This window comes from Geminocystis sp. CENA526 (assembly GCF_050753365.1).
Taxonomy (GTDB): domain Bacteria; phylum Cyanobacteriota; class Cyanobacteriia; order Cyanobacteriales; family Cyanobacteriaceae; genus Geminocystis.
On record NZ_JBLZFY010000009.1, the window covers coordinates 1 to 57,671 of the forward strand.

Here is a 57,671-nt window from a genome sequence, read left to right on the forward strand (position 1 = left end):
CAGGAGAAGATATTTTACCTGATTTTATCTTAGATTTAACTGAGATTTTTTAATTGATAATTGCTGATTATATTATCCTTAAAATAAGTGCCATCGAACTCAGATACAATTAATTATACAAGGGTTCGATCGATAAAATAAAGAGGCAAGATTAAAGCCTCTTAAGTGTTTAAATGTTAGGTTTTTACCTCCAAAAAAGAATATAAAATATTAGGCGGTAACGAGGACTTTTTCAGAGGTTTTACCCTTGCTAGTTTTCTCTCTCAATGCCACTAATAAAGAATCAACATTGGCTTTAGCATCCCCAAAAAGCATTCTCGTATTTTCCTTATAAAATAAAGGATTATCCACTCCTGCGTAACCAGTAGCTAAACTTCTTTTCATCACAATAGATGTTTGAGATTTCCACACTTCCAACACAGGCATTCCCGCAATGGGGCTATTGGGGTCTTCCAATGCGCTAGGATTAACAGTATCATTTGCACCGATAACTAAAACTACGTCTGTTTCGGGGAAGTCTTCGTTAATCTCATCCATTTCTAATACGATGTCATAAGGCACATTTGCTTCTGCTAATAACACGTTCATGTGACCGGGTAAGCGCCCTGCTACGGGATGAATCCCAAAACGCACATTTACTTTACGATTGCGTAAAATTTTAGTAATTTCAGAAACTCCGTGTTGAGCTTGAGCGACAGCCATACCATAACCGGGAGTGATAATAACACTTTTCGCACTTACTAATAAATCTGCTACTTCTTCAATATTGGTAGCAACGGCTTCTCCTACTTCTTGACTAGATGCAGAGGTGGAAGGTTTACCGCTTCCTTCTCCAAAACCGCCTAAGATGACGCTGATAAACGATCGATTCATAGCTTTACACATGATATAACTAAGAATAGCACCGCTACTGCCTACTAATGCGCCCGTGATAATCAGTAAATCGTTATTCAACATAAAACCTGCGGCGGCGGCTGCCCATCCCGAATAACTGTTTAACATGGAGATAACCACTGGCATATCAGCGCCTCCGATGGCGGCAACAAGATGGATACCCAATAAACAAGCAATCCCCGTCATAATTAATAAGGGTTGTAATCCAGACTCGGTGTTAAGGAAAGCATAACCTAAATAAATAGTTGCGCCCAACATCCCCAAGTTAAGAAAATGTCTTGCAGGTAACATGAGGGGTTTTGAACTAATGATAGCGCGTAGTTTACCAAAAGCCACGATCGAACCTGTAAATGTCACCGCGCCGATAAACACACCGATATAGATTTCGATTTGATGGATAAATTCTTCAGCGCCCACTAAACCCGATTCAGGTTGTAAATAGTTACCCACTCCCACTAAAACGGCGGCTAAACCGACAAAACTGTGTAAGATTGCCACTAACTCAGGCATGGATGTCATAGCTACCCTACTAGCTAAAATCGCCCCGACAATGACGGCGGGAATAATGGCAGTGATGAGGGTTGTGTAATTGGTAACATCAGCACTTAATGCTGTAGCTAAAAATGCGATCGCCATTCCTGCGATACCGTAAATATTGCCCTTTTGGGCGGTTTCTTGATTGGATAATCCTGCTAGACTTAAAATAAATAGCGCACTAGCACCAATATAGGAAACTGTGATTAAATTATTGGTCATAAGTATTAGTTTCTCTTTGTACTCTTTAAGCTGAGTTAATCAACTTATTGCTTTAATACTAGGCTATAAAATTAATCTGCTCTTAATTGTTAAGAAAGTATAAAAAACTAATAAATTTTTCTCGGACTTACAAACTTTCAACAATATTCTTTCATTCCGAGAGTAGCGAAGGAATCGCACCATTACTCATTACTCATTACTCATTAGCTATTTGCCGTGGGTTGGACAGGGTAACGGTTTTATGGTACGATCGAGCCAACCTTGAGCTTGATTGATTCTTTCTAATGCTTCTTCAGGTTCATCATTGAGTAGATAGACTAAACTAGCAGTTAATTGTTGTAATGCTTGAGCCTTGCGATTATTTTTTAGTCTATGCCAATCATAGGAGCTAATGGTCATTTTTTGCGCCAATAATTGCGCCAATTCCAAATTACTCATGTCTGTGGTTACAGATTTTGATTCTACATTTAAACTCATGTTGCTATAATTCTCCTTAGTATCTTGTTTTTATTGTAGAATGTCTGACCACGAAACTAACTCCGAATCTCCAGAATTTGATATAGACGAAGCCATTGCTAATATTGAGGCTTCCCTAGAAAAAATTAAAACCCGTCATCAACAGATTATACTCGATCGAGCTAGAAAAGAAGAACTAGAACAACGAAAACAAGAAATCAAAGACTTACAGAAAGAAAATAAACAAGACTCCCTTAAAAGTGAGCTATATTTTTTAGAAGAAGAATTAACACAAATTGAGGTGCGTTTAGAGAGTGAATTGTTTAAATGGAGTAGTTTAAATGAACCATTTTGGCAAATAGTGCGCTTTGTGGGTATTGGTATTGTTATTGGTTGGCTTTTAAAAACCTATTCCAGTTAGGAATGGAAATTAAATAATTTAGTTAAGTTGGATTGTCATTGCGATGAGGTGCATAGCGTTGCGAGGCAACGAAGCAACCTGAAGCAATCTCTTAAAATAAACTTTTATATTTTATTAAATCCTCATTCCTAAGTCTTAATTTTTTTTTTGCTAATACGTCGCCAAAAGGCTTTGATTACTTTGAATTGATCTATGGAATGTAGAATAATGAAAGCTAAAAAAGTATAAGCTAACCAAAAATGAATACTTCTACTCAAATCAACTAAATCTTTATTTTCGGGGAACAAATCGGGGACAGTAATTCCAAAAAACTTCACATTATTACTTCTAAAAGAATTAGAGAAAAAAAAGCCACTTATGGGAATAACCAACATAAAAATATAAAGGGAAGTATGCAAGAGGAATTTTTGCATCCATTGAGGAGTATATTTCGGTAATTTTTTTGTGTATTTTTTCCACCAAACTTGTAATAAAGTTAATATTCTCCAAGTTAGTAATGCCATTGTTAAAATACCTATGGATTTATGGAAATCATAAAGAAGGTTACGCCCAAAAACTTCTCTAGGCAAACGAGACATAAAAATACCGCCAAGAAACAAAATGATGTAACAATAAAACATCCACCAATGAATTGACATTAAATTTTGATAGGCAGAGTTTTTTCTGGACTTAGTAGTAGTGGCCATAATCTGAGCAATAAAACAATACTATTAATTATTTACAAAAACTTCGCAAAAAGGATGGTGCTTGCTTTAGCTGTGGGATGTATTGCGACACACTTAAGGGTGAGTGAGGGTTTTTATGTAATCCCTTAAAACCTCTGCCATAGACAGCCCAACACTTTCGGCATAGTTTTTCAGTCGCTGATATTCTTTTTCATTAACATTAAATTGAATTTTCTTAGGTCTTGACATACTCTTAAATATACTCTACAATTAGAGTATAACAGGAAAGGTAGTAAACCTGTCAAAAAACCTTTGTATCTAGCAGATACGTTGAACCTTGAAAACTAGCGATATAGGGTTCTTAAGAGGAAGGCTTCTTAAGGTAAAATCTCTAAGCATCAAGCACAGAGAAACCAAGAATTAAGTGTTTTTCAGGTAGGGTAGGGCATACCCGAACCGACTCTGTAATGGGTCAACGCTTGGGGAGATAAGCCCCTCTGGATTAATTTAAGCAATTAAGTTAGTTTAAGGGCTGTCGGTGAACCAAGAATCCCATCGCCTTCAGGTATGGGAGTGTCAACCATAGTAACAAGTTAGCTTAGTAGTTCGATCGAACCCTCCCCCCATAATCCTAAAATTTCGATCCTAAAAGTGGCGCTGCTCGATCGAATGTATTGTATTCTGTCATTCGGAGCTTGTCGAGGAATCTCAACCCCTTGATTGTACGAGAATTAAAATAATCATAACGTTATTCTGTCATTGCGAGGCGCTTTGCGTTGCGAGGTACGAAGCAATCTGAAGCAATCTCAATAAATCTTAATTTTTGCTACCAATGCCCAAATACTATTTTGGGACTTATATCAAGTTGGGATAATCAACTACATTTAATTTGTAGGTTGGGTTAGTGATAGCGTAACCCAACAAAATATCCATAAAATTTATTTATGACAGATTAAGCCGACTTAATAACTTTAAAACCATTGCCTATTGAGCATTCGTCATTCCCTACGCTCATCAAAAGACTTTTTTAGTAACCCTTAAGTACGATTTCTCTTAAATTGTGCTACTCTTGATATAGAAAAAATATTTTCACAACCACCTAAAACCATGTCAGAAATAAACAAACAAGCAGGAAAATACGATGCTGTTATCAACACACAACCTCAAACTCCTATGTATGGGGCAGTCATGGGAGGAATTGATGGACTTAAAAACCGATTTGAGTCAGTGGAAGATGTCTCTGAGAAAGCAAGGATATTAGAAGAAGCCCTACAGTATGAAGAAAAAGGTAAAAATTTTATTATTGATGTTTTAAAAAGAGAAAATCAAAAAAATCTTATCAAAGAAATATTATTAAAAAATCCTAGCTATTCAGAATTTATCATCAACATAATTTTTGAACAACAACCAGCTACTATTTTAAAAGTTAGTGCCATAGAAATTTGGAACAAATTTCGAGCCAATAATATTCAATTTCTACCCGATTTAAGTAATGTTAATCTAGCTAATGCAAATTTAAAAAATGTTAATTTACAAGGACTTAATTTATCAAATACAGATTTTAAAAATACTAATTTCAGTAGTGCTTGGTTAAGTGAAGCTAATTTCAGTAATGCTGATTTAAGGGGTACTTATTTAAGTAATGCTAATTTAAGGGAAGCTGATTTAAGTGGTGCTAAGTTATGCAAAGCTGATTTAAGCAATATTGATTTAAGGGGGGCTGATTTAAAGGATACTAATTTAAGGAAAGCTGATTTAAGTCATGCTGATTTAAGTAAAGCTGATTTAAGTAAAGCTGATTTAAGGGGTGCTGATTTATGGGATGCTAATTTAAGTGGTGCTGATTTAAGTCATGCTGATTTATGGAAAGCTAATTTAAGGAAAGCTGATTTAAGGAAAGCTGATTTAAGTCATGCTCATTTAATGTATGCTGTTTTGGATAAAAACACAAAAATAGATGAAAAATGGCAACTGGTTTGGAATATTCTCAATAATCGTCAACAAACAAGAGATTTAAGGGGTGCTAATTTAAGTCATGCTCATTTAATTCATGCTAATTTTAGAAGTGTTGATTTAAGAGGTGCTGATTTAAGCAATGCTGATTTAAGCAATGTTGATTTAAGAGGTGCTAATTTAAGTGATGCTAATTTAAGTAGTGCTGATTTAAGGGATGCTAAGTTAAATGAAAATACAAAAATAGGTGAAAAATGGCAACTGCTTTGGAATATTCTCAATAATTCGCAACAAACAAAAACAAAAAATTTAAGTGATGCTGATTTAAGGGATGCTAAATTTGATGGTGCTAATTTAAGCAATGCTGATTTAAGAGGTGCTGATTTAAGCAATGCTGATTTAAGCAATGCTAAATTCGATCGAGCTTTGATCGATAATGAAACGATTATTAATAGTGAATATAAAGCAGAAATTCTTAAAGTCTGTATTTTCAAAGACATAGAACAAACATCAAACTAGCAATATAATGGAATGTAAGATATAAAACTAAAATAAATTATGACTATGATTAGTCAAAAAAAACAACCCGACAAACACGATGCCGTCATTACCAATAATCCTCATCAAAAATTAATCGAATCTCTTGACTTGAAATTAAGGGCAAGGTATCCCTTACTTTATATTGTGGCGGTAGAAGAAGAACCGATCGAACAAATTTTAGTGCAAGTAGCTCATCAATCTCATCCTCCCAGAGAATTATTAATGTGGGATATTGTTAACGGTTGGGATGATGGCGGAAAAGATAAAAACTCCCTCATGGGTGCATTAATGCGCATTAGTCAAACCGATGCTAATAAGCCTTGTATCTTCGTAATCAAAGATATTAACTTTGTCCTCAAAAATCCTGAAACAGAACGTAACGCCCCCATCATTCGAGCCTTAAAAAACCTTGCCAAAGAATTAAAATATCGCCGTCAAATTATTATTATTACAGGACATACTGCCGTTGTACCCACTGATTTATCGGAAGAAATGACGGTGATTGATTTCCCTTTACCCGATACCAAAGAAATAGATTACTTAATTCAAGATTTGGTAGTACCCGAAAAACTCAACTTAACAGAATTAGGCAAAGAGCAACTTTTAAAAGCCTTTTTAGGATTAAGCCGTACCCGTATTCGCTTAGTTTTAGCCTCCGCCTTAGCAAGTAAACAACAGGTAAACGAGAGCGATATTGCCTTAGTTTTAGAAGAAAAGAAACAAGCAATTAGACAAACAGGAATCTTAGAATTTTATTCCTCCCATGAATCATTAAAAAATGTGGGGGGATTAGATAAACTCAAACAGTGGCTACAAATCAAGAAAAATACCTTTACCGAAAAAGCCCGTCAATACGGTATTCCTAACCCCAAAGGATTATTATTAGTGGGCATTCAAGGTACAGGAAAATCATTATCTGCGAAAACGATCGCCAATGAATGGCGTTTACCCCTGTTAAGGCTGGATGTCGGACAATTATTTGGAGGCATTGTCGGAGAAAGTGAAAGTAAAACCCGACAAATGATTCAACTAGCAGAAGCCATGTCGCCTTGTGTATTGTGGATGGATGAAATTGATAAAGCCTTTGGTAATATTTCAGGGGGAAGCGATGGAGACTCTGGCACTTCTCGCCGAGTGTTTGGTAGTTTGATTACTTGGATGCAGGAAAAAACCAATCCTGTGTTTATCGTTGCCACCGCTAATAATGTGGAAATTTTACCTGCGGAATTATTAAGAAAAGGACGTTTTGATGAAATTTTCTTCTTGAATTTACCCAACCATCGAGAAAGACAAGAGATTTTCAAAGTGCATTTACAAAAATTACGCCCCCACCGTCTCAGGGAATTTGATTTATCGATGTTAGCCGATGCCAGTGAAAACTTTAGTGGTGCAGAAATTGAACAAACTATCACTGATGGTATGAGTTTTGCTTTTGCGGATGTGAGTCAGGGTAACAGTCGAGATTTCACCACCGAAGATATATTAAGAGCTTGTGGTGATACAGTACCCTTAGCTAAGGTGGCGATGAGACAGATTGAGGAATTAAAATTGTGGGCAGTAAAAACAGGGGCGAAAACCGCTTCTCAAGATTTAGAATTAGAGAGGGAATTAGAAACTTATCGACAACAAAAAGGGATTCGCACAAATCAATATCTTGATGTCGATCCTCCCCAGAATTAAAATGTTAGAATTGAGTTACTGTCGAGTTTTCCCTAAACTGTCATTCCGAGCTTGTCGAGGAATCTTAAAACCCTTGATTTTTGGGAAAAATCCTTAAGTCAAATCAGTTTTATTTTCAGTATAAAAATATTAAATAAAAGGTTTTAATGGCTAGAGATATTTTTCATGATTTAGTTAGGGCTGGTTTAGAAAAGGAAGGTTGGACAATTACCGATGATCCTTATAGTATGAAGTTGGTAAGGAGAAAATTTCAAATTGATTTAGCCGCAGAAAAGATTATTGGTGCTGAAAAAGATAACAAAAAAATAGCAGTGGAAATTAAGAGTTTTCTTAATCCCTCAGTGGTAACAGACTTTTATAATGCTTTGGGGCAATTTTTAAGTTATCGCTTAGTTTTAAGCCAAGTTGAACCCAATAGAGCCTTATATTTAGCTATTCCTTTCGATACATATTTAGAGCTATTTGAATCAGATTTTGGGGAATTAGTAATGGAGGAATATAAATTAAAATTAATTATCTATAACCCTAATAATGGAGATTTTACTCAATGGATAAATTAAGCCTTTATCGAGAAGCTATTAAAAAATTATTAATCGAATATACCGCATCAGAAAAATATGATGATGATTGCGAATGTCAGTTAATTTTTGATGAAAAAAAAGATCATTATTTATGGTTAGAATTAGGTTGGAATGATCAGAGAAGAATTTACTATACTGTAATTCATTTTGATATTAAAAATGGTAAGATATGGTTACAGCAAAATGCTACGGATTTAAACCCTGCGGAGGATTTAATTGAATTAGGAGTTCAACGAGAGGATATTATTTTAGGTTTACAACCGCCTCATAAACGCCCCTATACTAACTATGGAGTGGCTTAACTTGATTCCTGATTGGTTCGTAGTTAGGGCTTTAGCCCTTAAAATGTCTATTATACAGGTTCGATCGAACCCTCCTTAAAAAAGCAGAGTGTTTACCTTGTCATCATGAAAGGCGGTTTATGAGTCGAAACCATTATCCCAACGTGTAATAAATTACACGTCTAACAGATTCCGTTAACTAAAGTTAACTCAATTTCTCGGAAAAATATTAGATTTTTTTCTAAACAAAATAATTATCGATCGATCGAACTATGTCACATTTTACTACTATCAAAGTTCAAATAAAAAACGGCAAAATTTTACATAAAACCTTACAAGAGTTGGGTTATACCGTTGAAACGAATACCAACGTCAGAGGCTATCTAGGGAAAAAAACCAACGCAGAATATGTTATCCGTCAAAAGAATGGCTATGATTTGGGCTTCCGCCGTCAAGGGGATAATTATGAATTAGTGGCGGACTTTTGGGGGGCTGAAATTGATCAAACCAAATTTATTAATGACATTTCTCAGAAATATGCTCGTTATACTTTAATGGAGGAGGTAGAAAAACAAGGTTTCAACATCGAGGAGGAGGAAACCTTAGAAGACGGCACTTTAAGGGTTGTTGTCGGTAGATGGGTTTAACAGAATTTAATAAAATATTTTCGTTGAAGATCAATTTCTCATATAATTCTAATTAAAGAGAAGCGAAACACAAACCCCATGTCAGAAAATAAACAACCCCGCAAATACGATGCGGTTATCGGCACACAACCTCAATCCCCTATGTATGGTGCAGTCATGGGAGGAATTGATGGACTTAAAAACCGATTTAAGTCAGTGGAAGATGTCTCTGAGAAAGCAAAGATATTAGAAGAAGCCCTACAGTATGAAGAAGAAGGAGAAAAATATCTCTTAGAAATACTCGAAAAGGAAAAAGAAAGAGAGATATTATTACAAGCCTATACACTTTTGAATAATCAAAATAAAGTAACTATTGAAGAAATTAGAATATTTAGAGAAAATAAGGAGTATTTTGTTGTTCAGAAGAAATTAAAACTGCTAAAAATACTTTATACAATAAGTGATAAAAATCCTTGGATAGAATTACCTTTAAGTGAAGAAGATGGTGCTATAAAATACTATTTACAAAGTTACATTTCTTTAGAAGAAGCTAGAGTAGAGGGTCAAAAAAGATTAGCAGAGGCTCAAAAATCATTAGCAGAGGCTCAAAAAAGAGCAGCAGAGGCTCAAAAATCATTAGCAGAGACTCGCACTAAAATCTCAGCTAGGAGAGAATTACATAAAGTTCAACAAAGGTTTAATTCGACTGAGGATGCTAATTTAAAAGCAGAAATCCTACCAGAAGCGTTACAGTATCAAGAAGAAGGAGTAAACTTTATTTTAAAAGTAGCTGAAACTACCAATGAAAAAGAAATCTTAGCTGTAGCCTATGATTTATTAAAGGATAAACAAGAATCAAAAATTCAGAATGTTTTATTAAGTCTAAAAACAAAACATCCTTGGTTATTACCTTAGTTTAGTTCGAGACAGTACCACGGATTTAGCTAACCATAATAATTGCTTGGGTTTATCACAAATAAATTCCCGTGATAAAATAATAATTAAAGAAATAATAAAATTAACAAAATTATGACCATATCAACAGATCAAACATACGAAACTTATCCCAAACCTACCCTAGAAGAATTAGAAAATGCTGAATTAATTATAGCTGAAGCCTTGCAAGAACTTGAATTAGAGCCGAAAAAAACAGCTCAACAAATTTGGAGAGAGTTTGAAGAAGTAAGGAAGAAAATTATCAGGCAATATAACAATGTTAGATGCGATCAATCGTAATCTTTATACCGAATTATTAACAAAAACTGCACCTAAAATTATTGAAACCGAAGCAGAATACGAGAAAGTTTTAACAGAAATTGAACAACTTTTATTTAATCAAAATAGAACGATCGAAGAAGATACATTATATGATTTATTGGTGATATTAGTCGAAAAATATGAAACAGAAAATCATTCTTTAGACGTTGCAACTCCTAATCAAATTTTACAACATCTCATGGAAGCTCGATCGATTAATGACTCAGACTTATTAAACATTTTTGGTAGTCAAGAAATCCTCACAAAAATTAAAGAAGGTAGTTGTGCTATCAATGCTAATCAAGCTGAGGCTTTAGCAGATTATTTTCATGTTTCCCCTAGTTTATTTTTATGAAATTATGTTTTTAATAATTTAATCCCAAATAATTTGTATATCATAAGAAGTAAAAGCTGTATCTTTACTTATTATAGGCATTTTTTCTACTATGCTTTGAGCAATTAACAATCTATCAAAAGGATCATTATGATGAAAAGGTAAACGAGTTACTGTAGATATTTGTTGAAGATTTATTGGTAAAAGTTTATAGTCTTTTAATGTTAATTTTTCTTCAATATATTCTTCTAAAGGTAGAGCTAATGTTAACTTTCCTTTACTTTGTTTAATACCCATTTCCCATATACTTACTAAACTAATAAATTTAGTTTCTTCCTCATTTTCCATTAATAGCCTTACTTTATCACTCAATTTAACATCCCCTGAGAAAAACCAAATTAGAGCATGAGTATCTAATAAATAGTTCATTATATATATTCTTGAAAATCGTCTAATGGTTCGTCAAAATCGTCACTAATAGCAATAATATCTTTATCACTGCCAAATAATGGAGGACGTTTTTTAACTTGTTTTATGGAGCTTAATTTAACAATAGGTTGATGATTCTTCGTAATAATAATATCTTTCCCTTTAGCGGCTATTTCTAGTAATTGGTTAATGTGCAATACGGCTTGATCTATTTCAATAGTTTCCATTTTTTTCTATTATTATATTATATGACTTACATATTTGTACTAAAAATCAAGATTTAGGAGATTGCTTCGTGCCTCGCAATGACAGAATATCAACAGTATTGTTTTAGATATATTCATCATAACTAATTTTTTTCTAACACGAGAAGGAAGTATAATTTAAAGTGTCCAAAAGTAAAAACAAAGTGACTTATGGCAGAATATCAACGGATAGAGTATCAAATCGGTAAAGATGGTAAAATCACAGAAAGAGTAATTGATGCCAGTGGTAACAGTTGTTTGCAACCCACCCAAGCATTAGAGGAAGCATTAGGAGAAATTGAATCAAGGGAATTACTCCCCGAATATTACGAAGGGGAAGAAATCTTAACTACCGATAATCTTCAACGATCGAAATCTATTAATAATTAGTTTTTATCTGCTAATATTAAAGTATTAATAGTCAAAGTTTTTCTAAGTTTTCTAAGGGTAAATATAAGGAATTATGGATTTTTCTCATATATTAACAGGTATCGTTTTTTGGTTAATAATTAGTATATTTTTCTTGATCACTTTTGGTTCATCATCTGGGAAAAATGATCATAAATTTAGCCTTGCAAAAAAATCTCCATCTAACACAACAAAAGAGAATAATTTAAACGATTTAAACAATAATGATAACAGAGAAGAAATAATTAATTTGCAGAAACAATGTCAACGATTACGAGAAGAATTAGAAGCTCAATCGAGCCTGTTAAAAAGTGATTTTCGTAGTGAAACTTTTGAACAATTACAGCCTTTATTAACTAACTATCCTACTGCCCGTAAGATGGCAAAAACAAAACCAGATTTACCTGCCAAAAATTTGATCTCTTTATTTACATCCCTAGAAAATTTGTTAGAAAATTGGGGTTATGAAACCATCGGGAAACCTTGGGAGAAAGTAAATTACAATCCTCAAATTCATCAAGCCGATAGTGATGATATTGAAGTAGGGGAATCGGTTTATATTCGTTTTGTGGGCTACCGTGACGGCGATAATATCCTTTATCCTGCTAAAGTAAGTCTCAATCTTCCTCCCAATTTACAAAGTTAATTTACTTTTATGAATGATGAATAAATTAGCTAATTAGCAAAAAATTACTATTAAAATAATTTATGTAGAGGTTATAGAAAATGGAAGCAACAAAACTCAAAGGAATTGTTAATCAGAAAGGACAATTAATTATAGAAGAAAGTATTAATCTTAGTCCGGGAGAAGTGGAAATTGTTATCTTAAAAATAGATAATTTAACTAACACAGAAATTAGCATTAAATCTCAAACTATTAAACATCGTAGTCAAACTTTTAAAGACTTATTAGAAAATCAATCTCCCACAGATGAAAATTTTAATGTTGATGGTAAAAAATGGGATTATTTAAAAGATAAATATAATTTATGAAAGTTCTGATTGATACCAATATTATTTTAGATTTAGCCTTAATTAGATTGCCTTTTTATGAAGAAGCAGACGAAATCTTTTATTTAATTGAAGAAGAAAAAATAGAAGGTTTTATTAGTGCGACTACCTTAACTGATATTTATTATATCCTTCGTAAACAAAAAGGAAAAGAGTGGACATTTCAATTTTTAAAACGATTAACTAATCTTTGTAAAATTAATCCTATCAACGAAATAATTATTATTGAAGCCTTAAATAATAGCTATAAAGATTTTGAAGATGATATTCAATATTATTCTGCTATTATTAATAATCTGGATGTAATTGTTACTCGAAATATTAAAGATTTTCCTAACAATAATTTACCTATTTTAACACCCTCTCAATTATTATTAATAATTCTTAATTCCTAATTCCTCATCATTTATGACTACTGTAGCGATCGATTTTGGCACAAGTAACACTGTTGTTAGTATTATCGAACCCGATACCAAAGAAGCAAAATCCCTCCGTTTTGAGAAAATGTCTAAGGTATTTCGGATGAAACTTAATAACGACTCAGTGTCAGAAATCCCCGTCATACCTAGCTTAGTCTTTATCAAAGAAGGACATGAGTTTATCTTAGGAGAACAAGTGCGCACTCGTCGGTTAGGATGTAGTAAACCTGAACGGTTTTTTAAAGCCTTTAAAAGAGATTTAGCCGCCGAATATCGCTCTCCTGCGAGGATAATAGAAGGTAAAGAATACCCCAGTGAAACAGTAGCAGAAATATTTTTAAAAGAAATTTGGCAACAACTAAAATTACAGCATTTAAACCCCTCTCAAGTAATATTTACCGTGCCAGTGGGAGGCTTTGAAAGTTACTCGAATTGGTGTCGTGACTTAGCTACAGCATTAGGTATTGAAAAAGTGCAGTTAGTGGATGAATCCACCGCCGCCGCCTTTGGTTATGCCGTGAAAAAACCTAATACCCTAGTTTTAGTTGTGGACTTTGGAGGAGGTACATTAGATCTTAGTTTAGTGCGTACGATCGCATCTTCTTCTCAAGTCAAGGAATTAAAAGGGGAAGTAATCGCTAAAACTCAAGCCTATGTAGGTGGTGAAGATATTGATATTTGGTTGATAGAAGACTATTTGAAAAAACAAGGCATTGCCAAAAAGGATTTAAGTAATGTTGCTTGGCAAAATTTACTAGAAATAGCTGAACGTATTAAGATTAAACTATCCCATACTGAACAAGCAAAGGAAAGTTGGTTAGATGAAGATACTTTTATTGCCTATGATATAGTGTTCGATCGACAACAACTAACAGAAATCTTAGAAACTCAACAACTATTACCTCAATTACGGAATTGTCTCGATGAAGTTATTGAGATGTCAATAGGTAAGGGCATCAATAAAAAACAGATTGAAAAAGTAGTTTTAGTCGGTGGTAGTTGTTTAATTGCCCCCGTAAGAGAATTAATTACTTCTTATTTTGGCAGGGAAAAAGTGTTGATAAATAAGCCTTTTGAAGCTGTTTCTCATGGTGCTTTAACCCTTAATTCACTAGAAACCATTGATGATCATTTATATCATAGCTACGCCCTTCGTACATGGAATCCTTTAACCCAAGAATATGTCTATAATCCTTTATTTCGATCGGGATTACAATATCCTTGTGAATTGGAACATCCCTTAATCCTACAATGTGCTAACAACGGACAAGATGCCATTTATTTGGATATTGGGCAAGTGGTAGAAATGGGCAAAGCTGAACTTAGTTACGATCGTACAGGAAAAATGACCAGTGGTATAGTTAAATCTCAAAATACCTATAAATCTCTTACCTACGAATTGGATTGGCAAGGAAACATTGTTAAGTCCGCCTGTATTGCTCAATTAAATCCCGTTGGCACTGTAGGGAAAGATCGTCTTAAAATACATCTGGAAATAGATTCTAACCGAATGTTGTTAGTTACTGTGACTGATATTCTGACTCAAGAAGTGTTAGTCTATAAGAAATCGATCGTACATTTATATTAATAAGCTGGAACATAAGGTTCGTGTAACCAACTACAACTCACGAGAAAACTAAGCCTAGTCGAGATGCCACTCTTATCTTCATCATTTTATAGTTCACTCAAGTCCTTTCTAAGTATAATTGTTCATCATAAGCAATTTTCAGCATGAGAATTTTGTTATGGTATCTAAGTTGAAATTCTGCGTTCCATAACTAATAACTGAGTTATCATCAACATAACACTGTCTAAAATTAAAACCGAATAGGATTTACGCAGGAGTAACAATATTCTGTCATTCCGAGCAAAGCGAAGGAATCTCAAACCCCTTATTTTTTTTTACAAATGCGTGAGTCTTAACCTAATTTATTTAGCAGTAAGATATTTGAAACTTGACATTAATCCTCACCATGACTTCTTCTAGTAATCCAAAATTTTATCCTACCATTCGCCCTATAGTAGCCACTTACCTTGACGGTATTTGTTTTAAAAATGACAAACTTTTTGCCATCGATTCTCGTAATGGTTATTTACTGTCAATTAATCCTGAAAATAGTGTCACTAAAATTATTAATAGTACCTATTGGCAAGACTTTATCGGGGCGAGGGGTTTATGTATCTCGGATAATAAGTTATGGTTTACTAATCGAGAAGAAATTTATGTCTGTTCGATCGAATGGGAGCAAGGAGAGCTTAAAATAGTAACACCGCCTCAATATTCTTTTTCTGTATCCTATAGTGCTAACGGTATAGCGATATGGGAAAATACTCTTTACATCACTACCCAAAAAACAGGGCATATCCTCGTTTATTCCACCGCAGGAGAAGCCATTACTAAGTTTTACGCCCCCGGTATCGGCTACGAAAACATCACCATTAAAGACGAAGAAATCTGGCTTTGTGACAACTTAGAGCAAACTGTATATTGTTTGGATAAAGTCACAGGAAAACTCAAATATAATATGTTGACTCCCTTTGAATATCCTACAGCTTTGAGTTTTTATCACGACGACACCGAAGATAGAGACATTTTATATATTGCCTATAGTGACCAAGAGCCTTATATTAGAGATAATCCTAACGCTGAACCTAATCACGAATTACTCTATCGAGATCGCACTTTCATTCATCCTCTTTATTTTAAATACGATGAGGACAATAAACAAACTTTGTCCAATGGTTTCCTCTTAGAAGTTACCTATTTAGAAGAAATCTCCCCCCTTGATTCGATCGAATTTAAAGATTTAGAATGGCGTATAGCCTTACCTACCGAAAGTCATCGTCAAAAAATCAAAAGCGTAGAAGCCGTTGGTTTACCCTACATTGAAGAAGATTATAACGGACAAAAAGTCGCCCTGTTTAAATTCCCTAAATTTACTTCCGATGAGCGCTTTGTCTTTGGTTGGCGTGCGGTGTTAGAAGTTTGGAGTATCAAATATCAAATTAAGCCGAAGGATTGTGAAAGTTTACCTCCCTTACCCCCAGAGTTTGAAGGTAAATACTTAATCGATGACGATGATTTGTCTATGAGTACGGATATTATCTTAAGGGGTGCAGAAGAAGCCAGAGGCTCAGAAACCAACATTTTACGCAAAATGTATAATATTCGTAACTATGTTTATGATCATCTCACCTATGGCATTAAACCCCATATCGACACCCCTGATATTGTCTTAAAACGTGGCACTGGCTCTTGTGGTGAGTATTTAGGTTTATTATTAGCATTATCTCGTTTAAATGGCATTGCCTGTCGTACCGTTGGACGGTATAAATGTCCTATGAAAGTTTTGCATTTTGGAGTGCCTTTAGTGCCAGACTTTAACCATGTGTGGATGGAGTTTTATATTCCTACCATTGGTTGGTTGCCGATGGAATCGAATCCCGATGATTTAGATGATGGTGGACCTTATCCTACGCGCTTTTTTATGGGCTTGTCGTGGTATCATGTAGAAATGGCAAAAGATGTACCCTTTGAAACTCTCATCAGTGAAGGATTACCCGTTAATAAAGAAAAAGCCTCGATCGGACAACTGGCAATCAATCATGTTTCTTTTACTATTTTACAAGAATTACAACCATAGAGAATTAGGAATTAGGAATGATTTTAACGTAATAATGCAGAATGTGAGTTTATTTTTGGTGTATTTTTAGTATTAATAGGGGTTTTGTAACAGAAACAAAAAACATATATTTTTATTAATAAAGATAAAGTTTAAATAATTTTATTATTAATTTCTTGATGATTAAAAATTGTGAGATTAACTAATATATAATATAAACAAAGACTTCTATTTTTTGTATTTAGTGATTAACTGAATATCGACAATATTTGTAGAAGTTTAAAGATTATTGTAAGGAGAAAACTCATGCTGATCAACGATGTATTAAAACGCTATAAAGACGGCGATCGAGATTTTCGAGAAATAAATCTCAGTAAAAGTAATTTAAGTGGAATGAAATTAAGTTATTCAAATTTATCTCGATCGAAATTAGTAGAAGCTCATTTAGCATGGTCAGATTTAGAGCGTTGTTTTCTCCTCGAAACCGATTTAAGAGGAGCTTTTTTATACGGAGCAAATTTAAGTTTTGTAAAGTTAAAAGAAGCATTGTTAATTGAAGCTGATTTAACCAAAGCCGATTTACATGGCGCTCAGTTACACAAAGTTGATTTACAAGGAGCTACACTGAGTGGTGCAGTTTTAACATGGGTAAATCTCTACATGGCAAATTTACCAAAAGTTAATCTTTGTGGTGCAAACTTAGACGGTATCAACTTAAGAGGTGCTAATTTACAAGGGGCAAATTTAAACTGGACAAATTTAAACCATGCTCGATTAAGCGGTGCTAATTTAAAAGGTGCTAGTTTATACGGAATAAAACTAAAAGGTGCATTTCTCAACGGTTTAGACTTGCACGGATTAAACTTCAGTGCCATGGACTTAACAGAAGCCAAAATGAGTGGTGCTAAACTTTATGACACTAATTTTGCAGGAAGTAATTTAGATCATGCGGTTTTGCGTCGCAGTGTTTTAGATAAAGCAAACTTAAACAACGTCAAACTCCATCAAGGGCAAATGCGAGGAGCTCATATTGTCAAAGCCAACTTAATGAAAAGCGACTTAACTGAAACAGATTTAAGGGCGGCAGATTTAAGTTTTGCAAATCTTAATATGGCAAACTTGACAGGAGCAGATTTAACAGGAGCTAACTTGCAAGGGGCTTATTTATGGGGTGCGAACTTACAAGGGGCTATTTTAAAAAATGCGAATCTTACGGGAGCAAGTTTACGAGATGCTGATTTATCAGGAGTAGATTTATCGGAAGTTATTTTAGAAGGTGCGACAATGCCCGACGGAAAAATACAAATTTAAAAATTGTTTTGTCCTATTAATCAAGGGGATATAAATGGTTCATTCAACATCATAAAAAAAGTAATTCCTGATGTGTTTAACTAAGGAATAAAAAGTTTGTCGTTTAACTCTGTAATGCTTGATCGATCCATAAAGATAAAAAAGAAACTATCAAACTTTCCCGACTAGATTAAAATAGAATAAATAATTCGTAAACCAAGCAATCAACACCAAAAATTGGATAAAAAAAGCCCATGGAACAGATTAAGTTAACATCAGTCATTATGTCAGTTTTAGCAACCTTGAGTATCATACCCCTTGCTCAAAAACCAGTCATGGCACAAGCTCAAGTCTCAGGTGCTTCCGTTCACTTCATCCCCGATCCTATTTCTGGCGATTATTTTATCCAAACTATTTCTGGTAGTGTATCTATCCCCACAGGTTCTTTTAATGGTCTTTCTGTACAACCTATACGAGCTGATTTATTGCCATTCCCTACACCTCCGAGTACCATTGCTCCTGGTCCATCCAATTCAAATATAAACGGAGAACCTACTTTTGTTTTATTACTTAATCCAGGAGGAATTAATCCTGTTAGCCCGACTCCCATTACCCTTAATCAACAGGCTGCCGAACTGTTAAGTAATGCTAGTAATATTTCCGAGATAGTCTCTATCATTAGAGCTAATTCTAATTTCCTCCGTAATCCCAGTACCCAACAAGCTGTGGCTACAGGCTCCACCATGTTATTAAGCCCTGATGGATTAATTCAAACTGCTAGTGCAGAAATTTCTTTACCGATGGGACTTTTATTTCTCGGTTTTAATGATAATGAAAATACTGGAGGTTGTGATAGCGTTTCAGGTTGTCTGATGGTAAAACCTTTTGTTGATAATTTCACTGATCCTAACACCTTCATTGAAAGAATTATGATACAAGAATTAAGAATCGATCCAGGTCCTGTGGGTTTAGCAAATGAACCCTTTGATCTTGCCACTACCGCCGCTTCCGTTTTGAATGGACAAACGAATTTATCTAATATAGTCTCCATTATTCGAGCCGTAAGTGATGCGAATGGGGTAGCTTCTCCTCAACTTCAAGCCAGAGCGATGGGCGCTATTACCGTTCAAAATACTGATGGTACGACTATCTCGGTCAGTGGAGAAATCGCTCTTCCTGCCGGTTTATATTTTGCAACGGCTGATCCCAATGAACCGAATGTGATTTTACCCTTCAATTGTGTACAGGCAGGGGGATTAGGTTGTATGAGTATTATTCCTGAATATGCACTTTTGGATGTAGGAGGAGAAGATTTTGTAAATGTCACGTTGTTAACTATTAATCCGGGAGAGGTAAAACCGGGAGATCCAACTTTACCCTTAACAGGATTTATTCCAGAAAAAGATTTGAACGCTACCGCCGCTTTTAAAATTTATGAAAATGCTGGAGATATAACTCAATTATCTGATTTAGTGTCGATTATTCGTGCTGGTGCTGGTGCTAATGGTTTAACCCCTGCTAATCGCCCCACTGCTAGGGCTTCAGGAAGTGCCACGATCGTACTCCCGAACGGTGCTACTCAGTCGGTGAATGCAGAAATGAGTTTATCTAATAGCCTTTATTTTGAAGGTAGTTCCACAGCCGATCCTTTCGGGGTGGGGTATTGTAACTCTTCTGCCTGTTTAGTCATCGACCCTAGTATTAATATTGATACCAATGATGTTAACCAGAGTAGGATCGATGAACTTGTGATCGATCCGGGGCAAGTTAGTGCCGAACCGGGTTGGAATTTCGATGCGGCGGCAGGTTATGCTTTAAGTGTCGCAGTTACTTTATCAGAACAGGTTTCGATTATTCGTGCAGGAGGGGGACTTGAATAGCACAGATATATTGCGTCATTGCTCGACTATAATTAATATTAGAGACAAAAAACACTGAACATAAAAGGAGGCAATATCATGGCTTTAATAAGAGGTACAATCAGAAATGATATTTTGCAAGGCACAAGATTTTCAGACCAGATTTTTGGACTCCGAGGTGATGATATTATTTATGCAGGGGGCGGTAATAATGTCATTTATGGAGATGATAGAGTAGAAACCGCTCTGGATGGCAATGATACTATTTATGGTGGTACTGGCAATGATACCATCTATGGTGGTGGTGGTGATGATTTAATCTATGGTGGCAGTGGCAATAACTATCTCCATGGCGGTAGTGGCAATGATACGATCGTGGGTGGTTCAGGTTTTGATATGCTTTTGGGGAAAAGTGGTAGTAATACCTTAACAGGAGGAGGAGGGGTTGACTGGTTTGTTTTTGATAACAGTCATGACTCTTTAAATACCATTACAGATTTTACTAATGGATTAGATAAAATAGTCTTAGACTCCAGTATTATCAATAATAGTATTAATTTAACTAATCCGAGTAACTCGACTCATCCCTTAGCCAGAGCAACTTTTGGTACAGCAACTCAATTTCGTCAATTAGACGCTAATGATTTTCTTTGGTTGCCCAGAAATGGTGAAGCCAATGATGTCACTCTTTTTGCAGGTGTCACAGAAGAAATAGTGATTGTCTATAACAATGGAGTTGGCACTAATCCCGATTCCCCAAATCCTTTAGAGCAACCGCCGATAATTTATTATAATGACGGTACTCAATATCAACAATTAGCCATGTTGACTAATGGTGTATTACCCAGAGCGCAAGATTTTATTCTTACTGTTTAACTGTAATTGCAAGGCATATCAACAATTTCATTACAGTTATTGAGAATATTATCCCCCCCTTAAATAAAGGGGGCTTTCTTTAATTGACTATTTTTTGGGCTAGTTCTATGTCAAAATAGGATTTATCATAACTATTACCCTTAATTACCTCAAAGGGTAAATCTGGCTCTCCTAAATGATTTAATACTAATACGGCTCGATCGAAATCTTGATTTTTACTATAATCATTGATGGTGATAACAGTCTTTAAACCTGCTTCATAACTGGCAGTGAGTCCTTGATTTGTGTCTTCTATAACTAAACATTCCTTACTAGAAAAACCAAGTTTTTTTAACGCTAATAAATAAATATCGGGGGCTGGTTTTTTCTTTTCTACCATATCTCCTGCGCAAATAACTTCAAACCATGAAGCCATTTCTTCCCCTAAACTGGTGTCTAATAATACCCTCACATTTTCTACGGATGCAGTGGATGCGATCGCCAATTTGATCCCTTGTTGACGAGCAGATGTAATTAATCTTTTTATCCCAATCCTTAAAGGAATAGCGTCACTAGCCAACAATTCAGCGTAATAGCGACTCTTTTCACTATGTAAATGACGAATAAAGTTGTCTAAAGGTTGTTTTTGAGGTAAATCGGCTTTATAGTGGGTTATATAGTGTTTTAGGCGTTCTTTTCCGCCACCAATTTCTAATAACTTACCGTAGGTTTCTACATCCCATCGCCAAGGCAACCCTGCGGATTCAAAGGCAAGGTTAAAGGCGACTCGGTGTCCGTCTCTTTCGGTTTGCGCGATCGTACCGTCCACATCAAATATTAGGGCTTTTAAAGTCATTTAGAATGAGTAATGAGTAATGAGTAATGAGTAATGTAGGGGCTTAATATATTAAGCCCAACCCCACCAAAAAACTATAATTATGTCTTCCCTCTCTCTCTTCTACCTGTCCACCTGTCCACCACTCTCTATGATTCTTTCTTGAAATTTAATTTCTCCGTTGTCATAGGTGAGGGTTTGTTCAAAAAAGTCGGCAATATTATTATTTTCATCTGCTACTAAAACCTTGGCTTTATGACCGTTTATCATAATATCATTTCGATCGAGTTGTTCATAGGCATAGATAATCAGAATATCACCAGTTTTGCACAATAAAGCCGCTCCACCATTAGGACAAATTTCTTTACTCCCCCTAACCCCCGGTATAACATAGGTTGACCATCTTTGCGCATTGTTTAAGTTGACTATATCCACTTCTTCTAAGGGCAAAATCCCCACTTTTTCCATTAAGTCGGGATCGATCGAAATACTACCAATATAGTCAACATTCGCCGAAGTGACTTTAACTCGATGTAATTTACCGTGCATTAAGCGGACAATTTTCATTTAACACTCAAATAATAAAATAACGTAGGGTGGGCATTGCCCACATTGTAACAATCAAAAATACAATCTTTTAATATTGCTCGATCGATTTTACAATATCACCTTAAATGAATCATTTAATTAATCAAAAAAATATAAATTTTTAACTAATAATTTGTGAGATAAATAAAGTTGATAAATCTGTAATAGGTGCTGGAATCATCGCCCCTCTTGAATCTAATAACTGTACTAAAATCAAATAAACAACCCCCAATAAAACTGAAATAATACCAGTAATCACCGCAACTAATTTTTTTCTTTCCATAAATTTTTCTCGATAATTAACTATTATAAACATAATTTATAGCTTCTCCTTTATCTAAAACCGAAATTTTTGTTAGTCGCTTTAGCAGACTTTTGCTATTAACCTTGTCAATTTATTACAAGGCGGTTTATTGATTACAACAATTACCCCGCAAAGAAATAAATTTCATTGCTCATAGCTAAACTCTACTAAAGTGAGTTAATTTTTACCAAAAAAATTAGGGTTTTTAATAATAATAGATATAAGCGTTATTATTTATAGCTTAAATACTGGTTAATTCCTTCTCTTTAACCGCTAAAATTTCATCAATTTTGGCAGTAAATTTATCGGTAATTTTTTGGATTTGATCTTGTAAATCTCTTGCCTCATCTTCCGATATTTCGCTGTTTTTCTCCTGTTTGCGCACTTTATCGATCGCATCTCGGCGCACATTGCGAATAGCGACTTTTCCTTCTTCTGCATACTTACCTGCAAGTTTAACAAATTCTTGACGGCGCTCAGTAGTTAAAGGAGGAATATTCAAACGAATTACTTGCCCATCATTATTAGGGGTTAATCCTAAATCAGACATAGAAATTGCCTTTTGTAATTGATTCATACTGCCTTTGTCAAAGGGTTGAACCAATATAGTGGTAGAATCGGGGGTGCTAATATTAGCTAAGGCTTTTAAGGGAGTTTCTGCTCCATAATATTCCACCATAACTTTATCTAATAAACTAGCATTCGCTCTCCCCGTACGAATAGTATTAAAATCTTGTTGTGTTTTTTCAACACTTTTTTGCATATAGCCTTGAATTTCGTCAGTTAACTTCACAAAAACCTCCTACAATAGTTCCTACTTTTTCTCCTTTGACGGCACGAATAATATTACCACGATCGAAAAGGTTAAATACAACAATGGGGATATTATTTTCTTTACACAAAGCGATGGCAGTACCATCCATAACCCGTAAATCTTCCGTTAAAACATGATTATAATTTAAAGTTTCATAACGTTTAGCATTAGGGTTTTTCATGGGATCACAATCGTAAACACCATCAACTTTAGTCGCTTTAAAAATAACTTGGGCATCAATTTCCGCCGCGCGTAAAGCCGCCGTGGTATCCGTAGTAAAAAATGGATTACCAGAACCAGCCCCAAATATTACCACTCTCCCCAATTCCAGATGACGTATTGCTTTACGACGAATATAGGGTTCGGCTACTTCCTGCATGGCGATGGCAGTTTGTACTCTAGTGGGAATATTTCTTCTTTCTAAGGCATCCTGCAAAGTCATGGCATTCATAACCGTTGCGATCATACCGACATAATCAGCCGTAGCACGATCCATACCATCGGCGGAAGCCTTAACTCCTCGAAAGATGTTACCACCGCCCACCACGATAGCTAGTTGAACGTTCAGTTTTACTACTTCAGCAATATCCTCGGCAATATCGGCAACTACTTTGGGATCGATGCCATAGCCTAAATCTCCCATTAATGCTTCACCGCTTAATTTCAGTAAAACCCTTTGGTAAGTCATTGTTTTGTTGCCTTCTCTGTCATGATTAATTTTCTTCAGTTAACATACCAGAACTCTTAACAATTGGCAATCAGTAATGCTGATTTGCTCTAATGATGTGTTAATGTTCACAATTTCCTTTGAAGATAGATGATAATTTTTGGCTCTTCTACAGTAGTTATGATATTTAAGAGAATCATTGTAAGAAACTATATCTAATGGTGGTTAAGCAAGTATAATGAGAGTCTGTGATCAAAAAAAATTTAGATAAACCTTTCATGAGTGTAAATTGGGAAACCGTTGGAGAATATGAAGACATTTTATATTTTAAGTACGATGGCATCGCCAAAATAGTCATCAATCGTCCCCATAAACGTAATGCCTTTCGACCTCAAACTGTATTTGAACTTTACTCTGCTTTCTGTGATGCAAGGGAAGATCAAAGTATCGGAGTGATTTTGCTTACAGGTGCTGGTCCTCATACGGACGGAAAATATGCTTTTTGTTCGGGAGGGGATCAAAGTGTACGGGGAAAAGCAGGATATATTGGTAATGATGGTGTACCCCGTTTAAATGTTTTGGATTTACAACGACTCATTCGCACTATACCTAAAGTTGTTATTGCTTTAGTGGCAGGATATGCCATCGGTGGTGGTCATGTCTTACACTTAATTTGTGATCTTTCGATCGCCGCCGATAATGCAATTTTTGGACAAACAGGTCCAAAAGTCGGTAGTTTTGACGGTGGTTTTGGAGCGAGTTATTTAGCTCGAATTGTGGGGCAAAAAAAGGCTAGGGAAATTTGGTTTTTGTGTCGTCAATATAACGCTCAAGAAGCCTTAGATATGGGCTTGGTTAATACGGTAGTTTCGATCGAACAGTTAGAAGATGAAGGTATCAAATGGGCGCAGGAAATCCTCGAAAAAAGTCCTACGGCTATCCGTTGCCTAAAGTCTGCTTTCAATGCTGATTGTGATGGTCAAGCAGGATTGCAAGAATTGGCAGGAAATGCTACCTTATTATATTATCTCACGGAAGAAGGTACAGAAGGGAAACAGGCTTTTTTGGAAAAACGATCGCCCAATTTCCGTCAATATCCTTGGCTACCCTAATTTTTTGGACAGGAAGACAGAAAGACAGGTGGATAAGTTATTAATTTGAAGTGAACAATAACAAAAAAACAAAATAAAAAAATGGAAACGGATAAATTGGATTTAGTTTTGGGAATACTGGCTTTAGCTATTATATTGGGCGGTTTATTTATGTTATTTAGCGGAGTTAAGAAAATGAACGATTAAATCAATAATCGATAAACCGAAAAAACAGCCACCATATAATAACTAAAATTAATATATAATTTTTGATCTAGTAAGTTTTTTTATATTATTTAACAGATTGGGAAACAACAACTTCAGACAATACTTGGCTTTCGTGGTGTGCCATAGCAACCGCTTCTACTTCTAAATTAGTTTTAGGGGTAGCACATCCCAAAGAAAAAGATTTTTCTAGTAAAACAATTTCGGGAAGGGTTTGCCATTCTGTCTCAAATGCAGGAGTTGCAAAATTACAAGATTTCCATTCTGCTTGAACTAATACTCCTAATTGGGAACACATTCCCCCTCGTCGCCCTTCAGGGTTATAAAATCTACAATGACGACAAGCTGAATTACAACAATTATCGGGTTTCATTTTCTTACTATAAAATTTATCTAACAGTTTTTTATCTTTTTCTATTATTAACCATCGGGGATCAAGGCTTTTTAGCCTAAAACCCTTGACTATTAAGGAAAACAGCCTTTTTTTTATAGTTTTAAATTTTATATTGTCTTAACTATTGCTTAACAGAACTAAACATTTAATTGAATTTAGAAAAAATTAAACTAAGTTTTTTAAAATTGTCCGAAAAATGTATAGAAATATACAATGGGGATCAACAAAAACCTATCTTAAAAGATATTCAAAATGGAATTATGTTGTTGATTAATTCTTAGCAAAAAAAAATTTTCGTTTCCCTCTCTGATTTAAGTTATATTAAAAAATAAATCAATTAAAATTACTAAGATATAGTTATATATTTAACGATTCTTTACAAATGTTAAATCTTCTTAAACCTTTATACCCTGCCTTTTTTGCTTCCCTGAAAGCCAATCCAGAGTTAGCCCATAAGCAATCATTAAATTTGTTACAACAGTTAACTTTTCAAAGAGATAATATTATCGGAAAATGGACGATTCAAGAAATAGAAAAATCTTTCTGTTATACTCATCCTTCTTTATCTCAATCCCTCTGGAATTTAAACTTTTCTCATCCTTTAGGTTTAGCCCCCGGTTTTGATAAAAACGCTCAAGCCCCCGGAATTTGGTCAAGTTTTGGCTTCAGTTTTGCGGAATTAGGGGCTGTGACTCTTTATCCTCAAGAGGGTAATCCTTCTCCTCGTATGTTTCGTTTACCTGCGGATAAGGCTATCCTTAATCGTATGGGAGCTAATAATGACGGTGCTAATACGATCGCACTTAGGTTAAAACAGGCATGGGAAAAGCATCCTCGCTCTATTCCTATTGGGATTAATTTATGTAAATCTAAAGTTACTAATTTAGAACAAGCTACAGAAGATTATGTGGGTAGTTTTAAATTATTGCGTCCTTATGCTGATTATTTTGTGGTGAATGTTAGCTCTCCTAATACTCCGGGGCTTCGATCGCTTCAGGGGGGAGAGCAATTAGAGTTAATCCTAGAGGGTTTACAGGCACAAAATAACGGGGAAAAACCGATTTTTGTCAAAATTGCCCCTGATTTGGCATGGGATGATATAAGGTCAATTCTAAAGGTATCTATGCAATATAATTTATCGGGTATAGTTGCTACGAATACCACTATTAAACGGGATGGTTTAAAAACTCAGATTTTACCTGCTACGGGCAAACCCATTACGGAGGAGGCTGGAGGTATCAGTGGAAAACCTTTAAGGGTTCGATCGACGGAGGTAATTCGGTTTATATATAGAGAGACTGGAGGAAAATTGCCCATTATTGGAGTGGGAGGTATTTGCGATACAGAATCCGCATGGGAAAAAATCACGGCGGGGGCGAGTTTATTACAATTTTATAGTGGTTGGATTTATGAAGGTCCTTGGGTGGTGAAAGAAATTTTGGAAGGTTTAACTCACAAATTAGCTGAGAATGGATTGAGTCATTTATCCCAAGCCGTTGGTATGGATGAAAAAACTACTTCTTCATAAATAGGGTTTGCTGAATAAATCAGAAGTCTATTAAAATCAAGGATTTAGACAAACTACATTACTAAAAAAGTGTGCAGTTTTAGCAATTTTTACTCAAAAAATGAGCATTTTTTACGGAATTTTATTTAAAACAACTTTGTAATTATATGTTGATACAAAGCCTCAAAACCTTGATTTTTGTCATTTATTCACTCTTCCCTTTTCCCTCTTCCCTCTTCCCTATCTTCATCAAAAGACTTTTTCAGCAACCCCTAATTATTTATGATCCCCAAAAGGAGGTAATTGTCAAATGGCTGAATTAGATTTTTATCGAGAAATAGTCGAAAAATTACTTCAAGAATTTCATGATTATAGTAATTCTGGTAAAAATAATAGTGTAGAATCAGAGTTAATTTTAGATAGACAAAGAGATCATTATCTTTGGTTGGAGGTTGGTTGGCAAAATAATAAATACGTTTATGCCCCTTTTATTCATATTGATATTAAGGATGGTAAAATCTGGTTACAGCGTAATTTTACCGATGTTGATTTAGGCGAAAAATTAATTGCTATGGGTATTAAAAAAGAAGATATTATTTTAGGTTTACATTCCCCTTTTATGCGTCAGTTTTCTGGTTATGGAGTGGCTTAAAATCAAATAGAATCCGATCTTAATTATGATTTTACCACTGTGGAACAGGCATCTTGCCTGTTATTAAGCAAAGTTAGGTTTAAATAGTAAATAAAATCCGATGAGAAAGCCTAAAATATTCGGTATCCATGCCGCCATGAAGGGAGAAAGTACACCAATTAAGCCTAGACTACCGATCATAAAACCAATAAAATAATAACCAAATACGATCGAAACACATAATCCAAAACCCATTGCCTTACTCGCACTATTCGGACGACTCCCCAAAGAACTTCCCACTAAGGCAAAAATAATACACACAAAAGGAAAAGAGATTTTTTGAGCAGTGCGTACTTGAAACATTAACACCGTTTTTTCATCCCCTAATAGGCGTAATAACTTAATATATTCTTGAGATTGTACAATATTCATCTCATAAGGATCTCTACTTTTTGAGGCTAATTCTAAAGGAGTTTTTGATAAAGGAATTTGAGTTTCTGTGAAAAAATATTCTTCTCCTCTTAACGGTTGTTCTTTAATATTATAAATTACTCCATTGAATAAATCCCACACTTGAGACTTATTATTCCATTGTCCTCTTTCCGAGACTATAACTTTATTTAATTGCTTTTTTTCGGTGTCTAAAATCGTTACAGACTTCATAGTTTCGCCATCAAAGGCTTCTGCATAAAACAGGGTTTTTAGTTCTTTTATTTCTTTTCCATTGTCTTGTTTAACGTTGATATATTCAGGATAAAAAATATCTTGTCTTAATAAAAATCTCCTTTGTTCGTTAAGTTGATCTACTAAAATTGTGGTAACTTTATAGTTAGAATTTGGAACGATTAGCTCATTAAAAATAAAAGTTAAACCCGTAATAAATACACTAAATATTAAAGCTGGTAGAATTAAACGAAAAAGACTAATTCCCGTACTTCTAAGGGCAATTAATTCATTATCACTACTCAAACGACTATAGGTAATTAAAGTGCTTAATAAAAGCGATATAGGTAAGGCATAGGCGATATATTCGGGAATTTTTAGAAAAAATATTTCAATGGCAGAAATTACTGATAAGTTAGAATTAACTATTTTGTAACTTAAATCTGACAAAGTTGCCACTGCAACCCCCAAAGCAGAAAAAAGCGCTACCCCAAAACCAAAGGGTATTAATAATTCTCTTATCAAATAAAAATCCATGATTGAGAGTTTAAAAAGGCGCATTCAACTTACAATGATACATTAAACAAAGACTAATCCTGATTATAGTTGATAGTGGATTAGAGAGGGAAAAGAGTAAGGAGTAAGGAGTAAGGAGTAAGGAGTAGGCAGTAAGGAGTAAGGAGTAAGGAGTAAGGAGTAAGGAGTAAGGAGTAAGGAGTAAGGAGTAAGGAGTAAGGAGTAAGGAGTAAGGAGTAAGGAGTAAGGAGTAAGGAGTAAGGAGTAAGGAGTAAGGAGTAAGGAGTAAGGATTAAGGATTAAGGATTAAGGAGTAAGGAGTAAGAATAATTTTTGTTAGATAATTAAGAATAATAAGAATCAATAACAAAATGTATTTTTCAATAAGATTACTGATAAACTAAAAATTTTAGGGTAATCTATTAATCAAAGCTATGGCTAAAAATAGGGAACAAAATTTAGATAAATTTCAATTATCATTGTATTTAATGCCTATATTTGGACCTATTTGGGCATTAATTAATTTAAAACTTTTTGCTTATAATCTTAATTCAGAACAGAAGAAAACTGGTAAAATCTCTGTAAATTTAGGCTTGGCATGGTTAATAAGTTATAGTACTTTATGGTTAGGTGGAAGTCTTACTTCTGATATTCTATCCATTCGATTACTTTATTTTAATGGCATTCTGACCACTACTTATTTTTTGATTTGTTTAATTTTAATTACTCGACTTTGGAGTAAAAAATAAAAATCAACGTTTCTAATTATTTAGTTATCATTAGTTAATATTTATGATTTGGCATTATAAAACACCCGGTATTCCCGATGAACTTTTTGAACGATTAGATGGTATTCCTTTAACAAAAAAAGAAGTTAGATTATTAATTTTATCGGCATTAAAGTTAGAAGAAAAATCTGTTATTTGGGATATAGGTGCTGGAACTGGTACGATTTCGATCGAAATAGCTTTATTATGTCCTCAAACAAAAGTGATAGCTATAGAAAGAGACCCCGATGTGGCAAACTTAATTAGAAAAAATTGTAAGGTTTTTCAAGTAACAAATGTGGAAGTAATTGAAGGAAATGCTCCCGATTGTTTTGCCGATTTAACCCCTAAACCCGATCGAGTTTATATTGGCGGTGGCAAATCCGTCAAGAATATTTTATTAAAAGTATGGGATTATTTACCCCCCCAAGGCAAAGTAGTCGCTATGGCAAATAATTTAGAAAATTTGTATCAAATTTCCGAAGGGTTTGCACAATTACGGGCTTGTAATATTGAAGTCGTACAATCTTCCATTAACCGTCTAGAAACGAGAGGATTAAGCCAAGTTTTTGCCGCTATTGCACCTGTTTTCATTTTAAGTGGCGAAAAAATCAGTTAACAATTTTATCCCCAAAGAAAGTTAGGTTATACCCCTGAGAGGCATTGAAAAAAAATAGGTTATGTTTGACCATAAAATAAGCACTAAATGGAATTAGTTTGTTCATTGAAAACTGCTGTGCGACGATCGAAAATTTTGGGAGAAAATTTAGAGATGATATATGAAACACTGACTAAAGGAGTAAAAAAGATGGATGGTGTTAGGCAAAAAGCAACAGGCAAAAGGCAACAAACATTTTTAACCAACTCAAATTATTATTGGATTAGGTATAGTATTAGTTTATTGGTTATGTTGATACTGCCAATAGATAAGGTATTCGCCCATGGTACTGTAATTAATTATCATACGAAGGAATCGATCGAAATTGAGGCTAAATTTGATAATGGCACACCGATGAAAAACGCTCAAGTCGTCATCTATTCTCCCGATAACCCGACAGAGGCTTGGTTAACTGCCTCTACCAATGAGAAAGGAAAATTTATGTTTTCCCCTGATGTTTCTCAAGAAGGTAATTGGACTGTTAAAGTGAGAACCGCAGGACATGGTAATGTTATTAATATCCCCATCGAATCTCCTGTTACCCAGACGGATAATCCACAATCTCAGGAAATCATAACATCTCGATCGACCTCGACACCTTCTATTAATGCTTCCTTGACAATGGCACAAAAATTGATGATGGCAACTACTGGAGTATGGGGTTTTGTAGGTACAGCTTTATTCTTTTCTCGCAAAAAGATGGAAAAAAATGAACAATAATCCCTATTTTCCTAGCTTCATCACAAGATTATTTAACCTTGATATACTCTACCTTTCCATTGTCCACCTTTACCCTTAAGGTGTCTTAATGCAGAATCGATCGTCATCAAATTATATAATAAAGCGATAAAAGGTAATAAAAAACTATAGAAAAAAGGTAATTGATAAAGTTTGATCGTAGGGTAATAAGTCAACGTCATCAACAACAGAATTACTATTGCCAAGATGATTAATCCTAGATTCAGAGTAATTAATCCCCAGCATAGGGCTACAGGAGCGATAAGATAAGTAATGATCATACCGATAACAGTTCCTATTAACAACCAAAGAGAATAATTTAATTGTGTAAAAGCTGTGCGCGCCACCATATTCCAAATAGGACTTAGACGATCGTAAGTGCGTAAACTAATGGTATCCTGAGTTAAGCCTAACCAAATACCATGATTTGGAGGTAAAGTTTCTTTAACTAATCGTGCGAGAGTGCAATCATCAATCAAAGCCTCCTTTAATGCTTCAATACCACCAATACGATTTAAAGCAGACTCCCGAATCAAAATACAACCTCCGGCGGCGGCGGCAATTTTTTGCTGAGAATTGTTAACAAGAGGGAAAGGATATAATTTTTGAAAGAAAAAAATAAAGGCTGGAATTAGGAGTTTTTCCCAAAAATTTTCACAACGTAATTTTACCATTAAAGACACTAAATCTAGGTTATTTTTTTGAGCTTTTGCCATTAAGTTACTGATATTATTTTCCGAATGTTTAATATCGGCATCAGTAAATAAAAAATAATCAGTTTTAAAATACTCTTTTGCCCAGGCAATTCCTTGAGACATTGCCCACAATTTACCACTCCAACCAGAGGGTAATGGTTTACCCTTTATAATTGTTAGTTGTTTTTTTGCATTACTATTAATAGCTACTTTTTCTGCTATTTCTACAGTGTTATCTTCACTTTGATCATCCACTAATATTATATGTAAAGTGCCTTGATAATCTTGTGTTAAAAGAGAATTGAGACAAGAGGAGATACTTTCTGCTTCATTTCGTGCAGGAATAATCACTGTAATATTAGGAAAAGAATCTAAAGATAAAGGCTCTAAATATTGATTACATAACCAAAAATTACCCCTTCCTAATACTAAATAAATCCAAATAATTAAGGAGAAAATTACTATAATTAACATTCTTTTTCTGAGCAAAATTTTCTCTATTTTATACCCTATTCTCTGCCTTATCAAGAATGATAATGAGAAATAATACTACTTTGCCTTTTGCCTCTTGCCTTTCCTAATTCTTCATTTTTAATTTTTAAAACTTCGATCGATCTCTAATCTATAAGGTAAACTAAACATGAATAAATTTTTTCTTGATTGAATTTATGAACAAACCATTGTCGAAGTTAATAGGAAGTTCGATCGGACTTCTATTTTTGATGTTAACGCCTTTGCGTAGTGTCGCTCAAAATGCCCCAAAAGAGATTAATTTAGTAACAGGTAATGAAGTAGGAGAATACTATGCTATTGGTAGAGACATCGAAAAATTAGGCGAAAAACATAATTTAGATATAGATGTAATACCAACGAGAGGAGCATTACAAAATATACACGATGTTTTTAATTATGACAGTGTCGAATTAGGTATAGTTCAAGGAGATGTATTAGGCTTTTTAAATACTTTTGCTAACTATGATGGACAAATTAGAGTCAAAGCAGAAAGTATCAGAAACGTGTTACCCCTTTTTAAAGAGCAAATTCACGTCATTGCCACTAAAGAGATTAAATCCATAGAGGATTTAGAGGGAAAAAGAATTTCTATCGGTGATGAAGGCAGTGGTACAAGTATGACGGCTTCCACTTTATTATATCAACTGGGAATCAAGCCCCAAGAATTACTTACTTATGATATAAAAAGAAGTATTCACGAGTTGCGCAATGGCAATATTGATGCTTTCTTTTATGTAGTAGGTACACCAGCAAAAGTATTGCAAGAGCAAGTGTTACCCGAAGACAATTTTCACCTTTTACCCGTCACTTTAAATATAAGTGCAGAAGATGAATTTTACTCTATGCTTTATACTCCCGTGACTTTACCTGCAAATACTTATCCTTGGCAAACCGAAGCAGTAGAAACTTTAGCCATTCAATCTTTCTTGTTTACTGTAGAAACTGATGATTGTACTAAAGTAAGTCTAGTTGCGTCTTTAATTCAAAATAATTTAGGATGGTTACAGGAAAACGGAAATCCTATCTGGAAGCAAATTGATTTAAAACCATTACATAACAAACAATTAACCAGAATGTCTCAATGTGTTAAACCTTAGTTAAGAGAATTAATCATGAAAAATTTACATACATTAGCTTTAATTAGTGCCATTAGTGTTGGTTTTTTTGCTCAAGCCAATCCTGCTGCTGCTCAAAATAGAATTGTTTGCGAATCCTTTCGAGGTCGTTATAATTTCTGTAATGTGGATACTAGAGGCGGTGTCAGATTTGTGCGTCAACTTAGTAACGCTTCCTGTCGTCAAGGAAGTACATGGGGCTACGATCGAAATGGAATCTGGGTTGATCAAGGTTGTAGTGCCGAATTTGCCGTGAGAGACACAGGTTGGAATAATAACAATAACAATTGGAATAACAACAATAATAATACGGGGGGAAATGATACTGCGGCTATTATTGGCGGTGTGTTAGCCGTGGGTGCCATTGCGGCAGCGATTGCTTCTGGTTCTGGTAATTCCTCCTCTGATGGTACAATAACTTGTGGCTCGGAAAGAGGTAATTATACTCGTTGCCCTGTGGATATTCGCCGTAATGATAGAGTTGTGTTACGCCGTCAACTCAGTAACGCTGGATGCTGGGAAGGAAATACATGGGGTTACGATCGAAACGGTATTTGGGTTGATCAAGGTTGTCGAGGACAATTTGAAGTCAGATAGTAATAAGAGAATGAAGAATGGAGAATGTAGAATTAAGAATGGAGAATTGAAAATGGGATTGGTTTATTTATCTAAAAACAAAGTTTTAGGTTGTTTTTTTTCAGCTTTAATAGCAGATAATTTAATCAATAAAAGTGACTATCTGTTAGAGCAATTACCAATATTTTTAAACAATATAAATAAGTTTAATAATCTCACTAATTTTGAGGAAAATATAAGTTTTATTTCACTTTTTCCTTTGATTGTCTATAGTTATCAAAATGCTGAAACTAAAGAGATAATTGAGCAATGGCAAAATCAACAACCAACTCTCGAAATTTTAGTTATTATAGTTAACCTTATTTTGAGTAAAAAATTAAATTTGAATGAGCCAATTAAGCAAATAATTAATCACCTAAACACTCAAGATTCATCTTTAATTAATAGTTTAGATAGGCTCGATCGAACTCTCTCAAATAAAGAAACATTAACGGTAATAGAGACTATATTTAAAGATAATTTTGCTTTAGAATCAGTAGCAATTTATCAGACTCTATATCTATTTTTTAGTAATCCCTACGCCTTAGAAAACTGTTTACAAAGAAGTCTTTATTTTTCCCAAAAAATCCAAGAAACGACTATTTTAACAGGATATTTATTAGGTTTATATCACGGTTATAGCAATCTATCATCTGAATGGCTTAACACCATCAAACTCAACCCAAAAACTAAAGAAATAAAGACATTAACAGAAAAATTAGTTGCAAAATGGCAAGGAAAAATGGACAATAAATAAAGAAAATAAAGCAATCCTTATACTGTCATTGCGAGGTAACGAAGCAATCTCACATAATTTCTAACACCAAAATATTAAAATTTGAATAATTATAACCTATGACAAAAACATTATCATTAACAGACATCGATAACGAATTATCAAAAAGAGATATACAGTTAGATCCCCACGGATACTTTATTATATACTTAAACCGAGAAAAAGGATTAATTTGTGCAGATCATTACACCAACGCCATTAATGACAAGGGTTTAGCCGTTGATCCAGATACGGGAGAAGTCATCGCCTGTAAAGGCAGTAAACCTCGACAAGCAACCCAAACATTTACGGGAAGAACCGCTAAGGAAATTTGTGTTAATCTTTTGGAAAAAACCGAGCCTATACCCTTGAGTATGTTCGATCATGCCTGTTATTTAGGGAGAGAATTTGTCCGTGCAGAGTATGCGTTAAAAACAGGAGAAGATTATATTCAAGATTAAGTTAAGATTTAGCAGTTGAGCTACAATTTTTTAATATTTAAGATAGATTTTTGACAAAATTTTCCAATAACTTTAACCCTGAATCTGTCAAAATACTTTCAGGATGAAATTGCACTCCCTCGACTTGATACTCTTTGTGGCGAATACCCATAATAATACCGTCATCAGTCCAAGCAGTAATTTCTAACACTGGAGGGATAGTATTTTTATCAACAACTAAACTGTGGTAACGGGTGGCATTGAAGGGATTTTTTATGTCTTGAAAGACACCACTATTTTGATGATTAATGGGAGATATTTTGCCGTGCATGAGAGTGGGGGCGCTTACTATTTTGCCTCCATATACTTGCCCGATGGTTTGATGTCCTAAACATACCCCTAAAATGGGATAATCAGGTGCTAATTTTTCGACTAATTCTAAACAAATTCCTGCGGAATCTGGATTACCGGGTCCCGGTGATATTACAATGCCATCAGGATTAAGATTTATAATTTCTGTGATGGTAATTTGATCATTGCGATATACTTTAATTTCATTCGCAACGGCGTATTTATTGCCTAACTCCCCTAAGTATTGTACTAGGTTATATGTAAAGCTGTCGTAGTTATCTATAACCAGAATCAATCTGTTTTCTCCTCTGCTCAATTTAAAAGTGAGATTATTAAGTCTATCCCATGAGGTAACAAAATAAAACCAGCTACTAAAACTGATGCCATCGCAGAAATTAAAACCGCCCCCGCCGCACAATCTTTAGCGATTTTTGCTAACTCATGATAGGTTTGTTTAACGGTTAAATCAACTACTGACTCAATCGCTGTGTTTAGTAATTCTAGCACTAGAACGGTAGCACAAGTTAAGGAAATAATTGCCATTTCTACGGTGGAAACATGGAGATAGAAACCTAAACTTAAGGCTATTGATGTCATTAATACATGAATACGAAAGTTGCGCTGAGTAACAAAAGCATATTTTACTCCTTGCCACGCATATTTAAAACTAGACAGGAGATTAGTGGCTACTTTCCATGATAAATTCCGTTTTTCTTTTTTTAATAATGCCACAGGAGGCATATTATTCAGATTAGAAAGATTTGTGTGAAACGTTTGAAACTTGTCCATAATGTTAACTTTTGTTAATTAGTTTTTCAATCGAGTCTTTAGTATAAATCGATCGTTACCTTTTTACACACTTGATGATGGCATTTTAGCTACTATTTCTTCCAATATTATATTTAATGTTCTGATGATTAAGTGTTCAACGTATTATTAAAACTTATTCCCCTGATATGATTATCCAAAATGAAGAAGGAAAATAAAATTTGATTTTCACTATGGCAATAATAATTGATTATGTGATCGAGATTAAGGGTTTTGAGGTTCGATCGATTTTCTAAGATCATAATAGAATAGTAGATGTTCATTCAAAAAAGGAGAAATAGCAATCCAATGAAAAGTGTCACATTAGAATTGCGAGATAAAATTAATCAAGATTTAGCTTTAGAAAAAGCAAAAACTGAAGGAATTATGGCTCTTCTACAGTAGTTATGTCTGACATTTTCTATTCCCAAAAATCAAAAAATAAAATTAACTTTTGCCATTTGCCTTTTGCCTACCTCCACCAATAATTTATCATACTCAAAGTCGAAGAGACGGAATTATTTTGTTATCAGATGAAATCATTGATGAATTAATTAAAGTGATAAAAAGAAAAAAGTTCGATCGTTATCTTTCTCTCAATATCGGAGAAATGTTGTTAAATAATTTGATAGAATCAGCAACAATTTTTATATAAATTGTCTTAAAAATAAGCATAAATAGCCTATAATTTTACATAGTTTTTTATTTATTTCCCTATTAAATCCAATTATTATGACTAATCAAACTAAAATATCTGTAATCATTCCCGACTTAGCAAATAAAGGTACAACGAGGGGTTATATTATCGCTCAAGCATTACAAAAATTAGGTTATCAAGTCAATATTTTTGGATTTTTATACGGTGAAAAAATTTATCCCGAACCGCCCTATAATTTACCAATTACCTATTTTCATGGGGTTAATTTACCTAAATTTATTACTACTGTTTTAGATTTTATTAAAGAAATTGATGGAGATATTTTATATGTGATAAAACCACAATTAAGCAGTTTTGGCATGGCATTAATTAAGGCTTGGCGAAGTAAAAAACCGATTATTTTAGATATTGATGATTGGGAAATGGCTGAATTTGGTGGTGATGATTGGCAATATCAAGGCAGTTTAATTAATGATATTTTAGCGACTAATAGTGAGTTGAAAAAACCACAATATCCCTTATATACTAAATGGTTAGAAAAAGCGATCGAAAAGGTAAATGGTATCACGGTTAGTAGTAAGTTTTTAGAATATCGCTATGGTGGTACTTATTTACCTAATGTTAAAGATACTGATTTATTTGATCCGAGTAAGTTCGATCGAGAAGCTATTAAAACGAGCTACGGACTATCTAATTATAAGATATTAATGTTCACTGGAACAGCAAAACCAGAACAAGGTTTAGAAGATATATTTACCGCTTTAGATAGTTTAAATCAAAATGACTTGAAGTTGTTTTTAGTGGGCGGTAATACCAGTCAAACCGATTATGTGAATAGTTTAATCGAAAAATGGGGAAGATGGATTGCACAAGTGCCTCCTCAATCCTTTGACGCAATGCCTCAAGTTATCGCAATGGCAGATATTATCATGGTGACAGCAACGGATAACATCATCAACGTGGCTAAATTTCCCTTAGAATTAATTGAAGCCATGGCAATGGCAAAACCGATTATTGCCACAAAAGTAGGAGAAATTCCTAATATTTTACAGGATACTGGATATTTAGTTGAAGCTCGATCGTCTAGTGATATTGCCCAAAAAATTCAAGAGATTTTCGCTGATTATAGTCAAGCACAAAGTAAAGGAAATTTGGCAAGAGAAAGATGTGTAAATCATTACAGTATGGATAACATGACGAAAACTTTACAACAGGTTATCAGTTTAACTGGAAATTAAGAATTATAGAGTTGAGCTTTTGACGATAATCGAAAATTTAGAGATTGCTTCAGATTGCTTTGTACCTCGCAACGCTACGCGCCTCGCAATGACAGAATAAAGTTATCTGTCGTATCAATATTTATTGCGAGGCAGTTAATTATCTAAGAAGCTAAAAACTGTTGATGAGGGCAAGTAGCAAGATAAACGTCATCGGTTAAGGCTTCTCCGTAAACACCGATTTGCATACCTCTGAGTTTTTTTAACTTATTAATAGAAGAAGGGCAGTCACAACCGTAAAGTTTAATCGCTGCATCGCTTTCTTCATCGGTAAAATTAAGCATATAGTATCCATCTTCGTTTTTTTCTAAACCTGAATACTCTGTTATATCTCCATTTGGGCTAACAATAGTAATATCAATAGGCTTTACTTCTGAGGCTTGGACTTTTTGAGGTTGCCAAAAATTAAATAAAAAAGAGGTTAATATAATGGGGGTTGACAATAAACACAGTTTTAAAATTTGATTACTTTTCATGATTCTACTTTTGTTCTATTTCAAATTTTTATGATAGCTGAGTTCAATTTCAAAACGTGACGTTCCATACAATTGCTCACATACATTGTAAGTGTAGGCTTCAAGCGGAAATTGTCAAACAGTGAACTTCCATCGTGGTACTCGTTCTTTCCCACTACGGCTTTTTTTAGTGAGGTACACGTCCAGTCTCACTTTCTAGTCATTATACCACGTCACTGACAATTCATCCCACACTTGTTTAATTTTTTTTCTCGAAAACAAAGTGTGGAACTTCTCGCCGATTAAGTTAAGAATGTAGAAATTTCACTACCTCGTCAATCACGGTAATTTTATATAATAATAAGAAAATTTTACAAAAGAGGTCAAAATGGGATTTTTTGATTCAGAAGTAGTGCAACAAGAAGCCAAACAGTTGTTTGAAGATTATCAGTCACTAACTCAATTAGGTAGTGAATTTGGTAAGTTCGATCGAGAAGGCAAAAAAATCTTTATTGATAAAATGGAAGAAATGATGGAAAGGTATCGCATTTTCATGAAAAGATTTGAACTGTCAGAAGACTTTATGGCAAAAATGACGATCGAACAACTAAAAACCCAATTAAGTCAATTTGGTACAACCCCTGAACAAATGTTTCAACAAATGCACCAAACCTTAGAAAGAATGAAACAAGAAATTTAAGCCATTGACAGGGAAAAAATCATTCACCTATCAATATTTCATCCTGATAACCTTATCTACTTTTAATATAGGCAATGGCATGATGAAGAATCAAAATTTTCTCTTTATTATTGTTAGATAAACAAATACAGTTTTGATCTTGCCATAAGATAACACCTTGTAAAGTTTGACTGGTGACTAAAGCGATTTCCACAGCAGTTTTATTTTTAATCAAGTTTTGTATTTGTCGTACACTAGGAAAGCCAGTATTAAAGACGGTCATATTTATTATTTATTATAATTATTAATTCAGATTTACTATGAAGTTTACCAAATATCATGGATTGGGGAATGATTTTATTTTAATCGATAACTTGTCATCTCCCGATCCCCTGATTTCACCAGAAGAAGCCGTTAAATGGTGCGATCGACATTTTGGCATAGGTGCAGATGGAGTCATTTTTGTATTGCCAAGTCAAGACGATACCGATTATACCATGAGAATTTTCAACAGTGACGGTTCAGAACCAGAAATGTGTGGTAATGGTATTCGTTGTTTTGCCCAATTTATCACCGAATTAGAAGGAAAGGAAGTCATCGGCAAAACCTATAAAATCAACACCCTAGCAGGATTAATCTGCCCTACAATTCAAGGTAATGGACAAGTTAGAGTTGACATGGGGCAACCCCAATTAAAACCCTCAGAAATTCCCACTACCCTAGCACAAACCGAAGATAAAGTGATTAATCAATCATTGGTAGTGGACGGAACAGAATATTTTGTGAGTTGTGTTAGTATGGGCAATCCTCATTGTTTAGTCTTTGTGGATGATGTGGCTTCGATCGATTTGTCTAAAATAGGTCCTCTATTTGAACATAACCCTGTTTTCCCCCAAAAAACTAATACTGAATTTATTGAAGTAGTAAGCTCTAATTATGTAAAAATGCGAGTCTGGGAAAGAGGGGCAGGAATTACCTTAGCTTGTGGTACTGGGGCTTGTGCTACTGTAGTGGCAGGTGTGCTTAATAACAAGTTCGATCGAAATACCACCGTAGAATTACCCGGCGGTTGTTTACAAATTGAGTGGTCAGACAAAGATAATCATGTATATATGACTGGACCTGCTACCAAAGTATTTTCAGGAGAAATCTTGGATAAGTAGGGATTGCTGAAAAAGTATGAGTGATGAGGAGAGACGCTTGAGATTAGAAGACTAGGAAAAAGTGATTAGGATTACTGATTTTAAATATTGTTAATCATAAAGACTATCAAATTTTACCTTCTGAGTGACAAATCTTTTATAATGTAAAAAAATTTTTGATAATTATATGAAGATCAATAATATTTACAACTCGATCGTAACCCTAATCTTGTTATTTACCAGTTCTCCCTTAGTCTTAGCACAGAGTGTTAACCCTCGACAACCATTAAAACCCTTATCCCCTAGCAATACTAACGAAACTAATAATTTTTCTAATCTTCCGACTCGGCAAGTTAACCTTAGTCAACAATTTCCTTACACCCTTGATTCTGGAGATGTCATTGCGTTAGATATTTATAACGTACCTGATTACAGTGGAAATTATACTGTTTTGGTGGACGGTACTATTAGTTTGCCGTTGATTAATCGTATCTCTGTAGCAGGTTTAACTTTAGAAGAAATCGAATCTGTCATTTATCAACAATATGTTAATTCAGGATTATTAAGAGATCCTATTGTCAGTGTAAATTTAGTTACACCTCGCCCTATTACTGTTGCTATTGTAGGAGAAATCAGAACCCCCGGTTCTTATACTGTACCTTTTGAGGGAGGAAATGCGGCGGGAAATAAGTTTCCTAATTTGATCAGTGCTGTACAATTAGCTAACGGTATTAATGCTTCGGCTGATCCTCGTAGGGTGCAAGTTATTCGTAATTATAAAGGTCAAGAGTATATTATTCCTGTGAATTTCTGGGATTTTCTCGAAAATGGTGATTTGTCTCAAAATATTGTGTTACGGGATGGCGATCGAATTATCATTCCTAGTGCTGATGAAATTAATCCCATTGAAGTAATGAGAATAGCAATGGCAAATTTTTCTGCCAACTTGAGTATTCCTATTACCATTAGTATTGTAGGAGAAGTCAATCGTCCAGGTCCTTACACTTTAAGTGGAGATGATGTTAGAGCAGGTAATTTAACCGATACGTTAAGTTTTCAGACTAGCACTACGATTCGGAATCAAGAAGGCTTGGCAGGTATTCCCACAGCTACAAGGGCAATTAAAACCGCAGGAGGATTAACAGCAAAAGCGGATATTCGTAATATAGAAGTTAGACGAACATTACCCTCAGGAGAGGAGCAAATTGTCAAGGTAAATCTATGGGAATTATTGCAAACAGGTAGATTTAGAGAAGATGCCTTGTTACAAAATGGCGATCGAATTTTTGTTCCTACCATCGAAACCATTAGAGACAGTGAAGTTCGTCAAGTAGCAATAGCGAGTTTTTCTCCCAATAGCATTAATGTCAGCGTCACAGGAGAAGTAAAAAGATCGGGATTATTACAATTACCACCGAATGTCAGTTTACAACAAGCTCTCTTACAAGCAGGTGGATTCGATAATCGCCGTGCCAACGAAAGTACCGCCCAGTTAATCCGTCTCAACCCTGATGGTACTGTCACCCGTCGATCGATCAAAGTTGATTTTAGTTCTCCCTTAAGTGAAGAAAATAACCCACCTTTATTAAATAATGATATTATATTTGTAGAAAGATCGAACTTAGCGGTGGCTTCCGATGCTACCTTTGCAATCATTAATCCCTTTGCTCAAATATTGGGCATCATAGCTAATACAGCAGTGTTAATCGATCGATTAGGTGGTGATTAAATATCTTTATCTCTTATTATTTTTTTGTCTAACTTTTAAACTTCATGGAAGAACTATTAATTTATCTAAAAATTATTCGTAAAAGATGGTTAAGTGCATCTTTAGTTTTTGGCGTAGTATTTTTCTTTTTAGGGTACGATCGATCTTCAAAAACTGTTCCCCTTTATCGTGCTAGTGGAACAATTATTTTTGAGACAAAAACCCCTAGTATTACTGATCCTTTTGCCTTAACATCTCAAACAAAATTAAGTAATGATTTAGTCTTAATGAAGTCTGATTCTTTGACCAAAAAAGTAATGAGAGATTTAGAATTCCCCCTAGAATTAGAACCTCAAAGTTTATCCTCAAGATTAATGGTGGTAAATCCACAAAACACTGATGTAATTGAGTTATCTTTTGTTGATGAAGACCCTGAAAAAGCCGCAGAAATCATTAACGCTTGGATTAGAAATTATGTACAGTTAGATCGGGATCAAAACATTTCTCAAACGAGAGATTTAGCCAATTTTTTAGAAAGACAAATTCCTGAAAGTCAAAAAGAATTAGAAAAAACTGCTGAAAAAATTAAAGAATTTAAACAAGATAATCGCATTCTTGATATTACAGCCGAAGCCAGTTCTACCATTGGAATTATTAGTGGATTAGATAGTCAAATAGCTGAACTACAGGCTCAATTAGCTTCTCAAAAATCCCGTCGAGATGCTTTACAAAAAATCTTTCCTGTGGACTCCCAAGGGGCTATTATTTCTACCTTTGTTAACGAATCTCCTGTGGTGGGTTCTCTAATTAAACAAATTCAAGAAATAAGAACTAAAATTGAGCAAGAAAAAATCCATTTAGGAAATGAACATCCCCAATTAATTGCGTTGCAAAAACAAGAATCTGTTTTGGAAGAACAATTACAAAAATATTTGCAAAATATTGATATTCAGAGAAATCCATCTTCTGTTGATGTGGAAGACGTTTATCAACCCGGTGCAAATCAAAGTGCTTTATTAGCTGAATACGCTAATCTCGATCGAGAAATTGCTAGTTTAGAAGCGAAATTAAAATCTTTAAATCAACTAATAGACAACTATCGACAAAGAGTTGATACCCTCCCCAATTTAGAATTTGAACAAGAACAATTACAAAGAGAATTAAATGCGAGAAGTGATTTATTACAAAATTTAATTAAGAATTATCAGAATGCACAAATATCCCTAAATAGTACACAAGGTAATGTTCGATCGGCAGAGTTTGCCTCAGTACCCAAATATCCCACTACTAATCGTCGAGTCACCTATTTAATACAAGGATTTTTAGGGGGTATTTTAGCTGGTTCATTGGTAGCTTATTTATTAGAACAACTTGATCAAGGAATCAATAATATTGAGCAGATTCGAGAATATTTTACTCAACCCGTGTTAGGAAAAATACCCGATTTTTATCGCCGTAAAACCGATAAAATTACCAGTGATTTACCCGTAAAAGATAATCCTTCTTCTCCTATCAGTGAAAATTTTCGAGCTGTTTGTGCGAGTCTCAATTTTATGAGTACGGAAGAAAAACCCTTAAAAGTGATTACGATTTCCAGTAGTGTGGCAAAAGAAGGTAAATCCACCATCGCAGCTAATACAGCTATAGCCGCCGCAGGAATTGGGAAAAAAGTTCTCTTAATTGAAGCGGATTTAAGAAAACCGGGGCAGAAGAAAATTTGGAAAAATATTCCTCAAGAATTAGGGTTAAGTGACTTATTACACAAAGAAAATAACTCTCTTTTATCTGATTTGCTCATTCCCGTCATGGATAATTTAGATATTTTACTCGCTGGAAATAGTAAATCTAACCCCGTAGCTTTAATTGGTTCTCCTCAAATGCTATACATTATTGAGGAAATGAAAAAACAATATGATCTAATTATCATTGATGCCCCTCCTGTCAGTATAGCCGCCGATGCTCAAATATTAGGTCGAATGAGCGATGGAATGTTAATGGTTATACGTCAAGGAAAAGTTAATACATCCATGTTAGCAGGTACTAAAGAATCTTTAATCCAAGCGGAAGTTAATATTATTGGTTTACTGCTTAACTGCTTTACTTCCGATAGTGATAATTATTATTACTACTATAACTATTCCTATTACCACGATCGAAAAGATGAAAACAAAAATAAATTATTTTCCTAACAATTAAAGTGGTTCTTCTACTTTGACTATAATAAGAAGCAATCTGACGTCTAATAGATACCGTTAAATAAATTTAACTCAATTTTTACAAAAAATATCGTTGATTTTCTAACCATAAAAAATGGCTAGATTTATCAAATCTGAAAAATAATTCAAACTATTACCTATTACCTATTACCTAACTTAAATAGGTATAACTGCGTAAATTTTCCTCATAATTTTTGATTAAAAGTTGCGATTTTTCTAAATCAATTTGTTTCTCTAAGAGGGCATTTTCTGTAAAACATCTGATTTTTTCGGTTAAGTCTTCGGCAGAATATTCAAGATATTTTAAGACATCGGTGACGGTATCTCCTTTTACCACATATTTGATTTGATAATTGTCTTGTTTACTCTGAATATGAACCACATTTATATCTCCAAATAAGTTATGTAAATTGCCCATAATTTCCTGATAAGCACCCACTAAAAACATCCCTAAATAATAGGGTTGAAAATCAGTATTTTCTGGGTTATTAATATCTTTTTTTTCTGCTGGTTTTAAAGGGTGTAATTCTAAAGCATTTTTGACATCTAATAAGTCAATAAACTTGTCAATTTTTCCATCACTATCACAGGTTAAATCTGCTAAAACCGCTTTTACTGTTGGCTTTTCGTTTAATCTATGAATAGGTAAAATCGGGAATAATTGATCGATCGCCCAAGCATCTGGAGCGGATTGAAAAACCGATAAATTCATATAATAGGTGGCAATCATTAAATCATTTAAGTCGTTTAAATCGTCACTGACATAACTCTCATTTTTGGTAATTTGATAAATTTTATGACAACATCCCCAATATAATTGTTCTGCTTTAGCTCGATCGAACAGGGTAAGATAACCAAAGTTAAATAAACTAATAGCTTCATCTTTAAATTGCACCGCATCATGGTACATTTCTTGATAATTTGCTTCGTCTATTGTCTCATAAGTTTCCCATAAATTACGGATAATTAAATGCTCTTTTTCTTCCGTAGGTTGAGGTAATTCTAAGGGGGGATTATTACTACTTACCACATTAAAAATTAACACGGAATGATGGGAAGTAATTGCCCTTCCGCTTTCGCTAACTAAAATAGGAGAAGGAATATTATTTTCATCACAACTATCTTTTACCGCCGCCACAATATCGTTAGCATAATTCTGCATATTATAGTTTTTAGAGGCATAAAAATTAGTTTTTGAACCATCATAGTCCACAGCTAAACCACCACCAACGTCTAAATACTTCATTCCTGCGCCCATTTTGCACAATTGCACATAAATTTGACTAGCTTCTCTAATGGCATCTTTGATGACTGCAATGGAGGAAATTTGTGAACCAATATGAAAATGTAATAGCTTTAAACAGTCTAATTTATCTTCAGATTTGAGCTTATTTACTACGGTGACAATTTCGGGAATAGTTAAGCCAAATTTGGCTTTTTCTCCCGTAGAATTACCCCAATGTCCTGAGCCTTTTGTTTGCAGTTTTGCCCTCACTCCTAGTTGCGGTTTTAGGTTAAATTTTTCTGCTAATTTTAAAATAATATATAGTTCGCTAATTTGTTCAATTACAATAATTAAATTATGCCCTAATTGTTGAGCTAAAAGAGCAGTTTCTAAATATTCTTCGTCTTTATAACCATTACAAATTAATAATCTTTCTTGGTTTTTATCCACTTCTAACGTTGCCAAAGCAATCATTAATTCTGGTTTTGAGCCTACTTCTAAGCCAAAATTATACGGCTTTCCATATTCGACTAATGCCTCTACTAATTGCTTATGTTGGTTACATTTTATCGGATAAACTCCTCTATAAACATTCTCATAATTATATCGATCGATTGCTTCATTCATACAGTCATGCAACCTTTTTAATCGATCGTCTAGCATATCAGAAAAACGAATTAATAAAGGTAAATGAATATCTCTTTTTTTCAAACTTTCGACTAATTCAAATAAATCAATTTTATGCTCATCTCCTCTAGTGGAAACTGCTATATTACCTTCTTCATTGATGGAAAAATATGGTTCACCCCAACCTTGAATCTGATAAAGTTTATTACTGTCTTCGATCGTCCAAACATTAGTCATAGTTTAAGAAAAAGTTAATAAGAAATAAATCAAAAATTTTGACTATAACATCATAACACTTATTCATTCCCTGAAAGTCTATCCCTCATCAAAAGACTTTTTCAGCAGACTCTAACAATTAAATTTATAACCTACACCCCTAATCGTAGTAATATATTGAGTATCATTAGGATCAGATTGTATTTTACGGCGAATTTGACCTATATGAATATCCACAATTCTATTATCCTTTACAGTTTCGTTTTTCCAAACGTTAGCAATCAAATCATCTCTACGCCAAACTTTATTAGGATTACGAGCTAAAAAATAGAGTAAATCAAATTCTAAGGTAGTCAAGATAATTTTTTCATCCTTAAATTTAACTTCTCTCGTCTCAGGATTGATGAATAAATCATCTAATTCAATCATCTTAAAGTTTTGAGATTTGACTAATCTTCTTCGGCGCAAAATAGCCTGTACTCTAAATTCCAATTCTTGTAAATCGAAAGGCTTAGTTAAATAATCATCCGCACCAATTAAAAAACCTTTTTTCTTATCTTCTACATCTGTACGACTGGTAAGCATGAGAATAAATACATCATTGTTATTTTGCATTTCTGCACACAAATTATAACCAAGGGTATCTGGTAGATTAATGTCGAGAATCACTAAATCTGGGCGAAAATGACTAAAAATTTCTCTGGCAGTTTTACCGTCATTCGCCGATTCTATCAGATATTTTTTCTGTTTGAGAAAACGACTGATTAAATTTGCGATCGCAATATCATCATCAACAACAAGGATTTTAGGTGAAATGGATTCCATGATAAATTTAGACAGTAGTTTACATCAACAAAGCAAAATAAATGATAATTATTAATAATAAAGCTCATAGACAATAATATTTATACCCCCTTGAGGCATTAATCAAGCCAATGTAGCTTATAAATAAGCCAAGAGGAGAAAGATTGAGAGAAAAGATAGTGACTTTTGATAATTATAGTAGTTACGCCATGACAATAATAATTATTGTGTCATCGCAAAGCACTAAGGCTCATCTCAATTAACATTAATTTTTGAGACAATGACATATTGTTTTGTTACAAATGAAATTAATCCATTTTTTAGTATTCCCAATTTCTGGTTTTTTGATAACAGTCCAGATTTGCTAATTCAATATAATATTGGTTAGGTTAGTTGATATAAACTTAAAATTTTTTAATATAGTTGCAACTATTAATAATTATTTATGGGAGGAATAAGTCAAAAATGAGTGAGTTAAATCCTTATGAGCAATTAGGCGTAACTGAGAATGCTTCTTTTGAAGAAATACAGATAGCAAAACAAAATCTAAAAGAGAAATATCAAAATGATTCCGTTGTATTGGAAAATATTGAGATCGCCTATGATAGCATTATTATGCAACGATTAAGGTTAAGACAGGAAGGAAAAATTAAAGTACCCGAACAAATTAGGTTTCCTGAGAATATTAAAACTACGGATAATCAAAAATCTTTTCCTCTTTCTAATGATACTTTTAATCCACAAATCTCTCTTTGGTTTACTAATTTATTAGATCAACCTTCTTTGAAAAATATTAGTTTAAGTGGTATTGTTTTTATTATCTTAATTTTTGTCAGTATTTTTAGTGCAAATATCTCTCTTTTACCTTTATTATTAACGGTGGGAGTCGGCACAAGTTTCTTTATATTGTACCGTAAACAAAGACAATTTTGGAGATCGATCGGTATTACTTTTATTACTTTTATTTTTGCTATTTGTCTAGCTAATATTCTGTTAAATCTTTTAACAGTTGCGGGGTTAAATGTTACTTTAGATGCAGAAAAATTTGCCTCTTTATTTACTTTTTGTTTATTATGGTTAGTTAGTAATTTTATTCGTTAAATAATCGATAAAAATTAGGAATTAAGAATTAAGAATTAAAGGTGTTAATCAATAACACGTCGTGTAATTAATTACACGTCTAACGAGATCACGTTCAATAAATTGAACTATAAATTGTTAAGAAAAACTATTTACTATCCACTTTTCCCTCTTCCCTCTTCCCTCTTCCCTCTCTTCATCAAAATACTATGAGGCAACCCCTAACTATTCACTTTGGGATAAACGCTTTATTTCTTCTCCTCCCAAAATTTCTTCGGCTTGGGCTAACAATTGGGGTATTTTATCTTTATAGGGGCTATTGATTAAGCATTGAGTGAAGTCAAACTCCTTGCATTTATCGGCTTTTTGCCCTGGAAACCAATGCCCTCCATTGCCTAATAGGTTATAACGCATTTTGCCATATTCCACTAAGTCATAGGCTACTGCTAGATTTCTTAACCATAGAATAATAGGTATATTGATGTTACCGGGGGTTTGTTGATGGTTAGGTAAGCCTTTTTCCCAATTATAAAACCATTCTTCTCCTAGTACTTTTTTGGCGTGGTTTTCTAATTTCTCGATGATGGGGGGTAATAACTCTTTACTTTTAGATAGTAACGGTAAAGTTTGTAAATGCTCCTCAAAATCACTAGGTTTACTCGCACCAATACTTAAAGTATGCACTTGGGGGTGAGATAAACAAAATAAATTATTAAAAACCATAGGAGAAAGAGGTTGAGTGAGATTTTTAAAGGTAGGAGGTGATTGATACAGCATTCCGCCTTTATTCGATGGGCTAATAATGAATACTCCCATATCATGGCGATTCGCTTCTAATATTGCTTCCCAATTTTTTTGATAAATCCAATACCAATGTAAATTTACATAGTCGAATTGATTAGTTTGAATGGTTTTGATGATTAAATCCGTTGGCGCATGGGTAGAAAAGCCGATAAATCTTACTTTGCCTTCCTGTTGCAGTTTTCTTGCTTCTTCCAAACAACCTTTTTCTCTGATGCTATAGTCTAACAATTCGGGGGTGTTGATACCGTGTAAGCCTAGTAAATCTACATAGTCGAGATTGAGATAATTCAAACATTTTTCTACGGTTTCTCTAAATTCTTTACTATTGGCTGTCGGGGATACTTTTGTTTGAATGATTAATTTTTCTCTGGGAAATTTCGGCAGTATTTGCCCTAATTGTATTTCTGATGTGCCGTATCCTCTAGCTGTCTCTATATGATTTATTCCTAATTCTAGGCTTTTTTCGATCGTACTTTCCAGATTTTTTTGATTATCTTCGGGGATTTCTTTTAAAGCCAAGTCTTGCCATTTATATTGATACCGCATTCCTCCGCAGGAAAATACGGGCATTTGTAATTCTGTTTTTCCAAAACGGCGATATTCCATCTTCATAGTGAATAGTGAATAGTGAATAATGAATAATTGTTAATTGTTAATTGTTAATTCTTAATTTTCTATTAATTCTAAATAACCTTGATATAATATTTGATAGTCATAATTGTTAGCAAAATTTTTGGCGTTATTACCGATGGAAACTAATAACTCTTGATTGTTTAATAACTTTTCGATCGAATCGGGATAAAGTCTTAAATTATCCTCAATAATACCATGAATTTGATGATCGATATTATAACCTCGAAAGGCAATTTTTGTGCCGATAATAACTTTTCCAAAACTCATAGCTTCTGCTATTTTTAAAGATGAGCCTGTACCTGATAATAATGGTACAATAATCAATTTAGCTTGTTGGTAAGCTAATATCAATAAATCAGATTCTACTTTACCTAAAGAGATAAAATTATCTTGATTTTCGGGAGGGCAACAACTACCAATAACGATAAATTTACACGGAGGATTGCATTTTTTTTCTTGATACATAGAGGCAATATTTTTTATTTCTTTAACTGCCTCCAAATTTGGAAAATGTCCACTTCCTACAAATAAACAATAATATTCCTCCAACCAAGGGTAAAGATTAAGCCATTTTTCTTGATGATTTATAGTGATATTTTTTTTAGCTAAATTAGCTATATTTAAGTTAACAGGATTCAGGATAACTTGACTATTAACTCCCCATTGTTTTAAAAAATTTTGGTCTTCGATCGAAACACTAATGATATGATTTGCTTGGGTTAAACTATTAATTTCTTCTGTTAATAAAGTTTGATAAATGTCTGTATTTTCTGAGACTTGCTTACATAAAATATCATGGGCGGTAATAATTAATTTTACTTTCTTTTCTTGACAAATTTTGCTGACTATTTTACCCCAAAAAGGATATTCTAAGATAACTATATCTGCCCAATCTACTATATTTTCTATCCATGTTTGAAAGTTATCATCATTGTCAAATTGATGGTACATTTTTAAGCGCCAATCTTGAGTTAAAGTAAGGTTATTTTCTCTTACTTCGTCATCATTATTAATAGGTTTAACTAAATCTAAATTATCAACATTTTGCTCATAAAAAGTATAACGAATATTGTCAAGTAGTAAATCCTTTTCTTCTCCTGTAGTAAACAACCAAATATGACAATTTTTTTCTTGTAAATAATCAATTAATAATCCGACTCGTTGACTTGCCCCTGCTTTTCTTTCTAAAATGTCTCCCCACGGGTATAAGATAGCGATTTTTTTAGTTTTATTCTTCTCTAAATCACTTAAACTTTTTCCGTTCAAAGATACCTTTTGCGTATCTTTTATTTCCTGACTAAGTATATTATTGATTATATTATGATATTCGGTTTTATTATCCCCCCAAATAAAATTAATTATTTTACTATTCTTAATAAGATTCTGACGAGAATTTAGAGGATAAAATTTAGGTAATTGATAGGCTATTAATGATAAACTTTCATTTTTGAGTTTTTCAATTAAATATGGTTGAGTAGTAAAAATAACCTGAGTTTTTCTTAATAAATCTAATTCTTGTTTTAACTCATCTAAAGCAATTTCTTGATTATTTTCTATGGCATATTTATAAGATTCTAATTGAGATACTTGGCAAATAATAGGAATGTTATTTAATCCTAACTTACTTATTAAAATTTGACTGGTAATATTATCTAAAAAAATATGATTAAAGGTTTGATTTTGCAAATAGTTACTTAAACTATCTGGAATGACTAAACTATTAATATCTATCAACTTTCTCGTTAAACTTTGTTGATTATTATGACAATTTTGAAAATATTTTTCTTTGTCTAAGTTAGCCATAAATTGAGGAGTATTCGCAATTTTGATTAACCAAGTTTGCACAAATTTATAATTTCCTAACATTTCCTTGACTTGATTAAATTCAGAATCTCTGTCATCAAGAATTAAAGGAGATGTTAAATCATAAATAATCACAGAAATTTTACTGTGAAAACTAGATAAATATTCAATATGGCTTAACATTATTTGCCCTATGGTATCTAGTTGCAAGATTCGATCACGAAGTGGCGCTGCGCGATCGAGCTGTATAATAAATAAAAAATGTGGTTGATTAACCTGAGCAATAGAGTTGTCTTGATTATCGTCAATCTCTCCTAAATTATCACTAAAATTAACAGGAGATAAGAGACAATCCATTAAAGTATCAGGGGAATGTTTTTGACACCAATTAACACTAAATGCTTGAGCATTTTTTTGATAATCATGAATATTGTTAATAACCTGAATAATTTTTTTACTAATGTCTTGAGGATGATAATAAATAACTCCTCTAGTGTCATCAATTTGACTAGCTAACCAAGTATTTGCAGGTACAATTACAGGTTTTCCACCGGCTAAAGACTCTGTTAAAACTCCCGAAGTGCGATGACGATAACTATTATTATCATAGGGAATAACTAATAAATCAGCACTCATTAAAAGTTGATAATATTCTTCTGTTTTCATGGCATTTTTGATAATTTTTACCATATCTTCGGGATATTGTTCAAGTATTAATCTACTTTTTAAAATTCCATTTTCGCCACTGCTAATATTAAAGTTTGATTGAATCGTTATTCTGAGTTTTTTTGTTGCTAAATAATCTTTATATAAATCCTTTACTATATTCGGTAAATATAAATATCCTTTTTCAATTCTGGCATCTCCTAAATAAACTAAATGCAAAGATTGGTTTGCTTCTTTTTCTACCTTATTTTCTGCTAATTTTTCTTGTCTAAAAGGTACAGGTATTTCTATAAACCGAATAGGTGATAAACTGTTATATCGATCGATTAATTGAGGTGTATCGGTATAAAATCTGACTTTTTGAGAATAGAATTGACATTGATAAAATTGAGTTAAACAAGCCTTAATCCCAATACCTTGAGCATTTTTGACTAAACAATCATCAACATCTCGTCTCAACATAATATGATATTTAGGTATTTGAGCTAAATTTTGACTCTGTAATAAGTATAATAATTCTTCTAATTGTTCAATGCTTAAAGTATGAATAAAAATATGATCTTCTGAAGTAAGTTGTAAAGAATTTAGGGTAACTTCTAAAGACTCTCGAAAGGTTTGATGATTAACTTTAATAAATTTTGTCAGAATTTTTTGAATAATTTTATTAATGATAGTAAAAGCAAATTTAATTAAGCCCCATATAATTTTTAATATTCCCCATGCGGTGTGACTGAAAGGAATAAATTTCAGTAATTTAATATCTGCTTTTATCCATTCTCCTAATCTAAATAAACTCCCTTCTATTTTTTCTAATAAAACCCTTGTCTTCGGTTGAGTAAGTTTTAATTTAAACAGTTGATAATCAAATTTTTGCTGATATTTTTGCCAATTTTTATCGAAATTAAAATCATGTAATGTATCAATCAACGTCTTAATTTTTTGTTGAAATTTATTAAGTTTTTTTGTAGGGTTATCAAACCAATCTACTTCAAATTGAGAAATAACTCTAATATCTTCGGGATAAAAAACTGGTGAAAAATTTTTATTAGCAATAATAATCGGTTCAAAATTTAATTTTTTTGCAGATTGAGCAACGGATACACTACACTCAAAATGATGTCCTTGTAAATCTTGTAAAGAATGATCAATAATGATAAATTTTTTCACGTTAAAAGAAATAAGTAAATACTCGAAACGATAAAGAATCAGTAGAGAATAATTATAACCTAATACCTAACACTTTCATCATCAGTAAACTTAAATGCAAATTCGCTTATTGATAGTGAATAACAAATAGTGCATAATTTATAGTTAATAATTACTAATTCCTACTTATTATGTCTTTTCAAGCGAATCCCATTAAATTTGGCACGGATGGTTGGCGTGGTGTGATTGCCGCCGATTTTACTTTTGAGCGTGTTTCTAAGTTAGCACCTATTTGCGCTCAAGTTTTACAAGAGTTTAATCCCCATTCTAATTTAATAGTAGTGGGATTCGATCGACGTTTTATGGCGGAAGATTTTGCTTTGATGGTGGCACAAACTTTGCAAGAATACGGTTTTGATGTGCTGTTGTCAGAAAATTACGCTCCAACTCCTGCTTTTAGTTGGACTGCCAAAGCTGAAAACGCTTTAGGGGCATTGGTTTTAACCGCTAGTCATAACCCTGCAAAATATTTAGGTTTGAAAGTGAAAGGCGGTTTTGGGGGGTCTGTGGGTGAAGATGTTACAGAAAAAATCGAATCTCGTCTTGATACTATCCCTAAAATTAGTGATAAAAAAGGCACTTTAACATTATTTGATCCTTGGGCGAGTTATTGTCAACAACTTCGATCGCTCGTCAACATTGATTTAATCAAAAGTTCGATCGAATCTGGTAAATTAAAAATCATTGCCGATGTTATGCACGGTGCGGCTTCCACGGGGTTAAGTCGTTTATTAGATTGTGACATACTTGAAATCAACGCAGACCGTGATCCTCTTTTTGGAGGAGGCGCTCCTGAGCCTTTACCACGCTATATTCCTGACTTGTTTCGTAAAATCAAAGAAACAGCAAAAAGTCATCCAGATAGCCTGAGAATCGGTTTAGTGTTCGATGGAGACTGCGATCGAATTGCTAGTGTGGACGGTGAAGGGAATTTTTGTAGTACTCAAATTTTGATCCCCATTTTAATTGAACATTTAGCGACGAGAAGAAAGCTACAAGGGGAAATCGTCAAAACCGTAAGCGGTTCAGATTTAATCCCAAAAATTGCTAAACTGTTTAATGTGCCGTTATTTGAGACACCCATCGGTTATAAATACATAGCAGAAAGAATGCTCACTTCTCAAGTGTTGGTAGGAGGAGAAGAATCTGGAGGGGTGGGTTATAGTAATCATATCCCTGAACGAGACGCTTTACTATCCGCTTTATATGTATTGGAGGCGATGGTAGAGTCAGGCAAAGATATTAGTGAACTTTATCGCAATTTACAACAGCAAGTAAACTTTGATTCAGGGTACGATCGAATTGATCTTACCTTAGCAAATCTTGACCACAAAAACCAATTACAGGAAAAATTAGAAACAACTCCCTTAACAAAAATTGCGGGGAAAAAAGTAGTAAGTTGTTTAGCCATTGACGGCTATAAATATCGCCTTGAGGATAGCAGTTGGCTATTAATCCGTTTTAGTGGTACTGAACCTTTATTACGACTATACTCTGAAGCCCCTAATCTAAAAATAGTGCAGGAAAATTTAGCATGGGCAAAACAATGGGCTAATAGTTGATAATGAATAATGAATAATGAATAATGAATAAGATAATATTAACTGCTTGAAAAATTTAGAGTTCAATTTATTGAACGTTACTCTATTAGCCTTGTAATTTATTACACGGTGGATTATTGATTAACCACTATTCTTAATTCCTAATTCCTAATTCCTAATTCCTAAATAGAGTGTTCTTGTAAAACTTCAATCGGGATATATTGAAGGGTTTTTTCGTGGGTGGAGGCTAAAATAATCGGAGGTGCAAATCCAGCGTTTAAGGCTTCTTGCCAACGCGCCACACATAAACACCATTTATCCCCCGGTTTTAAGCCGGGGAAGTTAAACATCGGCACGGGAGTAATTAAGTCATTGCCTTGTTTTTTGCTGAATGCCAAAAATTCTGCGGTTACTTGCGCACAAACTAGATGCAAACCTCTATCTTCAGCACTGGTTTCACAGCATCCCGTGCGAAAATATCCTGTCATGGGAGATTTACAACAAGTTTCTAAGGAAGTGCCTAATACATTTTTTCCCTTCATCATTTCGATCGATTTTCAATAATTTTCGTTTATTTTATCATAAGCTAGTTTCCATCTAAGTTTAAGCCAAGACGCATCCAACGAAAAATACAATTACACCACAAAAAAACATTGCCCCCAGAAATTTAGCTGATAATCAAAAAATATAATAAAAATAAATAAAGTTACTGAAAATTACCTCAGTTCGAGATAAAATTTAGACAAAATCGATCGAGCTTCAAAGCATTTATGAGAATGTGTTACTTTAATTTACTTATAAAATAGAGAAAATATTATGAAATTATCTCGTCGTAATTTTGCTCAAATATTAGGGATAACAGGTTTAGCAACTATGGCTTATCCTCTGCCAACAAAATCGGTTAATAATCATCAAAATTTGCCTGATAAAATAATTAATTTGTTTTCTTCTTTCCCCGGGCAAAAAGCTATTAATATTCTCGTTGTTAAGAATAATTTATCTGAGGAAATATCGTTAAATTATACCATGCCTCTTTTTTGTGGTAGTAGTTTTAAAGTCTATATTTTAACTGAGTTTTTAAGACAAATGGAAATAGGTAAAGCATCCTTAAATGATAAAATTTTAATTGACGATAATATCAGAACATTATCTAGTCCAGTATTTAGTGAATTATCTGGAAAAACTACTACTTCTGTTGCCTTAGAAGCCATGATGATGCACAGTGATAATACCGCAACTGATGCTTTATTAAATTATATTAAAGTAGAAAAAGTTCGTCAATTAATTCAAGAAATAGGTTTGGTTAATACTATTATACCTGATAATACTAGAATCTTTTTTTCTTATCTTTTGGGGGCAGAAAATGGAACTGATTTAGGTTGGAAAGGAGTTTCAGAAGCCATAGAAAATCCCATAAATACCAAAAGAAATATTATTAATAATCAACAAACAATGGTATCTTCTCCAGCAGATTTTGTTAAATTTTATCAAAGTGCTTTGCAGGGACAATTTTTTCAGAAATCAGAAACTTTAACTCTTTTTAAAAGAATCTTAACTCTTCCTAATATTCTTAATAAATTTATTCCTGAAGGTGCGTTGGGCTATGTTAAAGGGGGAAGTATTAGTTTTAATCCCCAATATGCTCTTTCTCTTGCTGGAGGGGTAAGCTATTCTAATAATCATTGGGCTTATTATTCTTTTTTGCTAAATTGGAATGATGAGACAGGAAAATTAGAAACCAAAATTGGGAATGATTTTATACAAGCTATTGCTCAAAGTTTAGAAATGTTGTCCTGATTTTAAGTATTTAGGGGTTGCCGAAAAAGTAAGTAGATAGGCAAAATTAATTGTATGTTTATTTTGTGAAAGGCAAAACGCAAGAGGCAATAAAAAAATGTACCTCATAATTTTGAAAATCGCTATATTTTATTGTCATAATTGCAGAAGAAAATACTGTTTAATTGTTTAAAAATTGAAGGGCAGATAAGGTAAATCTTCAGCTCGATCGATGTCTCTTAATATAGGTAATTGATAGATACTAAAATGCAGTTTTTTTGCCCTTGAAATTGTATCAGAAAATACTTGACTTGTTCCCCATTTTATGTTGTTAAATAAAGATTTTTCTAAAGAATTTAAACCTAAGAGATAATAACCACCATCTAAGGCTTTACCAATGACTAAATCATGGATATTGAGAGCCATAAAAGCCTCTTGTAAAATATTTATATTTAAGTCGATACAATCAACTCCTATGATAATAACTTGTTGATTATTTCTTGCAAAGTTATCTTTAAAAGCCCGATACATTTTTTCTCCTAAATCTCCTTCTATTTGTGGATAAAAGTGATATTTATCTCCTAACCATTGTTGCATTAAATTTTTGTTTCCACCTTGAAAATAGATATTAATTTCTACGTCAATAATATTCTTTAAGAGTTCGATCGAGCTAATAGTATATTCTGTCATTAACCGTTGTAAATTAGTCGCTTTTTCAGCTCCAATAGCAGGAATTAATCTTGTTTTTGTTTTACCTATTTCGGGATAACGAGTAAAAATAATTAGAGATTTTTTTTTCATATATATAATTAATTTAACATTATCAGGGACAAAAATTAAATATATTAAAATACTTACAGTCT

General features: G+C 33.7%; 59 protein-coding genes. 36 read left to right on the plus strand and 23 right to left on the minus strand.

All coding sequences use genetic code 11. The features are described 5' to 3' along the window. Positions 1-210: 210 nt before the first annotated feature. Entirely contained in the window at positions 211-1,650 is a 1,440-nt protein-coding gene (gene pntB / locus ACN4EE_RS04355) for a Re/Si-specific NAD(P)(+) transhydrogenase subunit beta (RefSeq protein ID WP_431705181.1), read from the minus strand. Positions 1,651-1,857: 207 nt separating this feature from the next. Further along, entirely contained in the window at positions 1,858-2,127 is a 270-nt protein-coding gene (locus tag ACN4EE_RS04360; RefSeq protein ID WP_431705182.1) for a DUF6439 family protein, read from the minus strand. Positions 2,128-2,167: 40 nt separating this feature from the next. On the opposite strand from ACN4EE_RS04360, the gene ACN4EE_RS04365 reads away from it, so the two are divergent. Further along, a complete protein-coding gene (locus ACN4EE_RS04365) occupies positions 2,168-2,527 on the plus strand; it encodes a sll0565 family protein (protein WP_431705183.1) in 360 nt (119 codons plus the stop codon). Between the two features lie 128 nt (positions 2,528-2,655). On the opposite strand, the gene ACN4EE_RS04370 is transcribed toward ACN4EE_RS04365, so the two are convergent. Beyond that, positions 2,656-3,165, minus strand: a complete 510-nt coding sequence (locus tag ACN4EE_RS04370; protein WP_431705184.1) for a cytochrome b — start codon at positions 3,163-3,165, stop codon at positions 2,656-2,658. A gap of 1,134 nt (positions 3,166-4,299) precedes the next feature. Here ACN4EE_RS04370 and ACN4EE_RS04375 point away from each other — a divergent pair. From ACN4EE_RS04375 to ACN4EE_RS04410, 8 genes are all read left to right on the plus strand, one after another. Then, complete coding sequence (locus tag ACN4EE_RS04375; RefSeq protein ID WP_431705185.1) at positions 4,300-5,664, plus strand: pentapeptide repeat-containing protein; 1,365 nt, start codon at positions 4,300-4,302, stop codon at positions 5,662-5,664. Positions 5,665-5,703: 39 nt separating this feature from the next. After that, entirely contained in the window at positions 5,704-7,365 is a 1,662-nt protein-coding gene (locus tag ACN4EE_RS04380; protein ID WP_431705186.1) for an AAA family ATPase, read from the plus strand. A gap of 146 nt (positions 7,366-7,511) precedes the next feature. After that, a complete protein-coding gene (locus tag ACN4EE_RS04385; protein WP_431705187.1) occupies positions 7,512-7,925 on the plus strand; it encodes a XisH family protein in 414 nt (137 codons plus the stop codon). After that, positions 7,913-8,248, plus strand: a complete 336-nt coding sequence (locus ACN4EE_RS04390; protein ID WP_431705188.1) for a XisI protein — start codon at positions 7,913-7,915, stop codon at positions 8,246-8,248. The genes ACN4EE_RS04385 and ACN4EE_RS04390 overlap by 13 nt, the downstream gene beginning before the upstream one ends. A gap of 251 nt (positions 8,249-8,499) precedes the next feature. Next, complete coding sequence (locus ACN4EE_RS04395) at positions 8,500-8,874, plus strand: DUF1257 domain-containing protein (protein WP_431705189.1); 375 nt, start codon at positions 8,500-8,502, stop codon at positions 8,872-8,874. Positions 8,875-8,952: 78 nt separating this feature from the next. After that, positions 8,953-9,768: a hypothetical protein gene (locus ACN4EE_RS04400; protein WP_431705190.1), complete on the plus strand. Its 816-nt coding sequence runs from the start codon at positions 8,953-8,955 to the stop codon at positions 9,766-9,768. A gap of 114 nt (positions 9,769-9,882) precedes the next feature. Next, on the plus strand, positions 9,883-10,089 hold the full coding sequence (locus tag ACN4EE_RS04405; protein ID WP_431705191.1) for a hypothetical protein: 207 nt from the start codon (positions 9,883-9,885) through the stop codon (positions 10,087-10,089). Further along, complete coding sequence (locus ACN4EE_RS04410; RefSeq protein ID WP_431705192.1) at positions 10,067-10,465, plus strand: helix-turn-helix domain-containing protein; 399 nt, start codon at positions 10,067-10,069, stop codon at positions 10,463-10,465. The genes ACN4EE_RS04405 and ACN4EE_RS04410 overlap by 23 nt, the downstream gene beginning before the upstream one ends. 18 nt (positions 10,466-10,483) lie before the next feature. Here the strand turns inward: ACN4EE_RS04410 and ACN4EE_RS04415 are convergent, their stop codons facing one another. Then, positions 10,484-10,873, minus strand: a complete 390-nt coding sequence (locus ACN4EE_RS04415) for a type II toxin-antitoxin system VapC family toxin (RefSeq protein WP_431705193.1) — start codon at positions 10,871-10,873, stop codon at positions 10,484-10,486. Beyond that, complete coding sequence (locus tag ACN4EE_RS04420; RefSeq protein ID WP_431705194.1) at positions 10,873-11,100, minus strand: type II toxin-antitoxin system Phd/YefM family antitoxin; 228 nt, start codon at positions 11,098-11,100, stop codon at positions 10,873-10,875. The genes ACN4EE_RS04415 and ACN4EE_RS04420 overlap by 1 nt, the downstream gene beginning before the upstream one ends. 189 nt (positions 11,101-11,289) lie before the next feature. Between ACN4EE_RS04420 and ACN4EE_RS04425 the strand changes: the two genes are divergently transcribed. From ACN4EE_RS04425 to ACN4EE_RS04465, 9 genes are all read left to right on the plus strand, one after another. Continuing rightward, positions 11,290-11,508 (plus strand): DUF2997 domain-containing protein, encoded by a 219-nt coding sequence (locus ACN4EE_RS04425; protein ID WP_431705195.1) that lies wholly within the window; start codon positions 11,290-11,292, stop codon positions 11,506-11,508. Positions 11,509-11,581: 73 nt separating this feature from the next. Then, the gene (locus ACN4EE_RS04430; RefSeq protein WP_431705196.1) at positions 11,582-12,172 is read left to right on the plus strand and encodes a nucleotide exchange factor GrpE; all 591 of its coding nucleotides are present in this window, start codon (positions 11,582-11,584) and stop codon (positions 12,170-12,172) included. 80 nt (positions 12,173-12,252) lie between these two features. Continuing rightward, positions 12,253-12,519 (plus strand): hypothetical protein, encoded by a 267-nt coding sequence (locus tag ACN4EE_RS04435; protein WP_431705197.1) that lies wholly within the window; start codon positions 12,253-12,255, stop codon positions 12,517-12,519. Further along, positions 12,516-12,932: a type II toxin-antitoxin system VapC family toxin gene (locus ACN4EE_RS04440; protein ID WP_431705198.1), complete on the plus strand. Its 417-nt coding sequence runs from the start codon at positions 12,516-12,518 to the stop codon at positions 12,930-12,932. The genes ACN4EE_RS04435 and ACN4EE_RS04440 overlap by 4 nt, the downstream gene beginning before the upstream one ends. Positions 12,933-12,945: 13 nt before the next feature. Beyond that, positions 12,946-14,544 (plus strand): Hsp70 family protein, encoded by a 1,599-nt coding sequence (locus tag ACN4EE_RS04445; RefSeq protein ID WP_431705199.1) that lies wholly within the window; start codon positions 12,946-12,948, stop codon positions 14,542-14,544. A gap of 385 nt (positions 14,545-14,929) precedes the next feature. Next, on the plus strand, positions 14,930-16,600 hold the full coding sequence (locus ACN4EE_RS04450) for a transglutaminase domain-containing protein (protein WP_431705200.1): 1,671 nt from the start codon (positions 14,930-14,932) through the stop codon (positions 16,598-16,600). A gap of 285 nt (positions 16,601-16,885) precedes the next feature. Continuing rightward, positions 16,886-17,890, plus strand: a complete 1,005-nt coding sequence (locus tag ACN4EE_RS04455) for a pentapeptide repeat-containing protein (RefSeq protein WP_431705201.1) — start codon at positions 16,886-16,888, stop codon at positions 17,888-17,890. 233 nt (positions 17,891-18,123) lie between these two features. After that, positions 18,124-19,749, plus strand: a complete 1,626-nt coding sequence (locus ACN4EE_RS04460; protein WP_431705202.1) for a hypothetical protein — start codon at positions 18,124-18,126, stop codon at positions 19,747-19,749. A 78-nt stretch (positions 19,750-19,827) separates the two neighbouring features. Then, entirely contained in the window at positions 19,828-20,604 is a 777-nt protein-coding gene (locus tag ACN4EE_RS04465; RefSeq protein WP_431705203.1) for a calcium-binding protein, read from the plus strand. Positions 20,605-20,683: 79 nt separating this feature from the next. Here ACN4EE_RS04465 and ACN4EE_RS04470 read toward each other — a convergent pair whose 3' ends face one another. From ACN4EE_RS04470 to pyrH, 5 genes are all read right to left on the minus strand, one after another. Then, positions 20,684-21,439, minus strand: coding sequence for an HAD-IA family hydrolase (locus ACN4EE_RS04470; protein ID WP_431705204.1), 756 nt, complete (start codon positions 21,437-21,439; stop codon positions 20,684-20,686). A gap of 102 nt (positions 21,440-21,541) precedes the next feature. Further along, positions 21,542-21,985: an aspartate 1-decarboxylase gene (panD, locus tag ACN4EE_RS04475; protein ID WP_431705205.1), complete on the minus strand. Its 444-nt coding sequence runs from the start codon at positions 21,983-21,985 to the stop codon at positions 21,542-21,544. A 142-nt stretch (positions 21,986-22,127) separates the two neighbouring features. Further along, positions 22,128-22,289 carry a hypothetical protein gene (locus ACN4EE_RS04480; protein ID WP_431705206.1) on the minus strand — a complete coding sequence of 54 codons (162 nt, stop codon included), beginning with the start codon at positions 22,287-22,289 and terminating at the stop codon, positions 22,128-22,130. A 262-nt stretch (positions 22,290-22,551) separates the two neighbouring features. Then, positions 22,552-23,073: a ribosome recycling factor gene (gene frr, locus ACN4EE_RS04485; RefSeq protein ID WP_431705248.1), complete on the minus strand. Its 522-nt coding sequence runs from the start codon at positions 23,071-23,073 to the stop codon at positions 22,552-22,554. Between the two features lie 16 nt (positions 23,074-23,089). Next, complete coding sequence (gene pyrH, locus ACN4EE_RS04490) at positions 23,090-23,812, minus strand: UMP kinase (RefSeq protein ID WP_431705207.1); 723 nt, start codon at positions 23,810-23,812, stop codon at positions 23,090-23,092. A gap of 257 nt (positions 23,813-24,069) precedes the next feature. On the opposite strand from pyrH, the gene menB reads away from it, so the two are divergent. Beyond that, a complete protein-coding gene (gene menB, locus ACN4EE_RS04495; RefSeq protein WP_431705208.1) occupies positions 24,070-24,903 on the plus strand; it encodes a 1,4-dihydroxy-2-naphthoyl-CoA synthase in 834 nt (277 codons plus the stop codon). A gap of 271 nt (positions 24,904-25,174) precedes the next feature. Here menB and ACN4EE_RS04500 read toward each other — a convergent pair whose 3' ends face one another. Beyond that, the gene (locus ACN4EE_RS04500; protein WP_431705209.1) at positions 25,175-25,480 is read right to left on the minus strand and encodes a hypothetical protein; all 306 of its coding nucleotides are present in this window, start codon (positions 25,478-25,480) and stop codon (positions 25,175-25,177) included. A 403-nt stretch (positions 25,481-25,883) separates the two neighbouring features. Between ACN4EE_RS04500 and ACN4EE_RS04505 the strand changes: the two genes are divergently transcribed. Next, complete coding sequence (locus ACN4EE_RS04505) at positions 25,884-27,029, plus strand: quinone-dependent dihydroorotate dehydrogenase (protein ID WP_431705210.1); 1,146 nt, start codon at positions 25,884-25,886, stop codon at positions 27,027-27,029. Between the two features lie 289 nt (positions 27,030-27,318). Further along, entirely contained in the window at positions 27,319-27,660 is a 342-nt protein-coding gene (locus ACN4EE_RS04510; protein WP_431705211.1) for a XisI protein, read from the plus strand. A 63-nt stretch (positions 27,661-27,723) separates the two neighbouring features. On the opposite strand, the gene ACN4EE_RS04515 is transcribed toward ACN4EE_RS04510, so the two are convergent. Next, on the minus strand, positions 27,724-28,839 hold the full coding sequence (locus tag ACN4EE_RS04515; RefSeq protein ID WP_431705212.1) for an LptF/LptG family permease: 1,116 nt from the start codon (positions 28,837-28,839) through the stop codon (positions 27,724-27,726). 413 nt (positions 28,840-29,252) lie between these two features. Between ACN4EE_RS04515 and ACN4EE_RS04520 the strand changes: the two genes are divergently transcribed. The 3 genes from ACN4EE_RS04520 (at position 29,253) to ACN4EE_RS04530 (ending at position 30,963) form a co-directional block, all read left to right on the plus strand. Next, on the plus strand, positions 29,253-29,567 hold the full coding sequence (locus ACN4EE_RS04520; RefSeq protein ID WP_431705213.1) for a hypothetical protein: 315 nt from the start codon (positions 29,253-29,255) through the stop codon (positions 29,565-29,567). Between the two features lie 43 nt (positions 29,568-29,610). Continuing rightward, positions 29,611-30,204: a precorrin-6Y C5,15-methyltransferase subunit CbiT gene (cbiT, locus tag ACN4EE_RS04525; protein WP_431705214.1), complete on the plus strand. Its 594-nt coding sequence runs from the start codon at positions 29,611-29,613 to the stop codon at positions 30,202-30,204. Positions 30,205-30,291: 87 nt separating this feature from the next. Then, positions 30,292-30,963, plus strand: coding sequence for a carboxypeptidase regulatory-like domain-containing protein (locus ACN4EE_RS04530; protein WP_431705215.1), 672 nt, complete (start codon positions 30,292-30,294; stop codon positions 30,961-30,963). Between the two features lie 32 nt (positions 30,964-30,995). Here the strand turns inward: ACN4EE_RS04530 and ACN4EE_RS04535 are convergent, their stop codons facing one another. Continuing rightward, complete coding sequence (locus tag ACN4EE_RS04535) at positions 30,996-32,150, minus strand: glycosyltransferase (RefSeq protein ID WP_431705216.1); 1,155 nt, start codon at positions 32,148-32,150, stop codon at positions 30,996-30,998. A 194-nt stretch (positions 32,151-32,344) separates the two neighbouring features. Between ACN4EE_RS04535 and ACN4EE_RS04540 the strand changes: the two genes are divergently transcribed. The 4 genes from ACN4EE_RS04540 (at position 32,345) to ACN4EE_RS04555 (ending at position 35,155) form a co-directional block, all read left to right on the plus strand. Continuing rightward, positions 32,345-33,286: a TAXI family TRAP transporter solute-binding subunit gene (locus ACN4EE_RS04540; protein WP_431705217.1), complete on the plus strand. Its 942-nt coding sequence runs from the start codon at positions 32,345-32,347 to the stop codon at positions 33,284-33,286. A 15-nt stretch (positions 33,287-33,301) separates the two neighbouring features. Beyond that, entirely contained in the window at positions 33,302-33,901 is a 600-nt protein-coding gene (locus tag ACN4EE_RS04545; RefSeq protein WP_431705218.1) for a DUF3011 domain-containing protein, read from the plus strand. A 10-nt stretch (positions 33,902-33,911) separates the two neighbouring features. Beyond that, positions 33,912-34,676 carry a hypothetical protein gene (locus tag ACN4EE_RS04550; RefSeq protein ID WP_431705219.1) on the plus strand — a complete coding sequence of 255 codons (765 nt, stop codon included), beginning with the start codon at positions 33,912-33,914 and terminating at the stop codon, positions 34,674-34,676. A 98-nt stretch (positions 34,677-34,774) separates the two neighbouring features. Further along, on the plus strand, positions 34,775-35,155 hold the full coding sequence (locus ACN4EE_RS04555) for a DUF4346 domain-containing protein (RefSeq protein ID WP_431705220.1): 381 nt from the start codon (positions 34,775-34,777) through the stop codon (positions 35,153-35,155). Between the two features lie 37 nt (positions 35,156-35,192). Here the strand turns inward: ACN4EE_RS04555 and ACN4EE_RS04560 are convergent, their stop codons facing one another. Both ACN4EE_RS04560 and ACN4EE_RS04565 read right to left on the minus strand, forming a co-directional pair. Continuing rightward, positions 35,193-35,780, minus strand: coding sequence for an anthranilate synthase component II (locus ACN4EE_RS04560; protein WP_431705221.1), 588 nt, complete (start codon positions 35,778-35,780; stop codon positions 35,193-35,195). A 17-nt stretch (positions 35,781-35,797) separates the two neighbouring features. Continuing rightward, complete coding sequence (locus tag ACN4EE_RS04565) at positions 35,798-36,226, minus strand: diacylglycerol kinase family protein (RefSeq protein ID WP_431705249.1); 429 nt, start codon at positions 36,224-36,226, stop codon at positions 35,798-35,800. A gap of 798 nt (positions 36,227-37,024) precedes the next feature. Here ACN4EE_RS04565 and ACN4EE_RS04570 point away from each other — a divergent pair. After that, on the plus strand, positions 37,025-38,188 hold the full coding sequence (locus ACN4EE_RS04570) for a glycosyltransferase (RefSeq protein WP_431705222.1): 1,164 nt from the start codon (positions 37,025-37,027) through the stop codon (positions 38,186-38,188). A 143-nt stretch (positions 38,189-38,331) separates the two neighbouring features. On the opposite strand, the gene ACN4EE_RS04575 is transcribed toward ACN4EE_RS04570, so the two are convergent. Continuing rightward, the gene (locus ACN4EE_RS04575; protein WP_431705223.1) at positions 38,332-38,703 is read right to left on the minus strand and encodes a hypothetical protein; all 372 of its coding nucleotides are present in this window, start codon (positions 38,701-38,703) and stop codon (positions 38,332-38,334) included. Positions 38,704-39,070: 367 nt separating this feature from the next. Here ACN4EE_RS04575 and ACN4EE_RS04580 point away from each other — a divergent pair, with 367 nt between their 5' ends. Beyond that, complete coding sequence (locus tag ACN4EE_RS04580) at positions 39,071-39,382, plus strand: DUF1825 family protein (protein ID WP_431705224.1); 312 nt, start codon at positions 39,071-39,073, stop codon at positions 39,380-39,382. A gap of 52 nt (positions 39,383-39,434) precedes the next feature. Here the strand turns inward: ACN4EE_RS04580 and ACN4EE_RS04585 are convergent, their stop codons facing one another. Continuing rightward, positions 39,435-39,644 carry an Hfq-related RNA-binding protein gene (locus ACN4EE_RS04585; protein ID WP_431705225.1) on the minus strand — a complete coding sequence of 70 codons (210 nt, stop codon included), beginning with the start codon at positions 39,642-39,644 and terminating at the stop codon, positions 39,435-39,437. 37 nt (positions 39,645-39,681) lie between these two features. Here ACN4EE_RS04585 and dapF point away from each other — a divergent pair, with 37 nt between their 5' ends. From dapF to ACN4EE_RS04600, 3 genes are all read left to right on the plus strand, one after another. Continuing rightward, positions 39,682-40,524 carry a diaminopimelate epimerase gene (gene dapF, locus ACN4EE_RS04590; RefSeq protein WP_431705226.1) on the plus strand — a complete coding sequence of 281 codons (843 nt, stop codon included), beginning with the start codon at positions 39,682-39,684 and terminating at the stop codon, positions 40,522-40,524. A gap of 166 nt (positions 40,525-40,690) precedes the next feature. Then, entirely contained in the window at positions 40,691-42,232 is a 1,542-nt protein-coding gene (locus tag ACN4EE_RS04595) for a polysaccharide biosynthesis/export family protein (RefSeq protein ID WP_431705227.1), read from the plus strand. A gap of 44 nt (positions 42,233-42,276) precedes the next feature. After that, positions 42,277-44,400 carry a GumC family protein gene (locus ACN4EE_RS04600; protein ID WP_431705228.1) on the plus strand — a complete coding sequence of 708 codons (2,124 nt, stop codon included), beginning with the start codon at positions 42,277-42,279 and terminating at the stop codon, positions 44,398-44,400. Between the two features lie 178 nt (positions 44,401-44,578). On the opposite strand, the gene speA is transcribed toward ACN4EE_RS04600, so the two are convergent. Continuing rightward, positions 44,579-46,516 carry a biosynthetic arginine decarboxylase gene (speA, locus tag ACN4EE_RS04605; protein ID WP_431705229.1) on the minus strand — a complete coding sequence of 646 codons (1,938 nt, stop codon included), beginning with the start codon at positions 46,514-46,516 and terminating at the stop codon, positions 44,579-44,581. Between the two features lie 111 nt (positions 46,517-46,627). Then, on the minus strand, positions 46,628-47,320 hold the full coding sequence (locus ACN4EE_RS04610) for a response regulator transcription factor (protein ID WP_431705230.1): 693 nt from the start codon (positions 47,318-47,320) through the stop codon (positions 46,628-46,630). Between the two features lie 444 nt (positions 47,321-47,764). Between ACN4EE_RS04610 and ACN4EE_RS04615 the strand changes: the two genes are divergently transcribed. Continuing rightward, positions 47,765-48,400 (plus strand): CPP1-like family protein, encoded by a 636-nt coding sequence (locus ACN4EE_RS04615; RefSeq protein WP_431705231.1) that lies wholly within the window; start codon positions 47,765-47,767, stop codon positions 48,398-48,400. A 204-nt stretch (positions 48,401-48,604) separates the two neighbouring features. On the opposite strand, the gene ACN4EE_RS04620 is transcribed toward ACN4EE_RS04615, so the two are convergent. Together ACN4EE_RS04620 and ACN4EE_RS04625 are read right to left on the minus strand one after the other, a co-directional pair. Further along, the gene (locus ACN4EE_RS04620) at positions 48,605-49,789 is read right to left on the minus strand and encodes an aldo/keto reductase (RefSeq protein WP_431705250.1); all 1,185 of its coding nucleotides are present in this window, start codon (positions 49,787-49,789) and stop codon (positions 48,605-48,607) included. A 60-nt stretch (positions 49,790-49,849) separates the two neighbouring features. Next, on the minus strand, positions 49,850-53,452 hold the full coding sequence (locus ACN4EE_RS04625) for a glycosyltransferase (protein WP_431705232.1): 3,603 nt from the start codon (positions 53,450-53,452) through the stop codon (positions 49,850-49,852). 170 nt (positions 53,453-53,622) lie between these two features. On the opposite strand from ACN4EE_RS04625, the gene ACN4EE_RS04630 reads away from it, so the two are divergent. Next, complete coding sequence (locus ACN4EE_RS04630) at positions 53,623-55,053, plus strand: phosphoglucomutase/phosphomannomutase family protein (protein WP_431705233.1); 1,431 nt, start codon at positions 53,623-53,625, stop codon at positions 55,051-55,053. Between the two features lie 161 nt (positions 55,054-55,214). On the opposite strand, the gene ACN4EE_RS04635 is transcribed toward ACN4EE_RS04630, so the two are convergent. Further along, positions 55,215-55,577 (minus strand): DUF2237 family protein, encoded by a 363-nt coding sequence (locus ACN4EE_RS04635; protein ID WP_431705234.1) that lies wholly within the window; start codon positions 55,575-55,577, stop codon positions 55,215-55,217. 271 nt (positions 55,578-55,848) lie between these two features. Between ACN4EE_RS04635 and ACN4EE_RS04640 the strand changes: the two genes are divergently transcribed. Then, complete coding sequence (locus ACN4EE_RS04640; protein WP_431705235.1) at positions 55,849-56,829, plus strand: serine hydrolase; 981 nt, start codon at positions 55,849-55,851, stop codon at positions 56,827-56,829. Between the two features lie 168 nt (positions 56,830-56,997). On the opposite strand, the gene ACN4EE_RS04645 is transcribed toward ACN4EE_RS04640, so the two are convergent. After that, entirely contained in the window at positions 56,998-57,609 is a 612-nt protein-coding gene (locus ACN4EE_RS04645) for a TIGR04282 family arsenosugar biosynthesis glycosyltransferase (protein ID WP_431705237.1), read from the minus strand. Positions 57,610-57,671 lie beyond the last annotated feature (62 nt).

Coding starts and splice junctions, on each gene's coding strand:
- pntB (WP_431705181.1), bottom strand. CDS start 1,650: ATGACCAATAATTTAATCACAGTTTCCTATATTGGTGCTAGTGCGCTA.
- ACN4EE_RS04360 (WP_431705182.1), bottom strand. CDS start 2,127: ATGAGTTTAAATGTAGAATCAAAATCTGTAACCACAGACATGAGTAAT.
- ACN4EE_RS04365 (WP_431705183.1), top strand. CDS start 2,168: ATGTCTGACCACGAAACTAACTCCGAATCTCCAGAATTTGATATAGAC.
- ACN4EE_RS04370 (WP_431705184.1), bottom strand. CDS start 3,165: ATGTCAATTCATTGGTGGATGTTTTATTGTTACATCATTTTGTTTCTT.
- ACN4EE_RS04375 (WP_431705185.1), top strand. CDS start 4,300: ATGTCAGAAATAAACAAACAAGCAGGAAAATACGATGCTGTTATCAAC.
- ACN4EE_RS04380 (WP_431705186.1), top strand. CDS start 5,704: ATGACTATGATTAGTCAAAAAAAACAACCCGACAAACACGATGCCGTC.
- ACN4EE_RS04385 (WP_431705187.1), top strand. CDS start 7,512: ATGGCTAGAGATATTTTTCATGATTTAGTTAGGGCTGGTTTAGAAAAG.
- ACN4EE_RS04390 (WP_431705188.1), top strand. CDS start 7,913: ATGGATAAATTAAGCCTTTATCGAGAAGCTATTAAAAAATTATTAATC.
- ACN4EE_RS04395 (WP_431705189.1), top strand. CDS start 8,500: ATGTCACATTTTACTACTATCAAAGTTCAAATAAAAAACGGCAAAATT.
- ACN4EE_RS04400 (WP_431705190.1), top strand. CDS start 8,953: ATGTCAGAAAATAAACAACCCCGCAAATACGATGCGGTTATCGGCACA.
- ACN4EE_RS04405 (WP_431705191.1), top strand. CDS start 9,883: ATGACCATATCAACAGATCAAACATACGAAACTTATCCCAAACCTACC.
- ACN4EE_RS04410 (WP_431705192.1), top strand. CDS start 10,067: ATGTTAGATGCGATCAATCGTAATCTTTATACCGAATTATTAACAAAA.
- ACN4EE_RS04415 (WP_431705193.1), bottom strand. CDS start 10,873: ATGAACTATTTATTAGATACTCATGCTCTAATTTGGTTTTTCTCAGGG.
- ACN4EE_RS04420 (WP_431705194.1), bottom strand. CDS start 11,100: ATGGAAACTATTGAAATAGATCAAGCCGTATTGCACATTAACCAATTA.
- ACN4EE_RS04425 (WP_431705195.1), top strand. CDS start 11,290: ATGGCAGAATATCAACGGATAGAGTATCAAATCGGTAAAGATGGTAAA.
- ACN4EE_RS04430 (WP_431705196.1), top strand. CDS start 11,582: ATGGATTTTTCTCATATATTAACAGGTATCGTTTTTTGGTTAATAATT.
- ACN4EE_RS04435 (WP_431705197.1), top strand. CDS start 12,253: ATGGAAGCAACAAAACTCAAAGGAATTGTTAATCAGAAAGGACAATTA.
- ACN4EE_RS04440 (WP_431705198.1), top strand. CDS start 12,516: ATGAAAGTTCTGATTGATACCAATATTATTTTAGATTTAGCCTTAATT.
- ACN4EE_RS04445 (WP_431705199.1), top strand. CDS start 12,946: ATGACTACTGTAGCGATCGATTTTGGCACAAGTAACACTGTTGTTAGT.
- ACN4EE_RS04450 (WP_431705200.1), top strand. CDS start 14,930: ATGACTTCTTCTAGTAATCCAAAATTTTATCCTACCATTCGCCCTATA.
- ACN4EE_RS04455 (WP_431705201.1), top strand. CDS start 16,886: ATGCTGATCAACGATGTATTAAAACGCTATAAAGACGGCGATCGAGAT.
- ACN4EE_RS04460 (WP_431705202.1), top strand. CDS start 18,124: ATGGAACAGATTAAGTTAACATCAGTCATTATGTCAGTTTTAGCAACC.
- ACN4EE_RS04465 (WP_431705203.1), top strand. CDS start 19,828: ATGGCTTTAATAAGAGGTACAATCAGAAATGATATTTTGCAAGGCACA.
- ACN4EE_RS04470 (WP_431705204.1), bottom strand. CDS start 21,439: ATGACTTTAAAAGCCCTAATATTTGATGTGGACGGTACGATCGCGCAA.
- panD (WP_431705205.1), bottom strand. CDS start 21,985: ATGAAAATTGTCCGCTTAATGCACGGTAAATTACATCGAGTTAAAGTC.
- ACN4EE_RS04480 (WP_431705206.1), bottom strand. CDS start 22,289: ATGGAAAGAAAAAAATTAGTTGCGGTGATTACTGGTATTATTTCAGTT.
- frr (WP_431705248.1), bottom strand. CDS start 23,073: ATGCAAAAAAGTGTTGAAAAAACACAACAAGATTTTAATACTATTCGT.
- pyrH (WP_431705207.1), bottom strand. CDS start 23,812: ATGACTTACCAAAGGGTTTTACTGAAATTAAGCGGTGAAGCATTAATG.
- menB (WP_431705208.1), top strand. CDS start 24,070: ATGAGTGTAAATTGGGAAACCGTTGGAGAATATGAAGACATTTTATAT.
- ACN4EE_RS04500 (WP_431705209.1), bottom strand. CDS start 25,480: ATGAAACCCGATAATTGTTGTAATTCAGCTTGTCGTCATTGTAGATTT.
- ACN4EE_RS04505 (WP_431705210.1), top strand. CDS start 25,884: ATGTTAAATCTTCTTAAACCTTTATACCCTGCCTTTTTTGCTTCCCTG.
- ACN4EE_RS04510 (WP_431705211.1), top strand. CDS start 27,319: ATGGCTGAATTAGATTTTTATCGAGAAATAGTCGAAAAATTACTTCAA.
- ACN4EE_RS04515 (WP_431705212.1), bottom strand. CDS start 28,839: ATGGATTTTTATTTGATAAGAGAATTATTAATACCCTTTGGTTTTGGG.
- ACN4EE_RS04520 (WP_431705213.1), top strand. CDS start 29,253: ATGGCTAAAAATAGGGAACAAAATTTAGATAAATTTCAATTATCATTG.
- cbiT (WP_431705214.1), top strand. CDS start 29,611: ATGATTTGGCATTATAAAACACCCGGTATTCCCGATGAACTTTTTGAA.
- ACN4EE_RS04530 (WP_431705215.1), top strand. CDS start 30,292: ATGGAATTAGTTTGTTCATTGAAAACTGCTGTGCGACGATCGAAAATT.
- ACN4EE_RS04535 (WP_431705216.1), bottom strand. CDS start 32,150: ATGTTAATTATAGTAATTTTCTCCTTAATTATTTGGATTTATTTAGTA.
- ACN4EE_RS04540 (WP_431705217.1), top strand. CDS start 32,345: ATGAACAAACCATTGTCGAAGTTAATAGGAAGTTCGATCGGACTTCTA.
- ACN4EE_RS04545 (WP_431705218.1), top strand. CDS start 33,302: ATGAAAAATTTACATACATTAGCTTTAATTAGTGCCATTAGTGTTGGT.
- ACN4EE_RS04550 (WP_431705219.1), top strand. CDS start 33,912: ATGAAGAATGGAGAATGTAGAATTAAGAATGGAGAATTGAAAATGGGA.
- ACN4EE_RS04555 (WP_431705220.1), top strand. CDS start 34,775: ATGACAAAAACATTATCATTAACAGACATCGATAACGAATTATCAAAA.
- ACN4EE_RS04565 (WP_431705249.1), bottom strand. CDS start 36,226: ATGCCTCCTGTGGCATTATTAAAAAAAGAAAAACGGAATTTATCATGG.
- ACN4EE_RS04570 (WP_431705222.1), top strand. CDS start 37,025: ATGACTAATCAAACTAAAATATCTGTAATCATTCCCGACTTAGCAAAT.
- ACN4EE_RS04575 (WP_431705223.1), bottom strand. CDS start 38,703: ATGAAAAGTAATCAAATTTTAAAACTGTGTTTATTGTCAACCCCCATT.
- ACN4EE_RS04580 (WP_431705224.1), top strand. CDS start 39,071: ATGGGATTTTTTGATTCAGAAGTAGTGCAACAAGAAGCCAAACAGTTG.
- ACN4EE_RS04585 (WP_431705225.1), bottom strand. CDS start 39,644: ATGACCGTCTTTAATACTGGCTTTCCTAGTGTACGACAAATACAAAAC.
- dapF (WP_431705226.1), top strand. CDS start 39,682: ATGAAGTTTACCAAATATCATGGATTGGGGAATGATTTTATTTTAATC.
- ACN4EE_RS04595 (WP_431705227.1), top strand. CDS start 40,691: ATGAAGATCAATAATATTTACAACTCGATCGTAACCCTAATCTTGTTA.
- ACN4EE_RS04600 (WP_431705228.1), top strand. CDS start 42,277: ATGGAAGAACTATTAATTTATCTAAAAATTATTCGTAAAAGATGGTTA.
- speA (WP_431705229.1), bottom strand. CDS start 46,516: ATGACTAATGTTTGGACGATCGAAGACAGTAATAAACTTTATCAGATT.
- ACN4EE_RS04610 (WP_431705230.1), bottom strand. CDS start 47,320: ATGGAATCCATTTCACCTAAAATCCTTGTTGTTGATGATGATATTGCG.
- ACN4EE_RS04615 (WP_431705231.1), top strand. CDS start 47,765: ATGAGTGAGTTAAATCCTTATGAGCAATTAGGCGTAACTGAGAATGCT.
- ACN4EE_RS04620 (WP_431705250.1), bottom strand. CDS start 49,789: ATGGAATATCGCCGTTTTGGAAAAACAGAATTACAAATGCCCGTATTT.
- ACN4EE_RS04630 (WP_431705233.1), top strand. CDS start 53,623: ATGTCTTTTCAAGCGAATCCCATTAAATTTGGCACGGATGGTTGGCGT.
- ACN4EE_RS04635 (WP_431705234.1), bottom strand. CDS start 55,577: ATGATGAAGGGAAAAAATGTATTAGGCACTTCCTTAGAAACTTGTTGT.
- ACN4EE_RS04640 (WP_431705235.1), top strand. CDS start 55,849: ATGAAATTATCTCGTCGTAATTTTGCTCAAATATTAGGGATAACAGGT.
- ACN4EE_RS04645 (WP_431705237.1), bottom strand. CDS start 57,609: ATGAAAAAAAAATCTCTAATTATTTTTACTCGTTATCCCGAAATAGGT.